This is a genomic window from Herbaspirillum sp. LeCh32-8 (assembly GCF_017814915.1).
GTDB lineage: Bacteria > Pseudomonadota > Gammaproteobacteria > Burkholderiales > Burkholderiaceae_D > Herbaspirillum.
On the sequence record NZ_JAGIPZ010000021.1, the window covers coordinates 1 to 44,496 of the forward strand.

A 44,496-nucleotide genomic window follows, 5' to 3' on the forward strand; every position below is an offset into this window, starting at 1 on the left:
TCGCCGTGCGCAAAGTTGATCAGGTTCAGCACGCCGTACACCATCGTGTAACCCAACGCGATCAGCGCATACATGCTCCCTAGCACCAATCCGTTGATGATCTGCTGGATGAAAATGTCCATGGATAACTCTTCACTCTGAAATGATGAAAAATGTCGGGGCGATGAGGCCGCCGACAAAACCTGCAGATGAGCAAAATTCGTTCCCGCCTGCCAGGATGACCGTCTCAGGTCTTCATAAAAAGACCATTGCCAATCCTGCGCGATCGGATACGCCAGGCAGGGAATAAAAGAGGAAATCGCTTCAGCCGCTATCGCCGCGGATGCGCACGATGCGCTTGAGGCTGGAATGCCGGATAGGCCGACAGCTGCCGGTGGGCATGTGGACTTGCATGTGGGTGCTCCCTGTCTCCTGTTACGCCGCTGGTGCGGCGTGGCGCCCTGCCTGCGTACAACTGCGGCGGGCTTGCGCGTGCCTGCCTGGTGGGTGGCACGTCAATATTGGTGCGGAATTATACGCAGAACGGACGCACAATCTAGACAAAAGACGAGGCTGTTACATAAGAATTGCGGTAAGACCAATCAATTCCGTGGCTTTCATGCAGCAGGGATCGCAGAAATGAAAAAGGCTTGCATCCGCAAGCCTTTTCCTGCAATCAAGCCTTTCGGCGACGCGCCGCCGAAGATCAGGCGCTTTCCGCCGTGGCGCGTGCGCCCAGGCCCTTGGGCAGCGGGAAGGTGACGTTTTCCTCGATGCCGTCGAGTACACGCACGCTGCGCGAGCCGATTTCCTTCAATCGGTCGATCACGGCCTGCACCAGCACCTCGGGCGCCGAGGCGCCGGCGGTCACGCCGATGCGTTGCTTGCCGGCCACCCACTCGGGCTGGATCAGCGCGGCGTTGTCGATCATGAAGGCGGGCACGCCTTTCTTCTCGGCCAGCTCGCGCAGGCGGTTGGAGTTGGAGCTGTTGGGGCTGCCGACCACGATCACCACATCCACCTGCGGCGCCATGAACTTCACCGCTTCCTGGCGATTGGTGGTGGCATAGCAGATGTCGCCCTTCTTCGGTTCGGCAATCGCCGGGAAGCGCTGGCGCAGGGCGGCGATGATCTCGGCAGTGTCGTCCACCGACAGCGTGGTCTGCGACACGTAGGCCAGCAGCTCGGGATCAGCGACCTGCAGGCTCAGCACGTCGTCCACGGTTTCCACCAGGTGCATGCCTGCTTCGGTCTGGCCCATGGTGCCTTCGACCTCGGGGTGACCGGCGTGGCCGATCATGATGATCTCGCGCCCCTCGCGGCGCATCTTGGCCACTTCCATATGGACCTTGGTCACCAGCGGGCAGGTGGCGTCGAACACGGTCAGGCCGCGCTCGGCGGCTTCCGCCTGGATCGCCTTGGAGACGCCGTGGGCCGAAAAGATGACGGTATTGCCGGCCGGGACGTCGGCCAGCTCTTCGATGAACACCGCGCCCTTGGCGCGCAGGTCGCTGACCACGTAGGCGTTGTGCACGATCTCGTGGCGCACGTAGATGGGCGCGCCGAACTGCTGCAGCGCGCGCTCGACGATCTCAATGGCGCGGTCGACGCCGGCGCAAAAGCCGCGCGGCTGTGCGAGCAGGATTTCGGATTCCGCTTTATCCATAGTGGCTTCCTTGATTCAAAACTTGTCTGGCGTTGTGCTGCTGATGTTGGACCGGATCACAGAATTCCAATGATTTTCACTTCAAACTTCAGCGTCTGGCCGGCCAAAGGGTGATTGAAATCGAAGATGGCCCCATCATCGTCGATCGACCGGATGATGCCGGCGAAACGACCGCCACCGGGCGCGGCGAAGTCCACCAGGTCGCCCACGCGGTAATCCTCGTCCATGGAAGAGTTTTCTTCCAGCGTGGCGCGCGAGATACGTTGGATCAGCTCGTCGCTGCGCTCGCCGAAAGCCTTTTCGGGCGGCAGCTCGAAGGTCTGGTGAGTGCCTTCCGGCAGGCCCAGCAGGCAAGCCTCCAGGAACGGCGCCAGCTGGCCCTGGCCGAACTGCAGCGTCGCCGGGTTTTCGTTGAAGGTGCTGACGATGTCCTCACCGTCCAGCGAAGCCAGGCGGTAATGCAGGGTGAGGTAGGCGTTGTCGTTGACGACCGGGACGGATGGGCTGGACATGAAAGGAATTCAGAGATGCACAAGAACCCGCTATTGTAAGCCACGTTTGCCCGCCGCGTCGCGCCACAGGCGCGGCGGGCCCAGCCGGGCGCCCCGATCTTGCCGGCGCTGTTGATCCTGCTCAAGCCCCCCTCCACTTCACCTCATCATAACGACATGGCAATAACAGATTGGCCTGAAGACCAGCGCCCGCGCGAGCGCCTGATTCGCCAAGGGGCCGCCGCGCTGTCCGACGCCGAATTGCTGGCGGTGTTCCTGCGCGTCGGCGTGGCCGGCAAGAGCGCGGTCGACCTGGCGCGCGAGATGCTGCAGCGCTTCGGTTCGCTGGATGCCCTGTTCGGCGCCAGCCTGCCCAAGTTTTCAGCCATCAACGGCCTGGGTCCGGCCAAGTACGCCCAGCTGCAGGCCGTGCTGGAACTGGCCAGGCGGGCGCTGGGCGAACAGCTGGAAGACGGCGCGCTGCTCAATTCGACCCAGGCGGTCGGCCAGTACCTGAAACTGCTGTTCAAGAACAAAGGTCATGAATGCTTCATCGTGCTGTTCCTGGACGTGCGCAACCGCCTGATCTCGACCGAGGAAATGTTTCGCGGCACGCTGAGCCAGGCCAGCGTCTACCCGCGCGAAGTGGTCAAGGCGGCGCTGGCGCGCAACGCCGCAGCGGTGATCCTGGCGCACAACCACCCTTCCGGCGATCCCCGCCCCAGCCAGGCGGACGTGGAACTGACCGCGATGCTGAAACAGGCGCTGGGACTGGTTGAGGTACAGGTGCTGGACCATTTCGTGGTGGCGGGAACACGCACGCACTCCTTTGCGGAGCACGGCCAAATGTGAGACCGACGCTCAGCAATCGCACGTAAGTCCTTGTTGGAAAGGGGATTTTTTGCAGAAAACCGTTTAGTGCGAAGGTGCCTGGCGCAAATTGTTAAATTTAACAAAAATACAAAGACACCATTTTTTTCTGCAAGTCATTGAAAAATCAATGTTTTTTCCCTATACTCTCGTTTTTCCCAAATTCGGAAATTTTTAAGGAGTACTAACATGGCACGTGTCTGCCAAGTCACCGGGAAGGGGCCGATGGTCGGCAACAACGTTTCCCATGCAAACAACAAGACCAAGCGTCGTTTCCTGCCGAACCTGCAGAATCGTCGTATTTTCGTCGAATCCGAGAACCGCTGGGTTTCGCTGCGTTTGTCCAACGCCGGCCTGCGCGTGATCGACAAGATCGGCATCGATGCCGTCCTGGCCGATCTGCGTGCTCGCGGCGAAAAAGTCTAACTAGCAGAGTAAAGGAAATCTATCATGGCGAAATCCGGCCGCGACAAAATCAAACTGGAGTCGACCGCAGGTACTGGTCACTTCTACACCACCACCAAGAACAAGCGTACTACGCCCGAAAAGATCACCATCATGAAGTTCGATCCCAAGGCTCGTAAGCACGTCGAATACAAAGAGACCAAGATCAAGTAATTGATCCCTCTCTTGGTGATGAAGAACCCCGCTCTGGCGGGGTTTTTTATTGCCTGCGCGGCACGATGAACGACGCCGGGTTCCGGCCTGCGCCGGAACGACAAGGAAGAGGCGCTCAATCTCCCGATGGCCGATTTTCCGTACTCGTCGTCCCGGTGCGGGCCGGGACCCAGCATCGCTGCATTGACCGCGAAACGGCATAAGACGCCGGATAAACAAAAACCCCGCAGACGTCCATCTGCGGGGTTTTGTCTTTCATCCACCAGCCGCACCGGCCCTGTGGACAAGATAAGGATCAGGCGTAGCTGCGCAGGCGCAGTGCGAACTCGCGCAAGGCCTTGATGCCGGAGGCTTCAGCGCGTGCGCACCAGTCTTGCAGTTGCTGCAGCAGTTGCTCGCGGGTCGAATGCGAACGCTCCCAAATGGCGCCCAGCTCGACACGCATCTCGTGCATGGTCTGCAGCGCCTTGCTGTGGGCGAACAGCTCGGACAGTTGTTGCTTCTGGCCGTCTTCCAGCTTGGCCGGCTCGCGCTGCAGCAGCTTCTTGGAGGACTTCAGGAAGCGCGATTCCAGCTTGGCCTTTTCGATCAGATGGTCCAGCTCGTCCTTCCAGGCATCCTTGACCGAGCGAGCGTACTTGGCGGTCACGTCGTAGCGGTTGGAAATCACCGACTGCAGGGTGTCCAGGTCGATCACGGCCTTCTTGCTGTCGAACTTCGGCACCGGGGCGACCTTCTTCACCTTGGCCAGGCCGAAGGTTTCCAGAATGCGGATGTACATCCAGCCGATGTCGAATTCATACCACTTGGCCGAGAACTTGGCCGAGGTGCCGAAGGTGTGGTGGTTGTTGTGCATTTCCTCGCCGCCGATGATGATGCCGATCGGGAACAGGTTGGTCGCGGCGTCGTTGCAGTCGTAGTTGCGATAGCCCCAGAAGTGACCCAGGCCGTTGACCACGCCGGCCGCCCAGAACGGGATCCAGGCCATTTGCACCGCCCACACGGCCAGGCCGATGGCGCCGAACAGCAGCACGTCGATGATCAGCATGATGCCCACACCCTGCCAGCCGTACTTGCTGTAGATATTGTGCTCGAGCCAGTCATCCGGGGTGCCATGACCGAATTTTTCCATGGTCTCGGCATTCTTGGACTCTTCGCGATACAGCTCGGCGCCCTGCCACATCACCTTGTTGATGCCGCGGGTCTGCGGGCTGTGCGGATCTTCTTCGGTCTCGCACTTGGCGTGGTGCTTGCGGTGGATGGCGGCCCATTCCTTGGTCACCATGCCGGTCGTCATCCACAGCCACAGACGGAAGAAGTGGCTGGGGATCGCGTGCAGTTCGAGCGCGCGATGCGCTTGGCAACGATGCAGGTAGAGTGTCACGCCCACGATGGTGATGTGGGTCATCACCAATGTGTAAATGACAATCTGCCAACCGCTCGCGTGCAGCAAGCCGTTGGCAACAAAGTCGAGGATCGCATCTAAAGTCATCACTACTCCAAATAGAAAACAGCTATCGGAAAAACTAACTTGTTCCGTGAAAATGTTTTTATTTTCTTTTAAGTACCGCGCATTGTACGCGAATTATTCTCGTCTGGGACATTTCGGGCATCAGGATTTTCCGGAGGGACGGATTGCCGGAAGCTGCGCTCATCCATGATGCGAATATCCCGCTTGGCATGGGCCAGCTGTATCCCGTGCTGCTTGAAGGCTTTCCAGATTGCCCTGTTGACATCGGAAATCACGTTCAGACGCCCGTTTTCAGGGTCAGTGATCCAGAACCCCAGCTCCAGATCCAGGCCGTCGGCGCCGATCTTGATCAGCAAGGCCTGCGGTGCCGTCTGCTGCGACACCCGCTGCACCCCAAGTGCGGCCTGCTCGATAATAGACAAGACGGTTTCCACATCGTCCTGATACAGAATTGTAAGCTGTGTGGACAAACGTACAATGCGATGCGTCAACGAATAGTTCTGTACCGGATTGGAGACAAACAGTTCGTTGGGCAATACCGACTCGATGCCGTCCAGCCCTTCCAAGATGGTGTAGCGGGTGTTGATCTGGGTGACGCGACCGAAATATTTCTCAACAGCAACCATGTCGCCGATCACCATGCTGCGCTCGAGCAGGATCACGAAGCCCGACACATAGCTGCTGGCAATCTTCTGCAGGCCCAGACCGATACCCACGCCCAGCGCGCCGCCGAACACCGACAGCACAGTCAGGTCGATCCCCACCAGCGACAGGCTGACCAGGAAGGCGATCAGGATCAGCACCGCCTTGGTCATGCGTCCCACCACGGTGCGCAGCGAGGAATGCATGCCGCTGAATTTCATCAGCCGGTTTTCCAGCACGGCCCCGATCCACAGCGCGATGATCAGTGTCACCAGCACCGAAGCCACCGCCTGCAGCACGGTCAGCAGCGACACCTTGTGACGCCCCAGCGGCAGCGTGGTGGTATCGAGGTAGTCGACGAAGTCCGGCCACAGGCCGGTGATCCACAACAGCACGCAGATCCACACCAGCACCGCGATCACCTTCTCCGACAGGTGCAGCAGCGCGCCCACGGTGGCGTCCTTGACGAAGATGCCGCGCAGCACGTAGAACACGAAGCGCATCGCCACCTGGGCGATGGCCAGCGGGAACATGATCTCCCACAGCGACACCGGGTGGCGCAGATGCTTCAGGCCGTAGTAGGCGCCGGTCAGCAGCAGCAGCGCCAGCAACGGCGACAGCACGCGAGCAAAGCTCTTGACGCCGATCTGCACGACCGATTGCCCGTCGTCATCGCCGCCGAGATTGATGCTGAACATGCCGCGCAGCCAGCGCGACAGGCCGATACCGCCCAACACGCAGGCGACGATGACCAGCAGCTGGCGCAGCACGGCCATCGGCTCATAGGCCGTAAACAGCGAGAAGAAATGATCGGTCACGGCACTACCTCGGCGTCGGCGCGGTGGCGTTGCCAGTTGGCGGCATAACGCGCCGCCAGCGGCGGATTCTTGCCCAGCACCAGGATGTTTTCAGCGTTCTTGTGCTGCGCCGACCAGGTGAAGTTGTAGCTGCCGGTGATCACGGTAGCCGACGGTAGCGCGGCATCGATCACGATCACCTTGTTATGCGCGTTGCGGTATTTCGTCTCCAGCCACACCGGCACGCCGGCCGCGCGCAGCTGCTGCAGGCGCTCGGTGGAGTTCTTGTCCAGCTGGCCGCCATCTACCAGCACGCGCACGTCAATGCCGCGTTTTTTGGCCTGCACCAGCGCATCGGTGATGGGGCGGCTGGTCAGCAGGTAGGCCTGCACCAGTACCTGCTTGCGGGCGTCGCCGAGCTGATCGACGATCAGGCCCTCGACGTCGTCCCACGGTGCAAAAGCCGCCTGCATCGTGCCCTGCGCGGCCATGGTCGCCGGCGCCGCATCCTTGCCGAATGCAGGGGCGAGCAATACGCCGGCCATCAGCGCGGACGTCAGCCCGCGCAAGACAAACCGCGGCAAGATCAAGCGCGGCGCTCCAGCACGGCGGCAAAGAAACCGTCCGTCTGATGCTGGTTGGGCAGCAGCTTCAGGTAGTCGCCCATCTCCAGGGTGATCTTTTGCTCGGCCAGCACATCGCCCATCGGACGCAGCGTGAAGTCGGGGTGCGACTGCAGGAAGTCGGCGATGACTTCGTCGTTTTCCTCTTCCAGGATGCTGCAGGTGCCGTACACCAGACGGCCGCCCGGACGCACCAGGCGCGCAGCGCTGGCCAGGATGCTGGTCTGCTTGGCGCGCATCTCGGTCAGGGTCTCGACGGTCTGGCGCCACTTCATGTCGGGATTGCGGCGCAAGGTGCCCAAGCCGCTGCAAGGCGCGTCGACCAGCACGCGATCAATCTTGCCGGCCAGACGCTTGACCTTGGCGTCGTTCTCGTGGGCGATCACCACTGGGTGCACGTTGGACAAGCCGCTGCGCGCCAGGCGCGGCTTGAGCTTGGCCAGGCGCTTCTCGGAGACGTCAAAGGCATACAGGCGACCGGTATTGCGCATCACCGCGCCCAGCGCCAGGGTCTTGCCGCCGGCGCCGGCGCAGAAGTCCACCACCATCTCGCCGCGCTTGGCGCCGACGATGTGGGCCAGCAGCTGGCTGCCTTCGTCCTGCACTTCGATGGCGCCGTCCTTGAACAGCGGCAGGTTCTGCAGCGCGGGCTTCTTCATCACGCGCAAACCCAGCGGCGCATACGGCGTAGGTTCGCAGGCCACCGGCGCCTTGGCCAGCTCGGCGATCACGGTGTCGCGATCGGCCTTCAAGGCGTTCACGCGCAGGTCCAGCGGCGCCGGGCGGTTCATGGCGTCGGCCAGTTCCAGCGTGGCGGCTTCGCCTACGCGCGCCACCAGCTTCTCGAACAGCCACGGCGGCAGGTTGCTGCGCAGTTGCGCCGGCAGCTGGCTGCGATCAATCTGGGCCACGCGCGCCAGCCACTCGCCCTCGCCTTCCTGCAGGCCGGCGATGGACTCGGCGCCGACCGCGTCGGCCAGGCCCAGCAGCGCCAGGCGGCGCATCATCGGGCCGTTGCCGGACTCGGCGAAATTGGTCAGCACCGACTTGTTGCGCAGCAGGCCGTACACGGCCTCGGCGATCACGCCGCGCTCGCGGCTGCCCAGGCGCGGGTTCTCGCGGAAATAACGCGACAGCGTCACGTCGGCCGGGCCGGTGAAGCGCAGCACTTCGCGCAACAGTTCTTCGGTATGGGGAATGATCGCGGGAGGCAATCTCATGCTTGGTCCTTCAGTTTCAAAATGGGGTAAGGCCTTAATGGCTCAGATTTGCTCAGATGGGCTCAGCTTGGCTCAAATGGCAATGACGGAAGCATTGTCGAGCACGCCGGCCGCCGCTTCGGCAGCCATCGGCGCCAGCCGCACGCGGGCGCCTTCCAGCGCCAGGCGGCCATCGATGAACCAGCGCACGGCGCGCGGATAAATCACGTGTTCCTGTTCCAGCACGCGCTCGGCAAGGATCTCTTCGCTGTCGTCCTCCAGCACCGGCACGCAGGCCTGGGCGACGATCGGGCCGTGGTCCAGGTCGGGCGTGACGAAATGCACGGTGGCTCCGTGCAGCTTGACGCCAGCGGCCAGCGCCTGGCGATGCGTGGCAAGGCCGGGAAAACTGGGCAGCAGCGACGGATGGATGTTGAGCATACGGCCGCGGTAGTGATCCACGAAGGGCGTCGTCAGGATGCGCATGAAGCCGGCCAGCACCACCAGATCCGGCTCATAGGCGTCGATCTTCCCGCGCAGCGCGGCGTCGAACTGGTCCCGCGTGGGGTAATCCTTGTTGGGGATCACCTCGGTCGGGATGCCGTGCGCGGCGGCGAAATCAAGCCCGCTGGCGTCGGCGCGGTTACTGATGACTGCGGAAATTCTGGCGGGCCACTGCTCGGCCTGTGCGGCGCGGACGATGGCTTCCATATTGCTGCCGCGTCCGGAAATCAGGATGACAATGCTTCTCATGGTGTGCGCATTGTACCTGTTGGAGGCCCCTGCGCCGCCGATTTTCGGCGCGCGCAATGGTAACGAAAGGCAACGAAGGCTTGAATTGCTTACAAGAAATTACTGGAAGGAATAGAAGACCCGGAACGCGATCTTCTTCTCGGCCCAGTAATCCGCGGCGTCGCGGAATACGTCGAGCAGGGTCTCACGGGCTTCCTTGTCAAATTTCTGGGTGTTGGGGAGTTGTTCCAGCACCACGACGAAGCCGGGTTGCTTGCCGGACTTGTAAGTCAGGTCGGTCAGGCAATCGGCCAGGGCGTCGAAGTTCTTGCCGAAATGCCGGGGGAAATGGAAAGCGGTGGCGATGGTGGTCAGCACCTGCTGCTTGGTGACGGCCTCGGCGCAATAGGCGTAGAGAAAGTGCTGCTCCAGACGAGCAGCCTCTTCCTGCAATTCGTTCACGCGGAAGGCGCGAATCGATTGCACTATATTTGGCGGCACCGTTTTAAACAAACTCATTCTCCCTTCAGTATCCATTGACGAGGTAGTGGTTGCATCCCTGGCTGGAAGCAGCGGCTGGACGCCCTGCCTGTATTGCATGAAATCGCTCTGTCGCTGTATCGCTTGGCCGCTTCGGCGCTGCGCTCAATCGCGGATCCGGCGGAACGTCTTGTAATGGTCGCTCGTGTAATAGTATTCGCCGGAACTCTTCGGTTCGCCCCCACTGATGATTCTGCGGGCCCCGCGGTTGCGCGCGCGCGGGGTTTTGACCGTGAATTCGTGATAATACCCGCGCTTTTGCTTGGGTAAAACCCCTTCATAGTTGCCGAAAACCGAGCCGTCCTTGTCATACGGGAAAGGGCCTCCCTGACGGATCAGGGCCATGGTCTGCTGCGCCTCGCGCGGCAGCTGGTCCAGCGTGACGTCGGGCAGGCCGCCCGGCTCGGGGCCGCGGGCATGAACCGGCGCGGCCAGCATCAGCGCGGTCAGGAGGACCAGCCAATAACGGGTGAAGATCGAGGAAATCAGTCGGGCTCGCATTTATTTGGTTGCAATAATATTAATCATCAGCAATACAACATCGTAGATTAACGTTTTGCTTTCAGCTAGGCAACCGGTGCCCCTGCCCAGGGCTTGACCGGAAACAAGGCGACACCCCGTCGGAACAGCGCTTTCCCGCTCCATGCAAACTCAGGCTTGGAGCAACTGCGCCGTTTCCGGTTCAAAAAAGGCCAGCACCTCATCGCGCTTGGCATAGGTGTCGGCCTCACCCAAGGCAATCAGCTCGCGTGTGAAGCTCTGCTCGAACAGCAGATACGACGCCAGCGCGGAACCGCGCGCCTCGGTGGCGCCGATGCCGCCCAGCATGGTGCGGATCGGCCGCGGCAGGCTGTCCACGTGCCGGCTGGCAATGCTGTCGATGCGTTCAGAGGGCGAAATCACCAGCGTGCGCACCGGCTTGAGCGGCGTACGCAGGCGTTGCTCGGGCGTGAGCACCGACAGGGTCTGGTTGACTCGGTTGGTGCGCTCGATATCGGCCGCCAGTCCATCGAGGAAGATGCTCGACATCGCATGGCCGGCCACCTGCGCCAGGCTGGGATATTGCGGCGTGTTGGTAGGCGCGTCCTCGCCGCGCTCGCCCATGCGGCCGGCGCCAATCACCAGTACCTTGGTGGCCCCTAGGTGAATAGCCGGCGAGATCGGCGCAATCTGGCGCATCGAGCCGTCACCGCAGTATTCGCAGCGGCCGTCAATGTAGACCGGGATGGCCGGGAAGATGAACGGGATCGCCGAGGACGCCAGCAAGTGGTCGATGCCGATCTGGTCGCGCATGGCCAGCCGCTGGGTGCGGCGCCACGGCTCGATCTCGTCCATGCACTGGTAGAAGGTGATGTGCTGGCCGCTGGAATAGGACGAGGCCGTCACCGCCAGCGCATGCAGGTTGCCGTCGGCCAGCGCGGCGTCCAGCCGCGGCAGGTCCAGCAGGCGATGCAGCATCGACACCAGCGGCGTGTTGTCCAGCAGGGAGTTGGGCGGATTGGCGCGCCACTTGCGCAACATCCAGCCGAAAGAAAACAGCGACAGCCAGCGCGCCCCCGAGCGCAGCACGCCCAGCGAGTCGGAACGATAGACCTGCTCCACCTTGAAGTTGGCCCACACCGACATCAGCTCGCGCACCGCCTCGCCGAAATCGTCGGCGCGGCAGGCCAGCGCGGTGCCGTTAATGGCGCCGGCCGAAGTGCCGCAGATGATGGGGAAAGGATTGCGGTGAACCGGCCAGCCGGATTCGAGCAAAATGAAAGACAGGGCGTTGAGCACGCCCACCTGATAGGCCGCCCGCGCGCCCCCTCCCGTCAGGATTAATCCTGTTTTTTGCTCTGTTGACTCCATGTCAAGAGCTTATCAGCAGCTTTCCGGGAATGGCGAAAAATGTTGAGATGCAGCGCACAACCGAGATCGCTCAGTTGCGCGCATGCCGCGTGACCGGGCTCATTTGGGCGCCATACGGATCGCCCCATCCAGGCGGATGGTCTCGCCGTTGAGCATGACGTTCTCGATGATGGTCCTGGCCAGTTGCGCATACTCGGTGGCGCGACCCAGGCGCGGCGGAAACGGCACCGCCTGGCCCAGCGAATCCAGCACCTCCTGCGGCATGGCCAGCATCATTGGCGTCTCGAAGATGCCGGGCGCGATGGTCATGACGCGAATGCCGGTGCGCGACAGGTCGCGCGCCATCGGCAAGGTCATGGCGACGATGGCGCCCTTGGAGGCCGAATAGGCAGTCTGCCCGATCTGGCCATCGTACGCCGCGACCGAGGCGGTGTTGATGATCACGCCGCGCTCGCCCTCTTCGACCGCGTCGGTCTTCGCCATTGCGTCGGCGGCGAAGCGCGCCATGTTGAAACTGCCGACCAGGTTGATGTTGAGCGTCTTCATGAACAGCGCCATGGTATGCGGGCCGCTCTTGCCGATCAGTTTCTCGGCCGGCGCGATGCCGGCGCAATTGACCAGGCCGCGCAGCGTGCCCAACGCCTGCGCTGCGCGCGCCACGGCTTGCGCGTCCTCTTCGGAGCTGACGTCGCAGCGTACAAACACGCCGTCCAGCTCCTGCGCCAGCTTGCTGCCGGCGTCCTCGTTCAGGTCGGCCAGCACCGGCTTGCCGCCGGCGGCGGCGATCATGCGCGCGGTGGCGGCGCCCAGGCCGGATGCGGCGCCGGTGACGATGAAAACATTTCCTTCAATGCGCATGCTGTCTCCTTGCTTTGTTGTTCCGATGGCGCCTGCAGCACGCCGGACGGGATCGCCGTCCGGCATACGTCAACACCATGGCTGGCCAGCGGCTGTTGGATGAGCGCCTATTATTTGTCGGATCGCCGCGTCTGGCAATGCAGCCGCTGCGGTAGCAGAGAGGGATTATGCGCGCGCCGCCGCGCGGCAAATATCCGCGCGGCGACAATCCTCAGTGGAAGATGACAGGAAGGATCAGGCCGGCAGCGCCGGCAACAGCGGCACCATCAGCAAGGCCACGATGTTGATGATCTTGATCAGCGGGTTGACCGCGGGGCCCGCGGTGTCCTTGTACGGGTCGCCCACGGTGTCGCCGGTGACGGCGGCCTTGTGCGCATCCGATCCCTTGCCGCCGTGATGGCCGTCCTCGATGTACTTCTTGGCGTTGTCCCAGGCGCCACCGCCGGTGGTCATCGAGATCGCCACGAACAGGCCGGTGACGATGGTGCCCATCAACATCCCGCCCAGGGCCGATGCGCCCAGCAGCAGGCCCACCAAGATCGGCACGATCACCGGCAGCAGCGAGGGCAGGATCATCTCGCGGATCGCCGACGAGGTCAGCATGTCGACCGCGCGGTCGTACTCTGGCCGTCCGCTGCCGTCCATGATGCCCTTGATCTCGCTGAACTGGCGCCGCACCTCGACCACCACGGCGCCGGCGGCGCGTCCCACCGCCTCCATCGCCATGGCGCCGAACAGGTACGGGATCAGGCCGCCGATGAACAGCCCGATGATCACCGCCGGGCTGGAGAGGTCGAAGGTGGCGCTCTTGCCGTAGGTCTCCAATGCATGGGTGTAGTCGGCGAACAGCACCAGCGACGCCAGCCCTGCCGAGCCGATCGCATAGCCCTTGGTGACGGCCTTGGTGGTGTTGCCCACGGCGTCCAGCGGATCGGTGATGGCGCGCACCGAATCCGGCATACCGGCCATCTCGGCGATACCGCCGGCGTTGTCGGTGATCGGGCCGTATGCATCCAGCGCCACCACGATGCCGGCCATCGACAGCATCGAGGTCGCGGCGATGGCGATGCCATACAAGCCGGCCAGCCAGTAAGAACCGACGATGGCCGCGCACACCGCCAGCACCGGCCAGGCGGTGGATTTCATCGACACCCCGAGCCCGGCGATGATGTTGGTGCCGTGACCGGTAGTCGACGCCTCGGCGATGTGGCGCACCGGCTTGAAGTCGGTGCCGGTGTAATACTCGGTGACGTAGACCATCACGCCGGTCAGCACGATGCCAATCACCGCCGAGCCCACCAGCGGCATGCGCAGCTCGGGCGGCAGCATCAGCCAGCTGACGACCACGAAGCCGATCAGCGACAGGCCGGCCGACCACCACAGGCCGGTGTAGAGCGCCGACATGATCTTCTTGCCCGGCTGCGCCTTGACCATCGAGCAGCCGACGATGGAGGCCAGGATCGATACCCCGCCCAGCGCCAGCGGATACAGCACCGCCAGCAGCTCCATGCCCGTCAACATCAGGCTGCCCAGCAGCATGGTCGCCACCAGCGTGACTACATAAGTCTCGAACAGGTCGGCCGCCATGCCGGCGCAGTCGCCCACGTTGTCGCCCACGTTGTCGGCGATCACCGCCGGATTGCGCGGATCGTCCTCGGGTATGCCGGCCTCGACCTTGCCGACCAGGTCGGCGCCGACGTCGGCGCCCTTGGTGAAGATGCCGCCGCCGAGGCGTGCGAAGATGGAGATCAGCGATGCGCCGAAGGCCAGGCCGATCAACGGCTTGATGGCGTCATGCAGGTTGGGCGCACGTCCCTGGCCGTAGATGAACAAGGCCCAGAAGAACAGCGTCACGCCCAACAGGCCCAGCCCCACCACCAGCATGCCGGTGATGGCCCCGCCGCGAAACGCCACGCCCAGCGCCTCGTTCATACCGCGTGTGGCGGCCTGGGCGGTGCGCACGTTGGCGCGCACCGAGACGTTCATGCCGATGAAGCCGCAGGCGCCCGACAGCACCGCGCCCAGCAGGAAGCCCAAGGCCGTCATCCAGCCCAGCCCCGGGATCAACGCGATCACGATCAGCAGCACCACACCGACCATGGCGATGGTGCGGTACTGCCGTGCGAGGTAGGCGCCTGCTCCCTGCTGGATCGCGCCGGCGATCTCCTGCATGCGGGCGTTGCCCGGGTCTTGTTTGAGAATCCAGCTACGGGATACGAGGCCATAAAGCACTGCGACAACGCCGCAGGCAATGGCGAACCATAAGGCAAGTGCCATCTTTGTCTCCTTGTTATCACGACTCATCAACAATCACGAACATCCGCCGTGTCGTCCGGCCTTGCTGCTGCCGCCGCCACCGCCGATACTGCGCCTGCAATTGGTCGCCCTTTTTCTTGGACTTGTTGTGCATGCCCGGGCTGCCGCCGCCGGTTCGCGATGAACCATCGGCCATATCCAGCTTCACCCTACTGCCTGTATCCGGTCTTCCTGCCGCGCGCGGTCAACTGCGCGGGCAATAAAAAAGCGGACCGTAGTCCGCTTTACTTTACTCCGCCAGGGCGGCAAATGCACGATCCCTGATTTCTTCCACCGGTCCCACGCCGGCGATCTTGCGATACTTCGGCGCGCCGGGCTGGCCCGACTTGGCCCAGTCGCCGTAGTAGCTCAGCAGCACTTCGGTCTGGTCGTGGTACACGGTCAGGCGCTTCTTGACGGTTTCTTCCTTGTCGTCGTCGCGCTGGATCAGCGCTTCGCCGGTGGCGTCATCCTTGCCCTCGACCTTGGGCGGATTGAACTTGACGTGGTAGGTGCGGCCCGACGCAGGGTGCACGCGGCGACCGCTCATACGCTCGACGATGGCGCTGTCGGGCACGTCGATTTCCAGGACGTAGTCGATGGCCACGCCGGCTTCCTTCATGGCGTCAGCCTGGCGTGTGGTGCGCGGGAAACCGTCGAACAGGTAACCGTTGGCGCAATCCGCCTGCTTCAGGCGGTCCTTGACCAGGCCGATGATGATGTCGTCCGACACCAGGCCACCTGCGTCCATCACCTTCTTGGCGGCGATGCCCAGTTCAGTTCCCGCAGCCACGGCGGCGCGCAGCATGTCGCCGGTGGAGATTTGCGGGATGTTGAATTTTTCCTTGATAAAAGTGGCTTGCGTACCTTTACCGGCACCAGGCGCTCCTAAAAGGATGAGGCGCATATTGTTTCCTAAATTGAGGTTTCTGAAATATGAATGCTTGAATTCTTTTGCGATGGGAGGGCGGTCGGAACCGGCCACCGGGGCGATTGTCTGGCTTTTATGGGGCGCCGCCTGCATCTGCTCTGGACGAAACTTACCACAAAATCTTACTGAACCATGACAAACGCCTGATTTTTAAGCAGTCTCCAGCTCCGGATTGTGTCGCGCGAGGTTGACAGAAAACTTACAGAACGCAGCGCTGATGCGCCTTGTCGCAAATCCCCTTCACACGCGCGACGGGCTCACAGGGAGGAGATGGTTTTTACCAGATCGCTATCCGGCGGCGCCTCGAAATGCTTGCGTACGCGCAACAGGTCTTCCGGCGTATCCACGCCCGCTTCGGGCACCAGCGATGTCACGTGCACCGCGATGGAATGCCCGTGCCACAGCACGCGCAACTGCTCCAGCGCCTCGATGCGCTCCACCGGCGAAGCCGTCAGCGTCGGGTACAGCTGCAGGAACTGGTTGCTGTAGGCGTACAGGCCGATGTGGCGCAGCGGCGTGTAGTCGTTGGCGTGCTCGGGGCCGTGCGCCTCGGGCAACGCGTCGCGCGACTTGGCGAAGGCGTCGCGGTGCCAGGGAATGGTGGCGCGCGAGAAGTACATGGCGCAGCCGTCCTTGTTCAGCACCACCTTCACGACGTTGGGATTGAAGGCGTCGGCCGCCGTCTCGATCGCGTGCGCGGCGGTGGCCATCGGCACGCCGGCCTTGATATGGCCGGCGGTAGCGGCGATCAGACCGGGGTCGATCAGCGGCTCGTCGCCCTGCACGTTGACTACCACGGCGTCGTCGGCCAAATCCAGCGAAGCGGCCACCTCGGCGATGCGGTCGGTGCCGGAGGGATGGTCGGCGCGGGTCATCGCCACTTCCACGCCATGCTGCTGGCAGGCGGCATGGATGTCGTGATGATCGGTGGCGACGATGATGCGCGAAGCTCCCGACAGCGCGGCGCGCTCGGCCACGCGCACGATCATCGGCTTGCCGCCCAGGTCGGCCAACGGCTTGTTGGGCAATCGCGTCGACGCCAGGCGCGCCGGAATGATGACGATGAAAGACATGGGATCAGCTGCAGGCAAAGAAATGCGAAAAAAGCGGAGCGTTCAGGCCGGCCAGGCGCTTGCGCGCCGCCGACCGCGGCCTTGATCAGGCTGCCGGCGCGGCCGGTGTGGCATTGATGTCGCGCGCTTCGTCCGCCCACATGATGGGGATGCCGTCACGGATGGGGTAGGCCAGCTTGTCGCCTTTGCAGATCAGTTCCTGCGCTTTTTTGTCGTAGTCCAACGGGCCCTTGCAGACGGGGCAGACCAGGATATCAAGCAGTCGGGCGTTCACGGAGTTTCTCCACTATATGTTCAGCCAGCGCGCCTTCGATGCGCGCTGATACGGGCACGACCCAGATGCGCGGGTCGTTTCGGATGGCCTCGATAGCCCTGCATTTTACTGCATCCTTCTCGGTGATCAGAATGACATCGGCGGCCAGGCCCGCAAAGGGATTGGCGGCGAAGTCGTAATGATCAGGCAGCGGATGCTCGGCAAACGCCAGGCCGGCGCTGCGCAGCGTGGCGAAGAAGCGTCCCGGGTTGCCGATGCCGGCCACTGCGGCGATACGCACGCCCTCCTCGCCGCCCCCGCCGCCCTCTCCCATCGACGCCAGCGCACGCTGCGCCGAGGGCGGCGCCAGTTGGACCGCCAGCCCGGCCTCCAGCCGCATCGCATGCACGCCCTGCGGCGCGGTGCTGCCGGCCGGCAGGTTGGCCACCGAAAAATCACGGCGGCGCGAGGCCGGCTCGCGCAGCGGACCGGCCGGCAGCAACCAGCCGTTGCCGTTGCCGCGCGCGTCCGACAGCACGATCTCGACGTCGCGCGCCAGCGCGTAGTGCTGCAAGCCGTCGTCGGAAATCACCACATTCACCTCCGGATGCGCCGCCAGCAGCGCACGACCGGCCTGCACACGGCGGCGGCCGACCACCAGCGGCACGCCGGTGCGCTGCACGATCAGCAGCGGCTCGTCACCCACCCGCGCAGCGGCGGAATCGGCCCTGACCTCGGCCACATCCTGCTCGCCGCCATAACCCCGCGAGACCACGCCGGGCGTGAACCCCGCCGCGCGCAGCGCCTCGATCAACCAGATCGAGAACGGCGTCTTGCCGGTGCCGCCGACGAATACGTTGCCCACCACGACCACCGGCACCGGCAGCCGTTCGGCTTGCTTGACGCCCAGCGCGAACAACGCCCGTCGCAGCGCCGCCAGCGCGCCGAACAGCAGCGACAGCGGCCACAGCGCGCACGCCAGCGGCCCGCGGCGTTGCCAGGCGCGGGTCAGGACGGCTTCTGCGTTGCGATGAGGGTTGGTGTCGGACAAATCTCGATTTCCTGTGTCTTCATGCGAACGGCCCGCCGGCATGCGCGGCGGGCCGTCCTGTTTTTACTGCAAATTACTTGCTGCTCGATTGCGCGGCGAAGGTCACCTTCGGGTAACCGGCGATGCGCGCCGCCTCCAGCACGTTGACCACGGTCTGGTGCGTGGCCAGCGCGTCGGCGTTGATAATGATCACCGGATCGCCCTTGGCGTTGGCGCGTTTGGCCGCCGCCTGCATTTCATCGGACAGGCCCTGCGCGTCGCGCGCGGCGATGCGGGCGTTGTTGATGGCGTAGCGGCCGTTGGCGTCGACCGCGATGTTGATCTCGAACGGCTGCTCCAGCGCCTTCTGCGCGTCGGCGGTGGGCAGCGTGATCTGCAGCGCGGTGAACTTGCTGTAGGTAGTGGTCACCATCAGGAAGATCACGATCACCAGCAGTACGTCGATGAAGGGGATCAGGTTGATCTCCAGGTCTTCGCGCGGGCGGCCTTTGCGGAAATTCATGTCGGCCTCTGATTAACGGCGCACGTCGTGCACGATGTCCACGAACTTGACCGCCTGCTGCTCCATATCCACCACGAAGCTGTCGACCAGCGCGCGGAAGTGGCGGTAGAACACCAGCGCCGGCATCGCAATCGCCAGGCCGAAGCCGGTGTTGTAGAGCGCGATGGAAATACCGTGCGCCAGCTGGGCCGGGTTGGTGCCGGCCGCGTTCTGCGAGGCGAAGATCTCGATCATGCCGACCACGGTGCCGAACAGACCCATCAGCGGCGCCAGCGAGGCGATCGTGCCCAGCGTGGTGAGAAAACGTTCCAAGCGGTGCGCGGCAGCCTGACCGGCTTCCTCGATGGCTTCCTTCATCACTTCGCGCGGCGCGTCGACGTTGCGCAGGCCGGCGGCCAGCACGTGGCCCAGCGGCGAATTCTGCTCCAGCTTGTCGATCACGTCGTCGTTGACGCGGCCGCTCTGGTAGACGCGCACCACGTCAGCCAACAGTTCCGGCGGCAGCACGCGCGTGCGGCGCAGGTAGACCAGGCGTTCGATGATCAGCGCCAGGCCGATGATGGAAGCAATCAGCAACGGCCAGATCGGCCAGCCGGCGGCGAGGATGATGGCGAACAAAACGAACTCCTATATAGAGAAAGGTGCTTGGCGGGCGCGGCATGCAAGGTCATGCGCGCGGCCCGCCGGAATCTGGGTGCAGAATGTAGCCTGTTGCGCGCCGCGCGGCAAGCGCAACGGCCCCGGCCGCATTGGCTTTACAATGCCGCATTGTATCGCCCCTGAGTCACCCACGCCCCTATCGACGCCCTATGCCTGCCGACAAGTTTCCCCCGTTCCCGTCCGCCCGCCCCGCCCAGCCCGCGCCTTCCGGCGACGGCGGCCCGCCGGTGCTGAGCGTGTCGGCGCTGAACCAGTCGGTGGCGCGCGTGCTGGAGCGCACCTTTCCGCTGATCTGGGTCAAGGGCGAGATTTCCAATTTCACCCGCGCCGCTTCCGGCCACTGGTACTTCAACCTCAAGGATGACGGCGCCCAGGTGCGCGCCGTGATGTTCAAGGGCCGCGCCCAGTACGCCGGCTTCATGCCGCGCGAGGGTGACAAGGTCGAGGTGCGCACGCTGGTCACGCTGTACGCGCCGCGCGGCGACTATCAATTGAACGTCGAAGCCATCCGCAAGTCCGGCGTGGGCGATCTTTACGCCGCCTTTCTGCAGCTGAAGGAAAAGCTGGAGCGCGAGGGACTGTTCGACCGCGACGCCAAACGGGCGCTGCCGGTCTTTCCGCGCCGCATCGGCATCGTCACCAGCCCGCAGGCCGCCGCGCTGCGCGACATCCTGACCACGCTGCGACGCCGCGCGCCGCATGTCGAGGTGATCCTCTACCCCACGCCGGTGCAGGGCGAAGGCTCGGCCCAGCGCATCGCCGCCGCCATCCAGACCGCCAGCGCGCGCGCCGAGTGCGACGTGTTGCTGGTGGGCCGCGGCGGCGGCAGCATCGAAGACCTGTGGTCCTTCAACGAAGAAGTGGTGGCGCGCGCCATCGCCGGGTGTTCGATGCCGGTGGTTTCCGGCGTGGGCCATGAAACCGATGTCACCATCGCCGACTTCGCCGCCGACCTGCGCGCGCCGACCCCGACCGCCGCCGCCGAGATGGCCGCCACCGCCCGCGCCGACTGGCTGGCCGCCCTGCACGGCCACGCTGCCGACCTGACGCGCGCGCTGCGCCGCTCGCTGACGGAAAAGGCGCAGACCATGGACTGGCTCTCGCGCCGCCTGGTCAACCCGGGCGCTTACATCCAGCACGAACGCGTCAAACTGCTGGCGCTGCAGACGCGCCTGTCGCACGCCACGCGGGTGCCGCTGACCCGGATGCAGCATCGCCTGCAGCAACTCTCCACCCGCCTGGCGCACCAGTTGCCCGACACCGCCCATGCACGGCGCGACGTCAGCGACCTCGCGCGCCGCCTGCACGGCGCCCTGGCGGCTCAGCAGCTGCGCCAACGCCAGGCGCTGGCCGGGCTCAATACCCAGCTCGAGTTGCTCAACCCGCAGCGCACGCTGGAGCGCGGCTATGCCATCGTCACCGACCGCAACGGCCGCGTGATGCACTCGCCGGCCGAGCTCGCCGCGCGCAGCGAGCTCACCATCCGCCTGGCGCAAGGCAGCGCCGAGGTCGGTATCGCCAGCGTGCAGCCAAGGCTGGACTGATCCGCCCCGCACGTCCCAAGATTTTTTTCTCATCAGCTTATATCGCGCCCCAGCCCCGGCTCCGGCGCAAAAAAAACCTGCGCGCGTGGCCGATCGGCCGGAACGTCCTGCCGGCGCAGGCATCTATGGAATTCGCCGCCCGTTGCCACGACATGAAGTAAATGAGAACGATTCTGATTCAATTAAAATCCAGTCCCGGCGCGGTTTAGCGGGCATTTGACCGGGTGCAAAGAATCGTCATCCGCTTTAGAATCTCAGGTTCCGAATAGACCTCCGTAGCAAACCAACAAGACTGAAAGGATTCATCATGGCACATACCCTTCCGGCACTGCCTTACGATCTGGACGCACTGGCGCCCACCATCTCCAAGGAGACCCTGGAATATCACTACGGCAAGCACCACCAGACCTATGTGACCAACCTGAATAACCTGATTCCGGGCACCGAATTCGAAAACCTGTCCCTGGAAGAGATCATCAAGAAGTCTTCCGGCGGCATCTTCAACAACGCTGCGCAGATCTGGAACCACACCTTCTACTGGAACGGCCTGACCCCGAAGGGCCAAGGCGCTCCGAGCGGCGCGCTGGCTGACGCCATCAACGCCAAGTGGGGTTCGTTCGACGCCTTCAAGGCCGAGTTCACCAAGCAAGGCCTGGCCAATTTCGGTTCGGGCTGGACCTGGCTGGTCAAGAAGGCTGACGGTTCGGTCGACATCGTCAACACCACCGGCGCCGGCACCCCGCTGACCACTGACAGCAAGGCCCTGCTGACCGTGGACGTGTGGGAACACGCCTACTACATCGACTACCGCAACGCACGCGCCAAGTACGTCGAAGCCTTCTGGGGCATCATCAACTGGGACTTCGTCGCCAAGAACTTCGCTTGATCGACGGCCTTCCGGCCATGAAAAAAGCCACGCAATCGCGTGGCTTTTTTTACGCCTGCGACAACCCGGCCTACTCGGAGGGACGGGTCGAGGTCAGGCCGGTCGGCGGGCCGTCAATCGCGGTCCAGCCGCCGTCGACCGACAGCGAGCTGCCGGAAATGTAGCTGGCCGCATCCGAAGCCAGGAAGGCCACCGCCGAGCCGACCTCGGAAGGCTGGCCCCAGCGGTTGAGCACGGTATGCCCGGCATAGGTCTTGAAAATCTCGGCGCGCTCCTTCAACGGCGCGGTCAGGCGAGTCTCGATGATGCTGGGCATGACCGCATTCACGCGCACGCCGTACGGCCCCATCTCGGCCGCGAAGGCTTTCACCAGCTGGGCGATGCCGGCCTTGGAAGCCGCATACACGCCCAGGCCCGGCTCGATGGTCACCGCGCGCATCGACGAGCAGGCGACGATGCTGCCGAAGCCCTGCTTCATCATCGGCCGGCCGAAGCTGCGGAAGAAGTTGAACGCGCCCTTCATGTTCAGGTTCATCACGCGGTCGTACTCTTCCTCGGTGTAGTCCACGATCAGCTTGCGGATGTTCAGCGCCGGCGTGCTGACGGCGATGTCGATCTTGCCCAGCGTCTTCAGTGCATGCTGCGCCAGCGCTTCGATCTCGACGCCGTCGGCGGCGTCGATGCGATAGGCCTCGGCCTTGCCGCCGGCGGCCGCGATCTCCTCGGCCGCGGCCTGCGCGCCGGCCACGTCATAGTCAGCGCAGATCACTTGCGCGCCCAGGCTGCCGATGGCCTCGGCCGAGGCGCGGCCGATGCCCGAGCCGGCGCCGATCACCACGGCGCCCTTGCCGCTCAGGTCAAACAGTTTTTTGTAGTCCAGCATAGTCACTCCAGGTTGTATCAACATTCTTCAGCGTTCTTCAGCATGCCGTCACAGCATCCACGACAGCACCGGCGTCGACTGCAGGTAGACCAGCACCGCCATCGCCAGCAACAGCAGCAGGCTCCAGCCCACTACTTTACGGAAGATCAGTCCTTCCTGCCCGATGATGCCCACCGCCGCCGCGCCCACCGCCAGGCTTTGCGGCGAGATCATCTTGCCCAGCACGCCGCCCGATGCATTGGCCGCCGCCAGCAGCGCCGGCGACAAACCGGTCTCGTGCGCCGCCGCCACCTGCAGGGCGCCGAACAACGCATTGGCCGAGTTGTCCGAACCGGTCACCGCCACGCCGATCCAGCCGATCACCGGTGACAGGAAGGCGAACGCCGATCCGGTGCCGGCCAGCCAGCGGCCCAGCGTGCCGGTCTGGCCCGAGTAATTCATCACGAACGCCAGCGCCATCACGCACAGCACGGTCGGCACCGCCCAGCGCATCTGCACCAGCGTCTTGCCGTAGGTTTCAACGGCCTGTGCCGCCGAGACGCGCAACATCATCGCGGTCATCACGCCCGACAGCAGCAGCAGCGAGCCGGCCGCAGACAAGGTGTTGAGGGTGAACATGGTGCCCACCGCCTTGCCGTCCTGCGCGCTGATCGCCAGCCCCGGCCAGGCGAACTTGAAGGTGCCGGCATTGAGCCACTTCTGCACCACGCCGAACTGCACGATGGTGAAGATGGCGATGATCAGCGCATACGGCGCATAGGCCAGCATCAGTTGCTTGCGCGAATGGGTAATCGCCACATGCTCGGCCTTCTTGGTCACGTCGTTCTGGAACGCGTCGGCCGGCGGCTTTTCCGGCTGCCAGAACTTCAGCAGCACCACCATCGCCGCGGCCGATGCCAACGCGCCCACCACGTCGGCCAGCACCACCGAGAAGAAGCTGGCGCTGGCCCACTGCGCGATGCCGAACGCCAGGCCGGCCGTCACCGCCGCCACCCAGGTCTGACGCAGGCCGCGCTTGCCGTCCATGATCCACACCAGCACCAGCGGCACGAAAGCGGCGATCACCGGGGTCTGGTGACCCACATGATGGCCCAGCACCTCAAACGGGATACCGGTCACCTGCGCCAGCGTGGTGATCGGCACCGACAACGCGCCGAACGCTACCGGGGCGGTATCAGCCACCAGCGCGATCACCGCCGCTTTCAGCGGATGCAGGCCGATCGCCACTAACATGGCGCCGGCAATCGCCACCGGCGTGCCGGCGCCGGCCAGCGCCTCGATCAGCGCGCCGAAGCTGAACGCGATCAGGATCGCCTGGATGCGCGGGTCGTCGCTGATCAGCGCGAAGCTGTCGCGCAGCACCGCAAAGTGACCCGACTTCACCGTCAGGTTGTACAGCCAGATGGCGTTGACGATGATCCACAGCACCGTCAGCACCGAAAACACCGCGCCGTATGCGCCGACGTTGAGCGCCACGCCCATCGGCATGCCGTAGACGAAAGCCGCCACCAGGAGGCAGATGAGCAGCGACACCGCGGCCGACACGTGCGGCGATATCTTCAGCCAGCCCAGCATCACGAACATCGACAACAAGGGCAGCATCGCGAACAAGGCGGATGCGAACAGCGATCCGTTAACCGGATCGTAGATTTGTTGAAACATGAGTCTCCTCCAATGGATATGATTTTTTAAGCGTCAATGCGCTGGCTTCTGGTGGCCGTGATGTGCGTTCGGGTGTGGCTGCGCTTTCTCGTGCGACGTCAAAAATGGCGATGCCGGCACGGCCGGCGTTCGGGTGTGGATCGGAAGACGGCGCCGCCTCAGGGCAGGCGCAGCGGCGCGAACTTGGCCGGCGTCATCAACTGGTTTTCCTGCGAGACGAGATAAGCGGCATCGCCCGACAGCTTCAGGTAGGCCGCCCATTCCGGATCCGCCTGCAGCGCCGCGCGGCGCGCTTCGCGATCGGCCGCGTCGCGATATACCCAGATATGGGTGTAGCTGTTCAGGCGGCCCGACTCCGCCACCAGGTAGGCCAACGGCTCGCCAAGATGGCGGCGCTGGATATCGAAGCCGTTCTTTTCGTACAGCTCCAGGTGTTTTTTCAGCGTGCCCGGACGGGCGGTGTAGGTGCGGACATCCAGCAACATGGTGCATTTCCTTTTTTCAGGACGAGCGAGTCCGGCGCATGCAGCGGGTGCATTCGCAATCGACTTCCCGGATTGATTCACAGGCGCGTCCGAAGGCGCCGCATGGAGATGCGGCGGCAGACGCGCCCACTTCTTGGTCTGGCTTTTTCCGATGATGGGTTCAGCGTGGAACAGATGCTAACCATCGGCAAGGACGGCACGGTAGGACTAAATTCCGCTTCTATTGGATTTTTCCGCCGAATCGGCGACGCGCCGCAACACGATGCGCGGCGCGGCTTCCCTTTTGGCGGCGCGCTGGCTATGCTTGGAAAAACCATCAGAACAAGAACCGCGAAGCAACCTCGGTGAACGCATTGCAAACGTGTTCCGCGAGATGGAAGAGACAGATAAAAAAGGACAGGGACGGCCGCCGCGATGCGGCCGCAAGAGACGATGAAAGCAATCAATTTCCCGGACGACACACCGAACTTCGAGGTGTCCGATTTCGGCGGCGGCGCCGACGAGTTCGTGTTCGACCTGGTCAAGCTGGAAGGCCGCAACGAGATCCCTCGCCCTTTCCTGCATCGCCACAGCTACTACCACATCCTGTGGATGTCGCAGGCGCGCGGCAACCATGTGCTGGACTTCGACAGCTACGAGATCCGCCCGAATTCGGTGTTCTTCATCTCGCCCGGGCAAATCCACGGTTGGACCTCGGAGATCGACGCTTCCGGCTACGCGATCAACTTCAGCCCGGAGTTCTTCCTGCAGATCTTCCCGCGCATCGAGGAGCTGGCCGACTTCCCGTTCTTCCACATCGCCAACACCGACCCGGTGCTTTACCTGACGCCGGCGCAGCACGAGGAACTGTTCCCGCTGCTGATGGAAATCGAAAAGGAATACGCCGGCGACCAGCGCTGGCGCTACGACGTGGTGCGCTCCTTCCTACAGATCCTGCTGACCCGCATGCGGCGCCTGCATCGCCCGCACGGCGCCGAATCCGGCCTGCCGCGCAGCTACAGCCTGACCAAGCGCTTCAAGCTGCTGATCGAACAGCACTACCTGGAATTCGGCTCGGTGCAGGACTACGCGCAGCGCCTGTTCGTCACCGATCGCAAGCTCAACGAGGCGGTCAAGAGCACCACCGGCAAGACGGCCACCCAGCTGATCCACGAACGCATCCTGATGGAAGCCAAGCGCCTGCTGGCACAGTCCGAGCTCTCCATCGCGGAAATCTCCTACCGGCTCAACTTCGACGACTTCGCCTACTTCTGCCGCTTCTTCAAGAAGAACGTGCAGATGACGCCGGGCGAGTTCAAGAAAAAGTTTTCCGCGCCGCTGGCCTGAAGCGCGCGCCCGTCTTTCTTCGACCCGGCACTTTCACCGAGAAGTGCAGCAAATCCGCAGATAAGTCCTAACGTCCGGCCGCAACCGCAGCCTATGCTTGCTCATCCTCAACAACATCCGGCGAGGACAACTCCGCGCCGGGCCACAAGAGACAAGCATGTCAAAACTGAAAACCGGCGGCCAGCTCCTGGTCGATGCGCTGCTGGCCCAGGACGTCGATACCGCGTTCTGCGTGCCGGGCGAAAGCTACCTCGACGTCCTCAACGCGCTCTACGACCAGCAGCGCTCGGTGCGCGTGATCTCCTGCCGTCACGAGGGCGCGGCCGCCTTCATGGCCGAGGCCTACGGCAAGCTCACCGGTCGTCCGGGCATCTGCTTCGTCACGCGCGGGCCGGGGGCCACCAATGCCAGCATCGGCGTGCATACCGCGTTCCAGGATTCGACCCCGATGGTGCTCTTCGTCGGCCAGGTCGGGCGCGACATGATGGAGCGCGAAGCCTTCCAGGAGATCGACTATCGCCGCATGTTCGGCCAGTTCACCAAATGGGTGGCGCAGATCGACGACGTCTCGCGCGTGGGCGAATACGTCTCGCGCGCCTTCTCGGTGGCGATGTCGGGCCGCCCCGGCCCGGTGGTGCTGGCGTTGCCGGAAGACATGCTCACCGAGTCCACCTTCGGGCGCGAGATCGCCCGCGCCGAGGCGCCGCAGTCCCTGCCCGACCCGGACGCGCTGGAGCGCATGCAGCAGCTGCTGCGCGAGGCGAAGAAGCCGTTGATGATCCTCGGCGGCTCCGGCTGGGACCAGGAAGGCGTGCGCAACATCGCGCGCTTCGCAGTCCAGCAGAACCTGCCGGTGGCGGCTTCGTTCCGCCGCCAGGATCTGTTCGACAACCGCCACCCCAACTACGTCGGCGAGATCGGCATCGGCGTCAATCCGGCGCTGGCCAAGATGGTGACCGAATCCGACCTGATCATTTCGGTCGGCTCGCGCCTGGGCGAGATGGTCACCAGCGGCTACACCCTGCTGGACATTCCGCGCCCGCGCCAGAAGCTGGTGCACATCATGCCCGCGCCGGAAGAGCTGGGCCGGGTCTACCAGACCGATGTGAAGATCGCCGCCACGCTCAACGCCTTCGCGCGCGCGGCCGCGCAGCTGGCGCCGGCCGGCGGCGACGCCTGGCGCGAATGGCACAAGGAGGCGCGCGACACCTACCTGGCCTATATCGAGCCCGCCGCGCGCGCCACCGAGTTCGACGCCGGCATCGCCTTCAAGCAGATGCGCAGCATCCTGAGCCAGGACGCCATCCTGACCAACGGCGCCGGCAACTACACCGCATGGGCGCACCGCTATTACCAGTTCTCGCAACCGACCAGCCAGTTGGCGCCGACCAGCGGCGCCATGGGCTACGGCGTGCCGGCGGCGATCGCGGCCAAGCTGGTGTTCCCGCAGCGGCAGGTGATCTGCCTGGGCGGCGACGGCTGCTTCCTGATGACCTCTCAGGAATTGGCCACCGCCGTGCGCAACCGCCTGGGCATCGTGTTCCTGGTGTTCAACAACGGCATGTACGCCACCATCCGCATGCATCAGGAGAAGAACTATCCCGGCCGCGTGATGGCCACCGACCTCAACAATCCGGACTTCGTGGCCTACGCCAAGTCCTTCGGCGTCGACGCCGTGGCCATCAGCAAGACCGAGGAGTTCGCCCCCGCGCTGGAGAAAGCGCTGGCCACCGCCAGCTCGACCTCGCTGCCCTACCTGATCGAGCTGGTGCTGGACCAGGAGATGCTGACCCCGCGCGCCACGCTGTCGGGCCTGCGCAAGACCGCGCTGGCCGAGCGCGCCGACAAGGCCTGAACGTCATCTGAAGTCCCCGTCGTCGCGGCGCCTCCCGGTGCTGCGGCGACGGCGCAGTCTCTGCCCGCCGCTCCTGTATGATCTCCGCATCAAGCGCTCCGCAAAAAACAAAAGCGCCCCTACCACCGGAGACAGAGAACATTCCCATGAAAGACGAACGCCTGCTGGAGATGCAAGTCTTCAAGGCCGTGGCCGAACACGGCGGCTTCACCGCGGCCGCCCATGCGCTGGACGCCAGCCAACCTTTCGTCAGCCGCACCATGAACAGCCTGGAGAAACGCCTGGGCGTGGCGCTGTTGCGGCGCTCGACGCGCCAGGTCAGCCTGACCGAGGAAGGCAAGATCTTCCTTGCATCCTGCAGCAAGATCATCGGCGACATCGAGCAAGCCGAAGGACAAGTTTCCTCCACCGGCGCGTCGGCCTCGGGCGACCTGCGCATCACCGCGGCCACTTCCTTCGGCATGGACCAGGTGGTGCCGCTGCTGCCGCAATTCATGGAACAGTACCCCAACGTGCGCGTGCGGCTGGCCTTGTCAGACACGCTGGTCGACCTGATCGGCAGCGGCGTCGACGTCGCCATCCGCATGGGTCACCTGCAGGACTCCATGCTGCTCTCACGCAAGCTGTGCCACCTGCAGCGCATCATCGTGGCTGCGCCGTTGTACATCGACAGGCACGGCATGCCGCAGACGCCGGACGACCTGCTGCGCCACAACTGCCTGCAATGGGAGGCGCCGATGGACCACCTGAACAACTGGCCCTTCATCGTCGACGGCCAGCGCATGAGCCTGGACATCCGCGGCAACTTCCGTTTCACCAGCGGCATGTCGTCGGTGGAGATGGTGTTGGCCGGCGTCGGCATCACGCGCATGGCCGAGCACTTCGCGCTGCCGGCGATCCGCGCCGGCAAGCTGGTGCCGTTGCTGTCGGACTACCAGGCCCAGGACGAGACCGCGATCCACGCCGTCTACGTCAAGGAGCGCAATGTGCATCCGCGCGTGCGCGCCTTCGTCAACTTCCTGGCCGACAAGTTCGCCGATCCGCCCTGGGGGCGGGCATAGCGCGAGCTTCAGTCCGACGCATAAAAAAGGCCGCCCGAAGGCGGCCAAACACTTGCATGGCTATTCTTTGCGGCCGGCTTATTTGTCCAGCCGCTTGGGCAGCAGCATCGTCACCAGCGCGCCGAACACCATGATCGCGCCGATGATGTACATGCCGATGTCGGTGCGCCCGGTCGTCACATTGAGCCAGCCCACCAGATAAGGCGAGACGAAACCGGCGATGTTGCCGAAGGAGTTGACGAAGGCCAGCGCCGCCGCCACCGAGGCGCCGACGAACATCGAGGTCGGCAGCGCCCAGAACAGGCTGATGCAGGAATACACGCCGGCCGCCGCCAGCGACAGGCAGGCCACCGTGATCGCCGGCCCGCCATTGATCACCATCGCCAGCGCCAAACCGATGGCGCCGATGGTCAGCATGCCGGCGAAGTACAGGCGGCGCTTGCCGCTGATGTCGGCGCCGCGACCCGACAGGTAGAGCGCAATGGCCGCCACGATGTTGGGCACCGCCGAGTACAGGCCGATATGGAAGGGGTCAGCAACGCCGGCGCGCTTGATCAGCGACGGCATCCAGAAGCCCACCGCGTACAGGCCCATGATCAGGCAGAAGTAGATCAGCACGAACACCCACAGCTGGCGGCTGGCGAGGAATTCGCGCACGCTGCCGTGCTCGACCTTGTCGACGTTCTCGGCCTGCAGGTCGGACTCGATCTTCTGCTTTTCGGCGGCGGACAGCCACGACACCTTGCGGAAATCGTCCGACAGGCAGAAGAACACGATCACGCCCAGCAGCACCGCCGGAATCGCCTCCACCAGGAACAGCCACTGCCAGGCCTGCAGGGGCTGCACGTCCTGGAATACGTCGAGGATGCCGCCCGACAGCGGACCGCCCACCACGAAGGCCAGCGGTGCGCCCATCACGTAGATCGCCATGGCGCGACCGCGCCGCTGCGCCGGGAACCACAAGGTCAGCAGATACATGATGCCGGGCGCGAAGCCGGCCTCGGCCACGCCCAGCAGGAAGCGCGCGATGTAGAACTGCATCGGTGTCTGCACCAGCAGCATCGCGGCCGAGACGACGCCCCAGGTGATCATGATGCGGGCGATCCAGACTCGCGCGCCGACCCTGCGCAGGATCATGTTGCTGGGGACTTCGAAGATCAGGTAACCGATGAAGAAGATGCCTGAACCCAGGCCGTAGATGGCGTCGTCGAACTTCAGCGCGTCCAGCATCTGCAGCTTGGCGAAGCCGACGTTGACCCGGTCGAGATAGGCCACCAGATAGCAGCACAGGATCAGCGGCAGCAGCCGCCAGTAAGCTTTCTTGTAAACGTCGTCGCCGTCGGCGTGCGCCAACGATCCGCTGTTGTATGCGGTAGTCATTTGAATTGTCTCCTTGGTGGCGGTTGGCTTTGTATTTTTTATTGGGGCAAGGTAAAGGAGGTGTCCCGGCCTCCCTTCCTGCCCGGCAGGGCGCTTCGCCGAAGCGAGCGCCCTGCCGCAGTTTTTTATTGAATGGTAAGTGATGCGTGCTGCCGTCGTGCCGTATCAGCCAACTCGGCTGAACTCGGCTGAACTCAGGTCGACATCAGTCGAACAGGTCGGGCTGCTTGTGCGAGATCTCGGCGAACAAGGTCTGGAAATGCAGCCAGCCGATGAACTCGTTGCCCAGGTGTTCGCGCGAGTAGCCGGCGAACTTGGGGTCGATTTCCTTGGGGCGGTGCTCCTTCACCGCCTCCATCATCAGCTGCATGCGGCAGCAGTGATCCAGCGCGATGAAGTGCCAGCAGGCATCGTCGATGCTGTGACGGCTGGCGACCAGCAGGCCGTGGTTCTGGTGGATGATGGCCTTGTTGGTCTCGAAGGCGCGCGCCACCGGATGGCCGGACTCCTGCGCCACCGGCACCTTGCCGGCACCGTCGCCCAGCACCGCGTGGTCGCCGTAGAACATGCAGGCATCCTGCGTCACCGGCGACAGCGGGCGACCGAAGGCGGCCCAGGCGCCGCCATGCACGGTGTGCGCGTGGCAGGAGGCGATGATGTCGGGGTTGTGTTCGTGGATCGCCGAGTGCAGCACGTAGCCGGCCTGGTTGATGGCGTAGTCGCCCTCCACCACCTTGCCCTTGTGGTCCACCAGCACCAGCATCGAGGTCTTCACCAGCGACCAGGGCACGGCCATCGGGTTGGTCCAGAACAGGTCGGGATGTTCCGGATCGCGCACCGTCAAGTGACCGCCGAAGCCGAACGAGAAGCCATGCTTGTCGAACACACGGCAAGCCGCCGCCAGGCGTTCCTTGCGGTGGCGGCGTTCTTCCTCCACGGAAGCGAACACCGGCTCTTTCGGAAAGATCAGGCCTTCCTGGTTCGGTTGATAAACGGATTTGTTTTTGGTTGGGGCTTGGGTGGCTTCCATCAGCATGACTGTCTCCTGGGTGATCGAGCAGTCATTATAGGAAGCGGTCATCGCCGGATTAAGCACTCCGCCGGCATAGGACTTATGCAGCTGCAAGCGTGAATCGGCGCGGCTTTACGGGAGATTTTCCATGCTGCGGCGCAGCGTTTTCCAGCATGCATCCATCCTGCGGGGAAACGATCTGCACGCCTCCCCGCAGCACGGGAATCACCGCGACCGCGTCATGAAAAACGGTCGAGCACGCTGTACCAGGCCACCCCCGCAGCAATATAGAAGCGCTGCAGCCCGTGGAAGGGAATCGGATGAATGGTGCTGACCGGGAACGGGAAACGTGTGCCCGCCTGCCCCAGCAACCGCTGCGCCAGGCAACGCCCCATGGTGCTGGACATGGCGATGCCGCGGCCGTTGTAGCCCAATGCGATGCTCAGTCCCGGCGCGGGTTCGTGCACATGCGGCAGGAAGTCGCGCGTGATGGCGACCCGGCCGGCCCAGCGGTATTCGTATTGCACGCCCTTGAGCTGGGGGAACAGCAGCTCGACCGAGCGTTCGAGATGGATGAAATCCTCGGGTCCGCGCGGATCGCGGAACGGGCCGCGCCCGCCCATCAGCAAACGCCCCTGGGCATCGCGCCGGTAATACAGCAGCAGGCGCCGCGAATCAGAGGCCACTTCGCGCCCCGGCAGGATCGAGGCCGCAAGCTCGTCCGGCAGCGGCCGGGTGGCGACGATGAAGCTGTTGGCGGCAATCACCGATTGCCTCAGCATGGGCCACAAGTGATCGCTGTAGCCGTTGGTGGCGATCACCACGCGCCCGGCGTCGATGTGCGGCCCTCCCTTCGTATGCACCCGCCACCCGCCTTCGCGACGTTCCAGCCTGACGACCCGCGTGTCGCCGTGGATCGCCGCGCCCAGACCGGCTGCAGCGCGCGCCAGGCCGCGACAGTACTTCAACGGATGGATGCTGCCGGCGCGATGGTCCTTCCAGCCGCCGACGTAGGCTTGCGTACCGATGTGGCGCGCTACTTCGGCCGCGTCCATCATTTGCGCATGCGCGCCTTCAGCCCGCCATTGCCGCGCGCGCGATTCGAGCGCACGCATGGTCTTGACCGAATGGGTGGGCTGGATCCAGCCGTTGCGCAGCGCATCACAGGCGATGCCGTGGCGCTTGATCAATTCGAACACGGTATCGGCCGCCGTGCCGATGGCGCCGATCAGCGGATCGGCAACCGCCGTGCCGAACATTACCCGCAACTGGTCTGGATCGTATTTGAGGCCGGGGATAACTTGCCCGCCGTTGCGTCCGGAAGCGCCCCAGCCGGGTTGCGCGGCGTCGAGTACGCATACCGAGGCGCCGCCTTCCGCCAGATGCAGCGCGGTGGACAAGCCGGTGTAGCCGGCCCCGACAACGACAACATCGCAGCGCATGGAGGCGGCCAGTGCCGGCGCGTGCACGGCCTCGCCGCCGATGGCGGCCCATAGCGAGGGCGGGAACGGCATGCGGGCGTCGCCCTGCAGATTGGAGCTATCCATCGCGCCGCTCACTTGCCGATCACACGGCGCAGGAAATCCTGCGTGCGCGCGTGTTGGGGTTCGGTCAGCACATGCCGGGCCGGGCCTTCCTCGACGATGCTGCCGCTGTGCAGGAAGCACACGCGGTCCGCCACCTCACGGGCAAACCCCATCTCATGCGTCACCACGATCATGGTCATACCGTCGGCGGCAAGCGTACGCATCACGGCCAGCACTTCGCCCACCAGTTCCGGATCAAGCGCGGAAGTCGGCTCATCGAACAGGATCGCCTCCGGCTGCATCGCCAGCGAGCGTGCGATCGCCACACGCTGCTGCTGGCCGCCGGAGAGCTGGCTGGGATAGGCGTCGCAGCGCTGCGCCAGGCCGACCTTGTCCAGCTGCGCGATGGCTTGCTCGCGCGCCTGCTCGCGCGGCAGCTTGTTGACGAACACGGGGCCCTCGGTAACGTTCTCCAATACGGTGCGATGGGGGAACAGATTGAAGCGCTGGAACACCATGCCGACCCGCGTGCGCAGGCGATGGATATCGGGCCCGTCGCGGTCGACCAATTGACCGTCGATCAGGATCTCGCCGCCGTCATAGGATTCGAGACCGTTGATGCAACGCAGGACGGTGGACTTGCCCGAACCCGACGGGCCGATCAGGCACACGACCTCGCCATCGGCCACCGACAGCGATACGTCCTTCAATACCTCGTTGCGGCCGAAGCACTTGGAAATACGTTTGACGTCGATCATCGCGTTCTCCCCTTCTTGCCGCGGATCTCCAGACGGCGAATGACAAACACCAGCGGCAGCGACAGCAGCAGGTAAAGCACCGCGACCATCGTGTAGACCGTCATGTTCTGGAAGGTGCTCGACGCAATCATCTGGCCTGCGCGCGTCATTTCGAGCACGGTAATGGTGGACACCAGCGAGGAGTCCTTGAGCATCATCACCAGCGTGTTGCCGTAAGGCGGCAGCGCAATGCGAAAGGCCTGCGGCAGGATCACGCGGCGCATGATCATCGGCCCGCGCATGCCGATCGACTGCGCCGCCTCGACCTGGCCTGCGTCTACCGCCTCGATGCCGGCGCGGAAGTTCTCGGCCTGGTAGGCCGAGTAGGCGATGCCCAGGCCGATCACGCCGGCCTGGAAGGCCGACAGCTGGATGCCCATGTCCGGCAGCACGAAATAGATGTAGAACAGCTGCACGATGATGGGCAGCCCGCGGATCACGTTGACGATGGTCGCGCCCGCCAGCGCGACCGGCTTGATGCGCGAGATCTTCATCAGCGCCAGCACCAGGCCGATCACGGAACTGAGCAGGAAGGAATAGAGGGTGACTTCGATCGTGACCAGCGCTCCTTTCAGGAGGATGGGCAGGAAGTCCAGCACGGTTTGGGAGAACATGGGCGTGACGGAATGGACAGGTGGGATCAGGGCGCTGCACGCCGCGCGGATGCGGCGGCGCACAGGCATGCAAGACCGGGAACGGTGCCCGGCGGGTGCGGTTCAGCTCAGTTGAGCTTCCACTGCTCGACGACGCGCGTCAGCGTGCCGTCGGCCTTGAGCTCGGCGATGGCCTTGTTCAGGCGCTCCATCAATTTGGCATCGCCCTTGCGCACCACGAGGCAGACATCGCCCATCAGCGTGGACTGGTACTCCTTGACCAGGCGCACCTGTGGGTTGGCGCCCTGCGCCAACTGATAGGCGACGATAGGACGGTCGCCGAAGCCGGCCTTGATGCGGCCCAGACCGACGTCGCGCATCATGTCCGACACCGAATCGTAAGTCCTCACTTCCTTGAAGATGCCCTTCTTGTTGAAGGCATCGACAAACACGGTGCCGACCTGGGCGCCGATGATCTCGCCCTTCAGGTCGTCCAGGGTCTTGTAGCTCTTCTGATCCTGGGCATTGACGAACAGGCCTTCGCCGTAGGAGTACACCGGGTTGCTGAAATCGACGATCTGGGCGCGCGCCTCGGTCTTGAGCATGGCGGCGGCGATGATGTCGATCTTGCTGCCGGTGAGGGAAGGAATCAGCGCGGAAAACGGCGTCTGCTGGACGTTGACCGAGAAGCCGGCCTTGCTGCCCACGGCGGCGATGGTGTCGATCATCATGCCCTGCAGCTTGTTGGTCTTGATGTCGAGGAAGGTGAAGGGGACGCCGGTGGAGGTGGCGCCGACGGTGTAGCTGGTCTGGGCCAGAGCCGGCCCGGTGGCGGCGACGGACAGTGCGACCACGCCCAGCAGATGTTTCAGCAAACGATTGAACGGCTTCATACGACTCCCTTTTTGCGCAAGATCCCGGCGCAACGAAACGGTTGGAAGCCCGCCGCGGGCCAATGCCGGCGGCGGTACGCGGACTGCTGCGGCGCCCGTGGCGGGCCCGGATGCCTCAAAAAATCAACGCTTCCCCATCGGACGTGCCCGGTATGGCCGCGACGGGAAACGACAGCTTGAAACAACATGGACGACTGAGAAACAACAGACTACGCACGCTTGGATATCAATATTCGGCGTCTAAATAAGTATATTTGAATTGATCGTATCGTCAATAAATATTTATGTATCGATATTCGATACATAAATCAAAGTTTTTGGGTACAATCCATTCACCACAACATGCCCGGAGACCGCATGCGCGATACCGACGACAACACCGCCGACCCGCTGTTCAACCAGTCGCTGGAGAAGGGTCTGGCAGTCCTGTGCGCCTTCAATGCCCAGCGCCGCACCATGACGCTGGGCGACGTGGCCGAGGCCACCGCCATCACCAAGAGTTCGGCGCAGCGCATGGTCTATACGCTGGAGGCGCTGGGCTACATCTGCAAACACCCCAAGACGCGGCGCTACCAGCTCACGCCCAAGGTGATGGAAGTCGGCTACAACTATCTGGCGGCCGACATCCTGGTCGACGTCGCCAATCCGTTCCTGTCGGAGCTGGCCAATGCCACCGGCGAGACAGTCAACCTGACCGAGCCCAACGAGCTCGACATGGTGTACGTGGGGCGCTTCGTCTCCAGCAAATTCATCCCCATCCACATGCCCATCGGCAGCCGCATTCCGATGTACTGCACGGCCTCGGGCCGCGCCTATCTGTCAGCGCTGGAACGCGGCGAGGCACTGGCGATCCTGGAGGCCAGCGACCGCAGCGTACGCACGCCGCATACCCGTACCGAGGTGAAAGACATCGTGCAGGTGCTCGACCAAACGCGTGAACGCGGCTTCTCCTGCAACAAGGAAGAATTGTTCCTGGGCGACATGACGCTGGCCGCCCCCATTTTCAACAGTGAGCGCAGGCCGGTGGCCTCGGTGCACGTGGTGGCGCCGACCAGCCGCTGGACGCAGGAGGAAGCGGAAAAAAAACTGGCGCCGCTGGTGCTGGAATGCGCGCGCGCGATCTCGAATTCGGTACGCGCGCTGGTATGAAAATGACCTGAGCCGCGCCGGCGGAGGATGCCGGACGGTCGCGCAATCTGCCACAATCGAGGCTGACTACCTTCTTACACAGATCACGGAGAACTGACATGGCCCACGTCACCCTGCACAACGCCGCCGGCTACGCCCAGGACATCAAGGCGCGCATCCATCAACTGAAGTCGGATGAGCCGGAAAGCAACGGCGGTAAAGACACCGGCCCGGCGCCGTATGAACTGCTGCTGGCCGCGCTGGCGTCCTGCACGTCGCTGACGCTGCGTATGTATGCCGACCGCAAGGGTTGGGAGCTGGGCAGCATTTCGGTGGATGCGCATTTCGGCCGCGACGACAGTGGGCTGGAAACCATCACGCGCAAGATCAGCTTCGGCGCGGCATTGTCGCAAGAACAGTTGACCCGTCTGGCGGAAATCTGCGAGAAGACGCCGGTCACCAAGACCATCCGCCAGGGGACGGCGATTCAGACGTCGATCGCGTAACCCGCTTCACGCCAGGCGTCGATGCCGCCGGTCAGCGGTCGCACCTTCTGGTAGCCGCGCCGCATCAGCTGGCGCGCGACCATGGCGGCCGAGGCTTCGTTGGGACAGGCGCAGTAGACCACCACTTCGCCTTCCACCGGGCCGTCGAAGACGAAGGTCTGGATCTCCTGGTTGGAAATCGCCACCGCGCCGGGAATGCGGCCGTCCTTTTGCGACAGCGGCGAGCGCACATCGATGATGGTGGGCGCGATGCCCTGCTCCAGCATATTGTTCAGTTCCTGCACCGTGATGCGCGCCATCTCAAGCGACTTGCGAAAGCGCCGGCGCTGCCACCACTTGTTGGCGATGAAGGCCGCCAGCGCCACGCCGATCAGCAGCATGCCGTAATGGCCGAGCTGCGCCAGCACGTTGAGCAAATCGTCCACCGCCGAGCTGAACAACGATCCGAGGAAGATCCCCAATCCCGCCCACAACGCGCTGCCGGCCGCATCCCACAGCAGGAAGCTGGTGCGGCGCGTGCCCATCGTGCCGGACAAGGCGCTGGCAATCGAGGCAAACCCCGGGATGAACTTGGCCACCAGTAATGAGCGCGCGCCCCAGCGCAGGTAGATCGACTCGGTCTGGCGCACGCAGGAGTCGGGCGAAAGGGAAATGCGGCACAGCCGCGTCATGATGTGGCGGCCGTAACGGCGTCCCGCCAGGTACCAGGTGTAGTCGGCGATCAGTGCCGCCACCACCGCCAGCAACAGCAGCAGCGCCGGCGAGTATTGCCCGGCCTGCGCCATGGCGCCGGTGATGATCAACGTCGGATAGGCCGGCACGGGCGCGCCGAGCTGCTCGACCAGTACGTTGACGAAGACGAGAAGCAAGCCGTATTGCTCGATCAGGTGGTAAAGGGTTTCCATTGCAAAGTCGCCATCATTCTTGCCGCGCAACAATCCGGGAGGCCGGGCACAGGTCGCCATTATAAGTTTGGCGGCGGGCGCGCGCTTGGACAAAAGCGGCCGGGGACAAGACAAAGATGGGGACAAAGCGGCAAAACAACAGCCGGATAAAAAGCGCCCCGGCGCCCGTCGGGAGACGGAACGCGCGGGGCGCGAACGAGGTGGAGACCTCGGAGAAAAAGACTTTACATCGGCAACATCAGGCCATCAGGCCGGCTGGTTCACCCTCGCCTTGGCGTCGCCCGGCGTGGCCGGATTGCCGCCCACCGAACCGCTGCCGCCCTGCGGCGCCGGACGGGTGCGCGCCAGGAACACCAGCACCGCCGCCACGATCGAGGCCGCCGACAACGCATACAAGCCGCCCTGGATGGAGCCGGTCTTCTGCTCCAGATAACCGAAGGTGGCCGGCGCGAAGAAGCCGCCCAGGTTGCCCAGCGAATTGATCAGCGCCAGCACCGCGGCGGCGATGCGGGCGTCGAGATAGCCCTGCGGAATCGGCCAGAACAGCGAGGACGCCGCCTTGAACCCGATGCCGGCAAAGCACACCGCCACAAAGCCCAGCACCGGACCGCTCTGCGCGGAAATGGCCATGCCGATGGCCGAGATCACCAGGGTCAGCGCCACCCAGAACTGCTGCTTCTTGAAGCGTCCTGCCAGCACCGCGAACACATACATCGCCGCGATCGAGACGATCCACGGGATGGAATTGAACAGCCCGATCTGGAAGTCGTTGAAGTGGCCCATCTTCTTGATGATGGTCGGCAGCCAGAAGGTGGCGCCGTAGATGGTCAGCTGGATGGCGAAGTAGATGAAGCAGAACAGCAGGATCTGCGGGTCGCGCAGCAGCGTGAAGGCCGACACGTGCGGCGGACGGCTGGCGGCGCGCACTTCCTGTTCGGCGGCGATCACCGCGGCCACGGCGTCGCGCTCGGCGTTGCTGAGCCATTTCGCATCGCGCGGGGTCGAATCCAGCAGGAACCAGACCACGAAGCACAGCGCCATCGAGAAGCCGCCTTCGATCAGGAACATCCACTGCCAGCCGTGCAGGCCGGCGCCTTCGACCATCAGCAGCGCGCCGGTGATCGGGCCCGACAAGATGGACGCGATTGCCGAGCCTGACAGGAACACCGCCATCGCGCGGCCGCGCTCATGGTTGGGCAGCCATTGCGTGAAGTAATAGATCACGCCGGGGAAGAAGCCGGCTTCGGCCACGCCCAGCAGGAAACGCATGAAGTAAAAGCTGGTCTCGTTGTGCACGAAGGCCATGCAGGCCGCCACCAGGCCCCAAGTGAACATGATGCGCGTCAGCCAAGCCTTGGCGCCGAAACGCTGCAGCAGGATATTGGACGGCACCTCGAACACGGCATAGCCGACGAAGAACAAGCCGGCGCCCAGGCCGAAGGCGGCGGCGCCGATGCCCAGGTCGGCCGCCAGGTGGGTGCGCACGAAGCCGATGTTGACGCGGTCGATGTAGTTGACGATGAACATCACCACGAACAGCGGCAGGATGCGCCATTTGATCTTGCTCACCGCGGAGGTGAGCGTCATGTCTGCCGTGCCGCTGCTGTCGTGCGCGGCCGGCGTTGCGGATGGATTCACGAGTTTGTCTCCTCTTCAGGACTCGGTGCTGCGGTTTGATGGAGTGACCGTTGCTGCCTGCGGCGCATGGGTGAGCGGCGCCGGCCGGAGAGACTCCGGCGCCGGCGCGCATGGCCCTGCACTCTTGCTTGTTATGGTGCTGCTTCTTTTTCTCTTGTCTTGAGTCTTGCACTGCGGGCCGCCGGCCATCAAGGCCGGCGGCCTGTTACCGCTGATCGTGCTGCTGTGAAGCTGCGCTGCTTAACGCACCAGGCAAGGCTTCTTGTTGTCGAACTTCCAGCCCGGAATCAGGTACTGCATGGCCACCGCGTCGTCGCGCGCGCCCAAGCCCATGTTGCGGTAGGTCTGGTGCGCCGCCTCGATCTGCGCCAGGTCGACCTCGATGCCCAGGCCCGGCTTGGCCGGCACTTTCACCTTGCCGCCGACGATCTTGAGCGGGTCCCTGGTCAGGCGCTGGCCGTCCTGCCAGATCCAGTGGGTGTCGATGGCGGTGATCTTGCCTGGCGCCGCGGCGGCCACGTGGGTGAACATCGCCAGCGAAATGTCGAAGTGATTGTTGGAGTGCGAGCCCCAGGTCAGGCCCCAGTCGTTGCACATCTGCGCCACCCGCACCGAGCCCTGCATGGTCCAGAAGTGCGGGTCGGCCAGCGGAATGTCGACCGACTGCAGCGAGATCGCATGCCCCATCTGGCGCCAGTCGGTGGCAACCATGTTGGTGGCGGTCTGCAGGCCGGTGGCGCGGCGGAACTCGGCCATCACCTCGCGGCCGGAGTAGCCGTCCTCGGCGCCACACGGGTCTTCGGCGTAGGCCAGCACGTGATGCTGGTCGCGGCACAGGCGGACCGCATCCTTGAGCAGCCAGCCGCCGTTGGGGTCCAGCGTGATGCGCGCCTGCGGGAAGCGCTCGGCCAGCGCGGTGACGGCGGCAATCTCTTCCTCGCCGCGCATGACGCCGCCTTTCAGCTTGAAGTCGTTGAAGCCGTAGCGCTGGTAAGCGGCCTCGGCCAGCCTGACGATGGCTTCCGGCGTCAGCGCCGCCTCGTGGCGCAGGCGCAGCCAGTCGTCGGCCTCGCCTTCGGCGGCGCTATACGGCAAATCGGTCTTGCTGCGCTCGCCGACGTAGAACAGATAGCCCAACATCTCCACCTCGTCGCGCTGCTGGCCTTCGCCCAGCAGGGCCGCCACCGGCACCTCCAGGAACTTGCCCAGCAGGTCCAGCAGCGCAGCTTCCAGCGCAGTCACGGCATGCACCGCGATGCGCAGGTCGAAGGTCTGCAGGCCACGACCGCCGACGTCGCGACCGGCGAAGGCGATGCGCGCCTGGTTCAGGATGGACTGGTAGTTGCCGACCGACTGGCCGAGCACCAGCGAGCGCGCATCTTCCAGCGTCTGGCGAATACCCTCGCCGCCCGGCACTTCGCCCACGCCGGTGTTGCCGGCGCTGTCGGTCAGGATGACGATATTGCGGGTGAAGTACGGCCCGTGCGCGCCCGACAGATTGAGCAGCATGCTGTCGTGGCCGGCGACCGGGATCACGCGCATGTCGGTGATTTTCGGGGCGCCCTTGGCGATCTGGGCCTGGCTGGCGGTTACGGAACTGCTCATCGCTGTACTCCTGTGTCGTTTGTCTCGTCGGTCTGCATCGCTGCTGCGCGCAGCGATACGGTGCTGCTGAAGCCCATCATTTGGTAGCGGTACCAAATTAATTTTTAATGATGGTAGCGGTACCAATTTTTGCTGTCAACTGTTGATTTTTGACATCAAAAAAACAGGGAGAGATGAATCAGAAGTGACGCAAGCGATGCCGCCGGCGCAAACGCGCCGGCCCGCACAACGCCTCAGATCAGCGCGTAAGCCACCACTGCGGCGGCGGCCAGGTCGATGGCCAGCACCAGCGCCCCGCCCAGGCGGCGCTGCAGGAAGGCGCCCAGCGCCCAGAAGCCGGCCAGCAAGGCGGCGCAGGCCGCCAGCAGGTGCAGGTAGGATTGTTCGTCGGCGATCCACAGCAGGGCCGAGGCCGCCGCCAGCAACACCACGAATTGCAGCACCGCCATCGCATTGGCCACGCGCGGCAGCTGCACCGCGTAACGCCGACGCGCGGCATCAAGGTCGAACGGCACATAGGAGGCATCGTGCACCACGCCTGCGGGCTGCCAGCCCGGGGGCTTGAACCAGATCTTGAGCTTGTCCTGCCAGCGCGGCATCTGCGCGGCGCTGTGCGCCAGCTGCCAGTAGCCGGCCAGCACCGCCCACACCGGATCCCAGCTGTTGAGCGGGGTGCGGGTACCGTAGACCACCGCTTCCTTTTCTTCGGCGAAGGTGCCGAACAGGCGATCCCAGATCACCAGCATGCCGCCGTAGTTCTTGTCGAGATATTGGTCATTGACCGCGTGGTGCACGCGATGATTGGACGGCGAGGAAAACACCCGGTCGAACCAGCCCAGCTTGCCGATGTGCTCGGTGTGAATCCAGAACTGATAGACCAGCACCACCAGCCCGGCGATGCCGAACTGCTCGGGCTCCACGCCCAGGATCGCCATCGGCAGGTAAAAGATCCAGCCGAGGAAGACCACCGTGCTCTCCTGGCGCAGCGCTGTGGAGAAGTTGAAGTCCTGGCTCTGGTGGTGCACCGAGTGCGCGGCCCAGCCCAACGCGTTCTCATGGCCGAAGCGATGCAGCCAGTAGTCGAAGAAATCGAACATCACGATGGCCGCAATCCAGCCCAATGCCCCCTGCCAGAAGCGGGCCGCCGGGAAGATCGCGAAGGCGCGGTAAGCCATCGAATACAAACCCACCTGGAACAGCTGCGTCACCAGCGCCACCAGTTGCCCGATCACGCCCTGCGACAGGCTGGCCAAGGCATCGGCCAGGCGATAGGTATTGCGCCGGCGCACGTAGCCATAGACGAATTCCGCCGCAATCAGCAGCAGGAAGACGGGAATGACGTAGACGATGATCTTTTCCATGGCGCGGGCTCGAATGCCGGGCAGTCGCGCCAAACGCCGGCGCCGCCCAAACCGCCATTATGCCGCGCCGCAGCAAAGCCTGCCTGACAGGCCCCTGACGGGCGCACACGCCCGGAGGCTAAATCAGGCGCTCTCGCGTTGAATGATGGAAAAACCGATGTCGACGATACGCTCGGCCACCTCGATGCCGGCGGCGCGGTCGATGATGAAGCGCGCGGCGCGCTGGCCGATGCCGGTGCCGTCGATGCGCACCGTGGTCAGTTGCGGCTGCAGGTCGCGCGAGAACTCCAGGTCGCCGAAGCCGACCAGGGCCAGTTGCTCCGGAATGCGGATGCCGCGGCTTTGCGCCTCGATCATCACGCCCAGCGCCAGCAGGTCGGAGCTGCAGAAGATGGCGTCGGTCTGCGGCTGGCGCTGCAGCAGGTCGGCCAGCCCCTTGCGGCCCTGGCCCAATGTGGTCGGCGCGGTGACGTGGTGCATCGGCACCGGCGCGTCGTTGGCGGTCATGCCTAGGGCGCTCGCCTCTTGGGCGAAAGCATCCATGCGCCGCCGGCTGCGCTCGTCGCGCCCGCCCACGACCGCCACCACGCGGCGGCCGGCGGCATGCAGGTAACGTGCGACTTCGCGGCCGATGTTTTCATGCGAGAAACCGACCAGCATGTCGATCGGTGTGGGCGTCAGGTCCCAGGTTTCCACCACGGGAATGCCGCTGGCCAGCAGGCGCTTACGCGCCTCGGCCGAACGCATGATGCCGGTCAGCACCACGCCGTCGGGGCGACGGCCGATGATGGCTTCCAGCAGCGCGTCCTCGCGTGAATTTTCGTAGCCGCTCTGGCCCAGCATGACCTGGTAGCCGGCCGCGGCCAGCGTCTCGGTGAGGGTGTGCACGATTTCCTGAAACACCGGCCCGATCACCGTGGGCACCACCACCGCCACCAGCCGGCTCTTGTTGGAAGCCAGGCCGCCGGCCAAGAGGTTGGGCACATAACCGGTGCGCTCGACCGCTTCCCTCACCTTCTGCAGCACCTTGGGCGAGACCGCCGAGGGCGTATTCAGCGCACGCGACGCCGTGATCGGCGCCACTCCGGCCAGCTGCGCGACGTCGCGCAGCGTGATGCCGCCGGCGCTCTTGCGGCTGCCGCGACGGCGCGGCTCGGCGGCATCTGCATGACGAAGGTCGGGGCTGGACGGATTGGTCGGTGGCATGCGCGCATTCTAGCATCGCGGCTGGTAGCGTTACCAAAACAACAAGCCTGCCGCCGGCGCGTCGGCATGCCATTTTTGAGCGTCGATCAAGAATGTTTTGCCTCCCGGGCGGTTTTTGCAAAGGCCGGATTGGGCAATACTGCAGGCCTCGGCTTCTTCCCGCACTCATTGCGTGCGAACCGGTCTACCGGTTTTGCACCTCCCCTGAAAAGAAAAGGATCCTCATGAGCACCAACATTCCCGCCTTCGGCCTCGGCACCTTCCGCCTGAAAGACCAGCAGGTCATCGACTCCGTCACCACCGGCCTGGAACTGGGCTACCGCCACATCGATACTGCACAGATCTACGGCAACGAGGCCGAGGTCGGCCAGGCCATCGCCGACAGCGGCGTCGCGCGCGGCGAGCTGTTCGTCACCACCAAGGTATGGACCGAAAACCTCTCGCGCGACAAGCTGATCCCCAGCCTGAAGGAAAGCCTGAGCAAGCTGCGCATGGAACAGGTCGACCTGGCGCTGATCCACTGGCCCTCACCCAACGACGAACTGCCGGTGGCCGACTACATGCAGGCGCTGGCCGAAGCCAAGAAGCAAGGCCTGGCGCGCCTGATCGGCGTCTCCAATTTCACCATCGCGCACATGCAGCAAGCCATCGCCGCCGTGGGCGCGGCCGAGATCGCCACCAACCAGGTCGAGATCCATCCCTTCCTGCAGAACCGCAAGGTGGCCGAATTCGCCCGCACCAACGGCATCCACCTGACCGCCTATATGCCGCTGGCTTATGGCAAGGTGATGCAGGACGCCACGCTGCTGGAAATCGCCGGCAAGCACGGCGTGACGGCCGCGCAAGTGGCGCTGGCCTGGTCGCTGCAGCAGGGCTTCGCCGTGATCCCCTCCTCCACCAAGCGCGCCAACCTGGCCGCCAACCTGGATGCGGTGAAGATCACCCTGAGCGCAGCCGAGATGCAGGCCATCGCCCAGCTGGACCGCGGTGAACGCCTGGCCAATCCTGACTTCTCGCCAAAGTGGGACTGATGGTTTAATCGATTAAAGGATTGAATCGTTCGATAAAAAGCCCGGCATATGCCGGGCTTTTTTACGTGCATCGATGCATGACGAAAGACGCTGGGCCCCTGCTTGCGCAGG

The 44,496-nt window shown here is 64.0% G+C and carries 45 protein-coding genes and 1 pseudogene; 12 read left to right on the top strand and 34 right to left on the bottom strand.

The features are described 5' to 3' along the window. From J8I26_RS21920 to J8I26_RS21930, 3 genes and pseudogenes are all read right to left on the bottom strand, one after another. Positions 1–122, bottom strand: a pseudogene (locus J8I26_RS21920) (branched-chain amino acid ABC transporter permease); the annotation flags it as partial. 563 nt (positions 123–685) lie between these two features. Continuing rightward, positions 686–1,645 carry a 4-hydroxy-3-methylbut-2-enyl diphosphate reductase gene (gene ispH, locus J8I26_RS21925; protein ID WP_209609244.1) on the bottom strand — a complete coding sequence of 320 codons (960 nt, stop codon included), beginning with the start codon at positions 1,643–1,645 and terminating at the stop codon, positions 686–688. 56 nt (positions 1,646–1,701) lie between these two features. Next, the gene (locus J8I26_RS21930; RefSeq protein WP_209609245.1) at positions 1,702–2,157 is read right to left on the bottom strand and encodes a peptidylprolyl isomerase; all 456 of its coding nucleotides are present in this window, start codon (positions 2,155–2,157) and stop codon (positions 1,702–1,704) included. Between the two features lie 156 nt (positions 2,158–2,313). On the opposite strand from J8I26_RS21930, the gene radC reads away from it, so the two are divergent. The 3 genes from radC to rpmG all read left to right on the top strand — a co-directional run bounded on the left by radC (position 2,314) and on the right by rpmG (position 3,624). Next, positions 2,314–2,988 (top strand): DNA repair protein RadC, encoded by a 675-nt coding sequence (gene radC / locus J8I26_RS21935; RefSeq protein ID WP_209609246.1) that lies wholly within the window; start codon positions 2,314–2,316, stop codon positions 2,986–2,988. 207 nt (positions 2,989–3,195) lie between these two features. Beyond that, positions 3,196–3,432 carry a 50S ribosomal protein L28 gene (gene rpmB, locus J8I26_RS21940; protein ID WP_006463730.1) on the top strand — a complete coding sequence of 79 codons (237 nt, stop codon included), beginning with the start codon at positions 3,196–3,198 and terminating at the stop codon, positions 3,430–3,432. Between the two features lie 24 nt (positions 3,433–3,456). After that, positions 3,457–3,624, top strand: a complete 168-nt coding sequence (gene rpmG, locus J8I26_RS21945; protein WP_008114372.1) for a 50S ribosomal protein L33 — start codon at positions 3,457–3,459, stop codon at positions 3,622–3,624. 295 nt (positions 3,625–3,919) lie between these two features. Here the strand turns inward: rpmG and J8I26_RS21950 are convergent, their stop codons facing one another. The 17 genes from J8I26_RS21950 to J8I26_RS22030 all read right to left on the bottom strand — a co-directional run bounded on the left by J8I26_RS21950 (position 3,920) and on the right by J8I26_RS22030 (position 19,060). Further along, on the bottom strand, positions 3,920–5,116 hold the full coding sequence (locus J8I26_RS21950; protein WP_209609248.1) for an acyl-CoA desaturase: 1,197 nt from the start codon (positions 5,114–5,116) through the stop codon (positions 3,920–3,922). A gap of 68 nt (positions 5,117–5,184) precedes the next feature. Further along, on the bottom strand, positions 5,185–6,555 hold the full coding sequence (locus J8I26_RS21955; RefSeq protein ID WP_209609250.1) for a mechanosensitive ion channel domain-containing protein: 1,371 nt from the start codon (positions 6,553–6,555) through the stop codon (positions 5,185–5,187). Beyond that, positions 6,552–7,079 (bottom strand): phospholipase D family protein, encoded by a 528-nt coding sequence (locus J8I26_RS21960; RefSeq protein ID WP_209609310.1) that lies wholly within the window; start codon positions 7,077–7,079, stop codon positions 6,552–6,554. Before J8I26_RS21960 ends, J8I26_RS21955 begins: the two co-directional genes overlap by 4 nt. A 41-nt stretch (positions 7,080–7,120) precedes the next feature. After that, positions 7,121–8,377, bottom strand: coding sequence for an RsmB/NOP family class I SAM-dependent RNA methyltransferase (locus J8I26_RS21965; protein WP_209609252.1), 1,257 nt, complete (start codon positions 8,375–8,377; stop codon positions 7,121–7,123). A gap of 72 nt (positions 8,378–8,449) precedes the next feature. Then, positions 8,450–9,109, bottom strand: coding sequence for a phosphoribosylglycinamide formyltransferase (gene purN, locus J8I26_RS21970; protein ID WP_209609254.1), 660 nt, complete (start codon positions 9,107–9,109; stop codon positions 8,450–8,452). Positions 9,110–9,208: 99 nt separating this feature from the next. Beyond that, positions 9,209–9,688, bottom strand: a complete 480-nt coding sequence (locus tag J8I26_RS21975; protein WP_245200462.1) for a barstar family protein — start codon at positions 9,686–9,688, stop codon at positions 9,209–9,211. Between the two features lie 45 nt (positions 9,689–9,733). Further along, positions 9,734–10,129, bottom strand: a complete 396-nt coding sequence (locus J8I26_RS21980) for a ribonuclease (protein ID WP_209609257.1) — start codon at positions 10,127–10,129, stop codon at positions 9,734–9,736. Between the two features lie 150 nt (positions 10,130–10,279). Next, entirely contained in the window at positions 10,280–11,479 is a 1,200-nt protein-coding gene (locus J8I26_RS21985; RefSeq protein ID WP_209609259.1) for a patatin-like phospholipase family protein, read from the bottom strand. Between the two features lie 99 nt (positions 11,480–11,578). Next, the gene (locus tag J8I26_RS21990; protein WP_209609261.1) at positions 11,579–12,337 is read right to left on the bottom strand and encodes an SDR family NAD(P)-dependent oxidoreductase; all 759 of its coding nucleotides are present in this window, start codon (positions 12,335–12,337) and stop codon (positions 11,579–11,581) included. 234 nt (positions 12,338–12,571) lie between these two features. Then, positions 12,572–14,614 (bottom strand): sodium-translocating pyrophosphatase, encoded by a 2,043-nt coding sequence (locus J8I26_RS21995; RefSeq protein WP_209609262.1) that lies wholly within the window; start codon positions 14,612–14,614, stop codon positions 12,572–12,574. 16 nt (positions 14,615–14,630) lie between these two features. Further along, complete coding sequence (locus J8I26_RS22000; protein WP_209609264.1) at positions 14,631–14,801, bottom strand: hypothetical protein; 171 nt, start codon at positions 14,799–14,801, stop codon at positions 14,631–14,633. Between the two features lie 81 nt (positions 14,802–14,882). Beyond that, positions 14,883–15,539: an adenylate kinase gene (gene adk, locus J8I26_RS22005; protein WP_209609266.1), complete on the bottom strand. Its 657-nt coding sequence runs from the start codon at positions 15,537–15,539 to the stop codon at positions 14,883–14,885. Positions 15,540–15,820: 281 nt separating this feature from the next. Next, the gene (gene kdsB, locus J8I26_RS22010) at positions 15,821–16,636 is read right to left on the bottom strand and encodes a 3-deoxy-manno-octulosonate cytidylyltransferase (RefSeq protein WP_209609268.1); all 816 of its coding nucleotides are present in this window, start codon (positions 16,634–16,636) and stop codon (positions 15,821–15,823) included. 85 nt (positions 16,637–16,721) lie between these two features. Next, positions 16,722–16,910: a Trm112 family protein gene (locus J8I26_RS22015; RefSeq protein ID WP_209609270.1), complete on the bottom strand. Its 189-nt coding sequence runs from the start codon at positions 16,908–16,910 to the stop codon at positions 16,722–16,724. Beyond that, complete coding sequence (gene lpxK, locus J8I26_RS22020) at positions 16,891–17,940, bottom strand: tetraacyldisaccharide 4'-kinase (protein ID WP_245200463.1); 1,050 nt, start codon at positions 17,938–17,940, stop codon at positions 16,891–16,893. The genes J8I26_RS22015 and lpxK overlap by 20 nt, the downstream gene beginning before the upstream one ends. Before the next feature lie 73 nt (positions 17,941–18,013). Then, a complete protein-coding gene (locus tag J8I26_RS22025; RefSeq protein WP_209609275.1) occupies positions 18,014–18,442 on the bottom strand; it encodes a biopolymer transporter ExbD in 429 nt (142 codons plus the stop codon). Positions 18,443–18,454: 12 nt separating this feature from the next. Next, positions 18,455–19,060: a MotA/TolQ/ExbB proton channel family protein gene (locus J8I26_RS22030; protein ID WP_209609276.1), complete on the bottom strand. Its 606-nt coding sequence runs from the start codon at positions 19,058–19,060 to the stop codon at positions 18,455–18,457. Between the two features lie 191 nt (positions 19,061–19,251). Between J8I26_RS22030 and xseA the strand changes: the two genes are divergently transcribed. Together xseA and sodB are read left to right on the top strand one after the other, a co-directional pair. Further along, entirely contained in the window at positions 19,252–20,646 is a 1,395-nt protein-coding gene (gene xseA / locus J8I26_RS22035) for an exodeoxyribonuclease VII large subunit (protein ID WP_209609277.1), read from the top strand. 307 nt (positions 20,647–20,953) lie between these two features. Further along, positions 20,954–21,532, top strand: coding sequence for a Fe-Mn family superoxide dismutase (gene sodB / locus J8I26_RS22040; RefSeq protein WP_209609278.1), 579 nt, complete (start codon positions 20,954–20,956; stop codon positions 21,530–21,532). A 70-nt stretch (positions 21,533–21,602) separates the two neighbouring features. On the opposite strand, the gene J8I26_RS22045 is transcribed toward sodB, so the two are convergent. From J8I26_RS22045 to J8I26_RS22055, 3 genes are all read right to left on the bottom strand, one after another. Next, positions 21,603–22,415 (bottom strand): SDR family NAD(P)-dependent oxidoreductase, encoded by an 813-nt coding sequence (locus J8I26_RS22045; protein ID WP_209609279.1) that lies wholly within the window; start codon positions 22,413–22,415, stop codon positions 21,603–21,605. A 48-nt stretch (positions 22,416–22,463) separates the two neighbouring features. Next, positions 22,464–24,077, bottom strand: a complete 1,614-nt coding sequence (locus tag J8I26_RS22050; RefSeq protein ID WP_209609280.1) for an L-lactate permease — start codon at positions 24,075–24,077, stop codon at positions 22,464–22,466. A 158-nt stretch (positions 24,078–24,235) separates the two neighbouring features. Then, positions 24,236–24,562 carry an NIPSNAP family protein gene (locus J8I26_RS22055; RefSeq protein ID WP_209609281.1) on the bottom strand — a complete coding sequence of 109 codons (327 nt, stop codon included), beginning with the start codon at positions 24,560–24,562 and terminating at the stop codon, positions 24,236–24,238. A 102-nt stretch (positions 24,563–24,664) separates the two neighbouring features. Here J8I26_RS22055 and J8I26_RS22060 point away from each other — a divergent pair, with 102 nt between their 5' ends. From J8I26_RS22060 to J8I26_RS22075, 4 genes are all read left to right on the top strand, one after another. Then, on the top strand, positions 24,665–24,910 hold the full coding sequence (locus J8I26_RS22060; protein ID WP_209609282.1) for a hypothetical protein: 246 nt from the start codon (positions 24,665–24,667) through the stop codon (positions 24,908–24,910). An 84-nt stretch (positions 24,911–24,994) separates the two neighbouring features. After that, entirely contained in the window at positions 24,995–25,888 is an 894-nt protein-coding gene (locus tag J8I26_RS22065; protein ID WP_209609284.1) for a helix-turn-helix domain-containing protein, read from the top strand. A 157-nt stretch (positions 25,889–26,045) separates the two neighbouring features. Then, the gene (locus J8I26_RS22070; protein ID WP_209609286.1) at positions 26,046–27,743 is read left to right on the top strand and encodes a thiamine pyrophosphate-binding protein; all 1,698 of its coding nucleotides are present in this window, start codon (positions 26,046–26,048) and stop codon (positions 27,741–27,743) included. A gap of 146 nt (positions 27,744–27,889) precedes the next feature. After that, a complete protein-coding gene (locus J8I26_RS22075) occupies positions 27,890–28,804 on the top strand; it encodes a LysR family transcriptional regulator (protein WP_209609288.1) in 915 nt (304 codons plus the stop codon). A 78-nt stretch (positions 28,805–28,882) separates the two neighbouring features. Here the strand turns inward: J8I26_RS22075 and J8I26_RS22080 are convergent, their stop codons facing one another. From J8I26_RS22080 to J8I26_RS22105, 6 genes are all read right to left on the bottom strand, one after another. Beyond that, entirely contained in the window at positions 28,883–30,184 is a 1,302-nt protein-coding gene (locus J8I26_RS22080) for an MFS transporter (protein ID WP_209609290.1), read from the bottom strand. 205 nt (positions 30,185–30,389) lie between these two features. Continuing rightward, positions 30,390–31,220 carry a class II aldolase/adducin family protein gene (locus J8I26_RS22085; RefSeq protein WP_209609311.1) on the bottom strand — a complete coding sequence of 277 codons (831 nt, stop codon included), beginning with the start codon at positions 31,218–31,220 and terminating at the stop codon, positions 30,390–30,392. A gap of 215 nt (positions 31,221–31,435) precedes the next feature. After that, positions 31,436–32,743: an FAD-binding oxidoreductase gene (locus tag J8I26_RS22090; protein ID WP_245200464.1), complete on the bottom strand. Its 1,308-nt coding sequence runs from the start codon at positions 32,741–32,743 to the stop codon at positions 31,436–31,438. A gap of 8 nt (positions 32,744–32,751) precedes the next feature. After that, on the bottom strand, positions 32,752–33,480 hold the full coding sequence (locus tag J8I26_RS22095) for an amino acid ABC transporter ATP-binding protein (RefSeq protein WP_209609293.1): 729 nt from the start codon (positions 33,478–33,480) through the stop codon (positions 32,752–32,754). Then, positions 33,477–34,133, bottom strand: coding sequence for an ectoine/hydroxyectoine ABC transporter permease subunit EhuD (gene ehuD, locus J8I26_RS22100; protein WP_209609295.1), 657 nt, complete (start codon positions 34,131–34,133; stop codon positions 33,477–33,479). Before ehuD ends, J8I26_RS22095 begins: the two co-directional genes overlap by 4 nt. A gap of 107 nt (positions 34,134–34,240) precedes the next feature. Continuing rightward, positions 34,241–35,005 (bottom strand): ABC transporter substrate-binding protein, encoded by a 765-nt coding sequence (locus J8I26_RS22105; protein WP_209609297.1) that lies wholly within the window; start codon positions 35,003–35,005, stop codon positions 34,241–34,243. A gap of 357 nt (positions 35,006–35,362) precedes the next feature. Between J8I26_RS22105 and J8I26_RS22110 the strand changes: the two genes are divergently transcribed. Together J8I26_RS22110 and J8I26_RS22115 are read left to right on the top strand one after the other, a co-directional pair. Beyond that, on the top strand, positions 35,363–36,154 hold the full coding sequence (locus J8I26_RS22110) for an IclR family transcriptional regulator (protein ID WP_209609299.1): 792 nt from the start codon (positions 35,363–35,365) through the stop codon (positions 36,152–36,154). A gap of 98 nt (positions 36,155–36,252) precedes the next feature. Then, positions 36,253–36,639 carry an OsmC family protein gene (locus J8I26_RS22115; RefSeq protein ID WP_209609300.1) on the top strand — a complete coding sequence of 129 codons (387 nt, stop codon included), beginning with the start codon at positions 36,253–36,255 and terminating at the stop codon, positions 36,637–36,639. On the opposite strand, the gene J8I26_RS22120 is transcribed toward J8I26_RS22115, so the two are convergent. The 5 genes from J8I26_RS22120 to J8I26_RS22140 form a co-directional block, all read right to left on the bottom strand. Continuing rightward, positions 36,621–37,544, bottom strand: a complete 924-nt coding sequence (locus J8I26_RS22120; protein WP_209609302.1) for a DedA family protein/thiosulfate sulfurtransferase GlpE — start codon at positions 37,542–37,544, stop codon at positions 36,621–36,623. The genes J8I26_RS22115 and J8I26_RS22120 overlap by 19 nt on opposite strands. A gap of 246 nt (positions 37,545–37,790) precedes the next feature. After that, positions 37,791–39,131, bottom strand: a complete 1,341-nt coding sequence (locus J8I26_RS22125) for an MFS transporter (RefSeq protein WP_209609315.1) — start codon at positions 39,129–39,131, stop codon at positions 37,791–37,793. Positions 39,132–39,422: 291 nt separating this feature from the next. Further along, positions 39,423–40,787: a glucarate dehydratase gene (gene gudD / locus J8I26_RS22130; protein WP_209609304.1), complete on the bottom strand. Its 1,365-nt coding sequence runs from the start codon at positions 40,785–40,787 to the stop codon at positions 39,423–39,425. 233 nt (positions 40,788–41,020) lie between these two features. Continuing rightward, positions 41,021–42,148: a sterol desaturase family protein gene (locus J8I26_RS22135; protein WP_209609305.1), complete on the bottom strand. Its 1,128-nt coding sequence runs from the start codon at positions 42,146–42,148 to the stop codon at positions 41,021–41,023. A 123-nt stretch (positions 42,149–42,271) separates the two neighbouring features. Beyond that, positions 42,272–43,354, bottom strand: a complete 1,083-nt coding sequence (locus tag J8I26_RS22140) for a LacI family DNA-binding transcriptional regulator (RefSeq protein ID WP_209609307.1) — start codon at positions 43,352–43,354, stop codon at positions 42,272–42,274. A 224-nt stretch (positions 43,355–43,578) separates the two neighbouring features. Here J8I26_RS22140 and dkgB point away from each other — a divergent pair, with 224 nt between their 5' ends. Further along, entirely contained in the window at positions 43,579–44,385 is an 807-nt protein-coding gene (gene dkgB / locus J8I26_RS22145; RefSeq protein ID WP_209609309.1) for a 2,5-didehydrogluconate reductase DkgB, read from the top strand. Positions 44,386–44,496: the final 111 nt, after the last annotated feature.

What these genes read in the sequence shown, in the direction of transcription:
- J8I26_RS22065 (WP_209609284.1), top strand. Translation starts at nt 24,995, where the DNA reads ATGAAAGCAATCAATTTCCCGGACGACACACCGAACTTCGAGGTGTCC.
- J8I26_RS21930 (WP_209609245.1), bottom strand. Translation starts at nt 2,157, where the DNA reads ATGTCCAGCCCATCCGTCCCGGTCGTCAACGACAACGCCTACCTCACC.
- J8I26_RS21980 (WP_209609257.1), bottom strand. Translation starts at nt 10,129, where the DNA reads ATGCGAGCCCGACTGATTTCCTCGATCTTCACCCGTTATTGGCTGGTC.
- J8I26_RS22050 (WP_209609280.1), bottom strand. Translation starts at nt 24,077, where the DNA reads ATGTTTCAACAAATCTACGATCCGGTTAACGGATCGCTGTTCGCATCC.
- J8I26_RS22045 (WP_209609279.1), bottom strand. Translation starts at nt 22,415, where the DNA reads ATGCTGGACTACAAAAAACTGTTTGACCTGAGCGGCAAGGGCGCCGTG.
- J8I26_RS22095 (WP_209609293.1), bottom strand. Translation starts at nt 33,480, where the DNA reads ATGATCGACGTCAAACGTATTTCCAAGTGCTTCGGCCGCAACGAGGTA.
- gudD (WP_209609304.1), bottom strand. Translation starts at nt 40,787, where the DNA reads ATGAGCAGTTCCGTAACCGCCAGCCAGGCCCAGATCGCCAAGGGCGCC.
- J8I26_RS22055 (WP_209609281.1), bottom strand. Translation starts at nt 24,562, where the DNA reads ATGTTGCTGGATGTCCGCACCTACACCGCCCGTCCGGGCACGCTGAAA.
- J8I26_RS21995 (WP_209609262.1), bottom strand. Translation starts at nt 14,614, where the DNA reads ATGGCACTTGCCTTATGGTTCGCCATTGCCTGCGGCGTTGTCGCAGTG.
- J8I26_RS22080 (WP_209609290.1), bottom strand. Translation starts at nt 30,184, where the DNA reads ATGACTACCGCATACAACAGCGGATCGTTGGCGCACGCCGACGGCGAC.
- adk (WP_209609266.1), bottom strand. Translation starts at nt 15,539, where the DNA reads ATGCGCCTCATCCTTTTAGGAGCGCCTGGTGCCGGTAAAGGTACGCAA.
- J8I26_RS22115 (WP_209609300.1), top strand. Translation starts at nt 36,253, where the DNA reads ATGGCCCACGTCACCCTGCACAACGCCGCCGGCTACGCCCAGGACATC.
- J8I26_RS21990 (WP_209609261.1), bottom strand. Translation starts at nt 12,337, where the DNA reads ATGCGCATTGAAGGAAATGTTTTCATCGTCACCGGCGCCGCATCCGGC.
- J8I26_RS22140 (WP_209609307.1), bottom strand. Translation starts at nt 43,354, where the DNA reads ATGCCACCGACCAATCCGTCCAGCCCCGACCTTCGTCATGCAGATGCC.
- J8I26_RS22110 (WP_209609299.1), top strand. Translation starts at nt 35,363, where the DNA reads ATGCGCGATACCGACGACAACACCGCCGACCCGCTGTTCAACCAGTCG.
- kdsB (WP_209609268.1), bottom strand. Translation starts at nt 16,636, where the DNA reads ATGTCTTTCATCGTCATCATTCCGGCGCGCCTGGCGTCGACGCGATTG.
- J8I26_RS22105 (WP_209609297.1), bottom strand. Translation starts at nt 35,005, where the DNA reads ATGAAGCCGTTCAATCGTTTGCTGAAACATCTGCTGGGCGTGGTCGCA.
- J8I26_RS21985 (WP_209609259.1), bottom strand. Translation starts at nt 11,479, where the DNA reads ATGGAGTCAACAGAGCAAAAAACAGGATTAATCCTGACGGGAGGGGGC.
- J8I26_RS22120 (WP_209609302.1), bottom strand. Translation starts at nt 37,544, where the DNA reads ATGGAAACCCTTTACCACCTGATCGAGCAATACGGCTTGCTTCTCGTC.
- J8I26_RS22060 (WP_209609282.1), top strand. Translation starts at nt 24,665, where the DNA reads ATGGAGATGCGGCGGCAGACGCGCCCACTTCTTGGTCTGGCTTTTTCC.
- sodB (WP_209609278.1), top strand. Translation starts at nt 20,954, where the DNA reads ATGGCACATACCCTTCCGGCACTGCCTTACGATCTGGACGCACTGGCG.
- J8I26_RS21975 (WP_245200462.1), bottom strand. Translation starts at nt 9,688, where the DNA reads ATGCAATACAGGCAGGGCGTCCAGCCGCTGCTTCCAGCCAGGGATGCA.
- J8I26_RS21960 (WP_209609310.1), bottom strand. Translation starts at nt 7,079, where the DNA reads ATGGCCGGCGTATTGCTCGCCCCTGCATTCGGCAAGGATGCGGCGCCG.
- xseA (WP_209609277.1), top strand. Translation starts at nt 19,252, where the DNA reads ATGCCTGCCGACAAGTTTCCCCCGTTCCCGTCCGCCCGCCCCGCCCAG.
- J8I26_RS22085 (WP_209609311.1), bottom strand. Translation starts at nt 31,220, where the DNA reads ATGCTGATGGAAGCCACCCAAGCCCCAACCAAAAACAAATCCGTTTAT.
- dkgB (WP_209609309.1), top strand. Translation starts at nt 43,579, where the DNA reads ATGAGCACCAACATTCCCGCCTTCGGCCTCGGCACCTTCCGCCTGAAA.
- rpmG (WP_008114372.1), top strand. Translation starts at nt 3,457, where the DNA reads ATGGCGAAATCCGGCCGCGACAAAATCAAACTGGAGTCGACCGCAGGT.
- J8I26_RS22070 (WP_209609286.1), top strand. Translation starts at nt 26,046, where the DNA reads ATGTCAAAACTGAAAACCGGCGGCCAGCTCCTGGTCGATGCGCTGCTG.
- purN (WP_209609254.1), bottom strand. Translation starts at nt 9,109, where the DNA reads ATGAGAAGCATTGTCATCCTGATTTCCGGACGCGGCAGCAATATGGAA.
- rpmB (WP_006463730.1), top strand. Translation starts at nt 3,196, where the DNA reads ATGGCACGTGTCTGCCAAGTCACCGGGAAGGGGCCGATGGTCGGCAAC.
- J8I26_RS21965 (WP_209609252.1), bottom strand. Translation starts at nt 8,377, where the DNA reads ATGAGATTGCCTCCCGCGATCATTCCCCATACCGAAGAACTGTTGCGC.
- J8I26_RS22090 (WP_245200464.1), bottom strand. Translation starts at nt 32,743, where the DNA reads ATGGATAGCTCCAATCTGCAGGGCGACGCCCGCATGCCGTTCCCGCCC.
- ehuD (WP_209609295.1), bottom strand. Translation starts at nt 34,133, where the DNA reads ATGTTCTCCCAAACCGTGCTGGACTTCCTGCCCATCCTCCTGAAAGGA.
- J8I26_RS22075 (WP_209609288.1), top strand. Translation starts at nt 27,890, where the DNA reads ATGAAAGACGAACGCCTGCTGGAGATGCAAGTCTTCAAGGCCGTGGCC.
- radC (WP_209609246.1), top strand. Translation starts at nt 2,314, where the DNA reads ATGGCAATAACAGATTGGCCTGAAGACCAGCGCCCGCGCGAGCGCCTG.
- J8I26_RS21950 (WP_209609248.1), bottom strand. Translation starts at nt 5,116, where the DNA reads ATGACTTTAGATGCGATCCTCGACTTTGTTGCCAACGGCTTGCTGCAC.
- J8I26_RS22125 (WP_209609315.1), bottom strand. Translation starts at nt 39,131, where the DNA reads ATGACGCTCACCTCCGCGGTGAGCAAGATCAAATGGCGCATCCTGCCG.
- J8I26_RS22025 (WP_209609275.1), bottom strand. Translation starts at nt 18,442, where the DNA reads ATGAATTTCCGCAAAGGCCGCCCGCGCGAAGACCTGGAGATCAACCTG.
- J8I26_RS22135 (WP_209609305.1), bottom strand. Translation starts at nt 42,148, where the DNA reads ATGGAAAAGATCATCGTCTACGTCATTCCCGTCTTCCTGCTGCTGATT.
- ispH (WP_209609244.1), bottom strand. Translation starts at nt 1,645, where the DNA reads ATGGATAAAGCGGAATCCGAAATCCTGCTCGCACAGCCGCGCGGCTTT.